The organism is Telluribacter sp. (assembly GCF_035998675.1).
Lineage (GTDB): Bacteria > Bacteroidota > Bacteroidia > Cytophagales > Spirosomataceae > Telluribacter.
In genome coordinates this window covers 172,845-230,515 of record NZ_DASYHI010000024.1, presented here as the reverse complement: position 1 = coordinate 230,515, position 57,671 = coordinate 172,845, and the positions used below count along the sequence as shown (strand labels likewise).

48 protein-coding genes (1 of these 48 only partly in view) are annotated in these 57,671 nt (G+C 51.6%); 32 read left to right on the top strand and 16 right to left on the bottom strand.

Going from position 1 to position 57,671, the window contains the following annotated elements; genetic code table 11:
* Positions 1–38: 38 nt before the first annotated feature.
* On the bottom strand, positions 39–731 hold the full coding sequence (locus VGN67_RS22625) for a LytTR family DNA-binding domain-containing protein (RefSeq protein ID WP_327489463.1): 693 nt from the start codon (positions 729–731) through the stop codon (positions 39–41).
* A gap of 8 nt (positions 732–739) precedes the next feature.
* Complete coding sequence (locus VGN67_RS22620) at positions 740–1,111, bottom strand: Hpt domain-containing protein (protein ID WP_327489461.1); 372 nt, start codon at positions 1,109–1,111, stop codon at positions 740–742.
* A gap of 86 nt (positions 1,112–1,197) precedes the next feature.
* On the opposite strand from VGN67_RS22620, the gene VGN67_RS22615 reads away from it, so the two are divergent.
* The 9 genes from VGN67_RS22615 to VGN67_RS22575 are packed head-to-tail and all read left to right on the top strand — an operon-like array spanning position 1,198 to position 12,833.
* Positions 1,198–2,832 carry an O-antigen ligase family protein gene (locus VGN67_RS22615; RefSeq protein WP_327489459.1) on the top strand — a complete coding sequence of 545 codons (1,635 nt, stop codon included), beginning with the start codon at positions 1,198–1,200 and terminating at the stop codon, positions 2,830–2,832.
* Between the two features lie 25 nt (positions 2,833–2,857).
* On the top strand, positions 2,858–3,253 hold the full coding sequence (locus VGN67_RS22610; RefSeq protein WP_327489457.1) for a response regulator transcription factor: 396 nt from the start codon (positions 2,858–2,860) through the stop codon (positions 3,251–3,253).
* A gap of 6 nt (positions 3,254–3,259) precedes the next feature.
* The gene (locus VGN67_RS22605; protein ID WP_327489455.1) at positions 3,260–4,477 is read left to right on the top strand and encodes a sugar transferase; all 1,218 of its coding nucleotides are present in this window, start codon (positions 3,260–3,262) and stop codon (positions 4,475–4,477) included.
* A complete protein-coding gene (locus VGN67_RS22600) occupies positions 4,474–5,196 on the top strand; it encodes a TolC family protein (RefSeq protein ID WP_327489453.1) in 723 nt (240 codons plus the stop codon). The genes VGN67_RS22605 and VGN67_RS22600 overlap by 4 nt, the downstream gene beginning before the upstream one ends.
* 6 nt (positions 5,197–5,202) lie before the next feature.
* Positions 5,203–8,190 (top strand): SPOR domain-containing protein, encoded by a 2,988-nt coding sequence (locus VGN67_RS22595; protein ID WP_327489451.1) that lies wholly within the window; start codon positions 5,203–5,205, stop codon positions 8,188–8,190.
* Positions 8,191–8,195: 5 nt separating this feature from the next.
* Positions 8,196–9,437, top strand: a complete 1,242-nt coding sequence (locus VGN67_RS22590) for a glycosyltransferase (protein WP_327489449.1) — start codon at positions 8,196–8,198, stop codon at positions 9,435–9,437.
* Between the two features lie 44 nt (positions 9,438–9,481).
* The gene (locus VGN67_RS22585; RefSeq protein WP_327489447.1) at positions 9,482–10,762 is read left to right on the top strand and encodes a lipopolysaccharide biosynthesis protein; all 1,281 of its coding nucleotides are present in this window, start codon (positions 9,482–9,484) and stop codon (positions 10,760–10,762) included.
* An 18-nt stretch (positions 10,763–10,780) separates the two neighbouring features.
* Positions 10,781–11,656 (top strand): glycosyltransferase family 2 protein, encoded by an 876-nt coding sequence (locus tag VGN67_RS22580; protein ID WP_327489445.1) that lies wholly within the window; start codon positions 10,781–10,783, stop codon positions 11,654–11,656.
* A 4-nt stretch (positions 11,657–11,660) separates the two neighbouring features.
* Complete coding sequence (locus VGN67_RS22575) at positions 11,661–12,833, top strand: glycosyltransferase family 2 protein (RefSeq protein ID WP_327489443.1); 1,173 nt, start codon at positions 11,661–11,663, stop codon at positions 12,831–12,833.
* A gap of 2 nt (positions 12,834–12,835) precedes the next feature.
* On the opposite strand, the gene VGN67_RS22570 is transcribed toward VGN67_RS22575, so the two are convergent.
* The 8 genes from VGN67_RS22570 to VGN67_RS22535 form a co-directional block, all read right to left on the bottom strand.
* A complete protein-coding gene (locus VGN67_RS22570) occupies positions 12,836–14,047 on the bottom strand; it encodes a glycosyltransferase family 2 protein (RefSeq protein WP_327489441.1) in 1,212 nt (403 codons plus the stop codon).
* A gap of 1 nt (position 14,048) precedes the next feature.
* On the bottom strand, positions 14,049–14,276 hold the full coding sequence (locus VGN67_RS24600) for an acyltransferase (protein ID WP_414717367.1): 228 nt from the start codon (positions 14,274–14,276) through the stop codon (positions 14,049–14,051).
* A 370-nt stretch (positions 14,277–14,646) separates the two neighbouring features.
* Complete coding sequence (locus VGN67_RS22560) at positions 14,647–15,783, bottom strand: glycosyltransferase family 1 protein (RefSeq protein WP_327489437.1); 1,137 nt, start codon at positions 15,781–15,783, stop codon at positions 14,647–14,649.
* Positions 15,784–15,890: 107 nt separating this feature from the next.
* On the bottom strand, positions 15,891–16,259 hold the full coding sequence (locus tag VGN67_RS22555; RefSeq protein WP_327489435.1) for an Hpt domain-containing protein: 369 nt from the start codon (positions 16,257–16,259) through the stop codon (positions 15,891–15,893).
* Positions 16,260–16,542: 283 nt separating this feature from the next.
* The gene (locus tag VGN67_RS22550; RefSeq protein ID WP_327489433.1) at positions 16,543–18,036 is read right to left on the bottom strand and encodes an amidase; all 1,494 of its coding nucleotides are present in this window, start codon (positions 18,034–18,036) and stop codon (positions 16,543–16,545) included.
* A gap of 37 nt (positions 18,037–18,073) precedes the next feature.
* On the bottom strand, positions 18,074–19,171 hold the full coding sequence (locus VGN67_RS22545; protein ID WP_327489431.1) for a glycoside hydrolase family 130 protein: 1,098 nt from the start codon (positions 19,169–19,171) through the stop codon (positions 18,074–18,076).
* Positions 19,172–19,177: 6 nt separating this feature from the next.
* Complete coding sequence (locus VGN67_RS22540) at positions 19,178–20,662, bottom strand: bifunctional metallophosphatase/5'-nucleotidase (protein ID WP_327489429.1); 1,485 nt, start codon at positions 20,660–20,662, stop codon at positions 19,178–19,180.
* Positions 20,663–20,699: 37 nt separating this feature from the next.
* Positions 20,700–22,175, bottom strand: a complete 1,476-nt coding sequence (locus VGN67_RS22535) for a M61 family peptidase (RefSeq protein ID WP_327489427.1) — start codon at positions 22,173–22,175, stop codon at positions 20,700–20,702.
* Positions 22,176–22,288: 113 nt separating this feature from the next.
* On the opposite strand from VGN67_RS22535, the gene VGN67_RS22530 reads away from it, so the two are divergent.
* The 17 genes from VGN67_RS22530 to VGN67_RS22450 all read left to right on the top strand — a co-directional run bounded on the left by VGN67_RS22530 (position 22,289) and on the right by VGN67_RS22450 (position 43,967).
* A complete protein-coding gene (locus tag VGN67_RS22530; protein WP_327489425.1) occupies positions 22,289–22,948 on the top strand; it encodes a hypothetical protein in 660 nt (219 codons plus the stop codon).
* Positions 22,949–23,043: 95 nt separating this feature from the next.
* The gene (locus tag VGN67_RS22525; RefSeq protein ID WP_327490212.1) at positions 23,044–23,676 is read left to right on the top strand and encodes an acetyltransferase; all 633 of its coding nucleotides are present in this window, start codon (positions 23,044–23,046) and stop codon (positions 23,674–23,676) included.
* Between the two features lie 98 nt (positions 23,677–23,774).
* Positions 23,775–24,344, top strand: coding sequence for a DUF177 domain-containing protein (locus VGN67_RS22520; RefSeq protein ID WP_327489423.1), 570 nt, complete (start codon positions 23,775–23,777; stop codon positions 24,342–24,344).
* Between the two features lie 36 nt (positions 24,345–24,380).
* Positions 24,381–24,575 carry a 50S ribosomal protein L32 gene (gene rpmF / locus VGN67_RS22515; RefSeq protein ID WP_327489421.1) on the top strand — a complete coding sequence of 65 codons (195 nt, stop codon included), beginning with the start codon at positions 24,381–24,383 and terminating at the stop codon, positions 24,573–24,575.
* Positions 24,576–24,706: 131 nt separating this feature from the next.
* Positions 24,707–25,645 carry a phosphate acyltransferase PlsX gene (plsX, locus tag VGN67_RS22510; protein WP_327489419.1) on the top strand — a complete coding sequence of 313 codons (939 nt, stop codon included), beginning with the start codon at positions 24,707–24,709 and terminating at the stop codon, positions 25,643–25,645.
* A gap of 220 nt (positions 25,646–25,865) precedes the next feature.
* Positions 25,866–26,855 (top strand): beta-ketoacyl-ACP synthase III, encoded by a 990-nt coding sequence (locus tag VGN67_RS22505; RefSeq protein ID WP_327489417.1) that lies wholly within the window; start codon positions 25,866–25,868, stop codon positions 26,853–26,855.
* 132 nt (positions 26,856–26,987) lie between these two features.
* Positions 26,988–27,551 (top strand): elongation factor P, encoded by a 564-nt coding sequence (gene efp, locus VGN67_RS22500; protein WP_327489415.1) that lies wholly within the window; start codon positions 26,988–26,990, stop codon positions 27,549–27,551.
* Positions 27,552–27,638: 87 nt separating this feature from the next.
* Positions 27,639–28,106: an acetyl-CoA carboxylase biotin carboxyl carrier protein gene (accB, locus tag VGN67_RS22495; protein ID WP_327489413.1), complete on the top strand. Its 468-nt coding sequence runs from the start codon at positions 27,639–27,641 to the stop codon at positions 28,104–28,106.
* Between the two features lie 102 nt (positions 28,107–28,208).
* Complete coding sequence (gene accC / locus VGN67_RS22490) at positions 28,209–29,552, top strand: acetyl-CoA carboxylase biotin carboxylase subunit (protein ID WP_327489411.1); 1,344 nt, start codon at positions 28,209–28,211, stop codon at positions 29,550–29,552.
* Positions 29,553–29,856: 304 nt separating this feature from the next.
* On the top strand, positions 29,857–32,025 hold the full coding sequence (locus VGN67_RS22485; protein WP_327489409.1) for a cation:proton antiporter: 2,169 nt from the start codon (positions 29,857–29,859) through the stop codon (positions 32,023–32,025).
* Positions 32,006–33,316, top strand: a complete 1,311-nt coding sequence (locus VGN67_RS22480) for a DUF389 domain-containing protein (RefSeq protein WP_327489407.1) — start codon at positions 32,006–32,008, stop codon at positions 33,314–33,316. Before VGN67_RS22485 ends, VGN67_RS22480 begins: the two co-directional genes overlap by 20 nt.
* 127 nt (positions 33,317–33,443) lie before the next feature.
* A complete protein-coding gene (locus VGN67_RS22475) occupies positions 33,444–35,084 on the top strand; it encodes a sodium:solute symporter family transporter (RefSeq protein ID WP_327489404.1) in 1,641 nt (546 codons plus the stop codon).
* A 507-nt stretch (positions 35,085–35,591) separates the two neighbouring features.
* Positions 35,592–38,879, top strand: coding sequence for a TonB-dependent receptor (locus tag VGN67_RS22470; RefSeq protein ID WP_327489402.1), 3,288 nt, complete (start codon positions 35,592–35,594; stop codon positions 38,877–38,879).
* Between the two features lie 78 nt (positions 38,880–38,957).
* Entirely contained in the window at positions 38,958–40,739 is a 1,782-nt protein-coding gene (locus VGN67_RS22465) for a RagB/SusD family nutrient uptake outer membrane protein (RefSeq protein WP_327489400.1), read from the top strand.
* 301 nt (positions 40,740–41,040) lie between these two features.
* Positions 41,041–41,373 (top strand): hypothetical protein, encoded by a 333-nt coding sequence (locus tag VGN67_RS22460; RefSeq protein WP_327489398.1) that lies wholly within the window; start codon positions 41,041–41,043, stop codon positions 41,371–41,373.
* Positions 41,374–41,484: 111 nt separating this feature from the next.
* On the top strand, positions 41,485–42,357 hold the full coding sequence (locus tag VGN67_RS22455) for an inositol oxygenase family protein (protein ID WP_327489395.1): 873 nt from the start codon (positions 41,485–41,487) through the stop codon (positions 42,355–42,357).
* Positions 42,358–42,578: 221 nt separating this feature from the next.
* Positions 42,579–43,967 (top strand): sodium:solute symporter family protein, encoded by a 1,389-nt coding sequence (locus VGN67_RS22450; protein WP_327489393.1) that lies wholly within the window; start codon positions 42,579–42,581, stop codon positions 43,965–43,967.
* Between the two features lie 84 nt (positions 43,968–44,051).
* On the opposite strand, the gene VGN67_RS22445 is transcribed toward VGN67_RS22450, so the two are convergent.
* Positions 44,052–44,468 carry a hypothetical protein gene (locus tag VGN67_RS22445; protein WP_327489391.1) on the bottom strand — a complete coding sequence of 139 codons (417 nt, stop codon included), beginning with the start codon at positions 44,466–44,468 and terminating at the stop codon, positions 44,052–44,054.
* A gap of 260 nt (positions 44,469–44,728) precedes the next feature.
* On the opposite strand from VGN67_RS22445, the gene VGN67_RS22440 reads away from it, so the two are divergent.
* Positions 44,729–46,033 (top strand): dienelactone hydrolase family protein, encoded by a 1,305-nt coding sequence (locus VGN67_RS22440; RefSeq protein ID WP_327489389.1) that lies wholly within the window; start codon positions 44,729–44,731, stop codon positions 46,031–46,033.
* 278 nt (positions 46,034–46,311) lie between these two features.
* Here VGN67_RS22440 and VGN67_RS22435 read toward each other — a convergent pair whose 3' ends face one another.
* Positions 46,312–46,770: a hypothetical protein gene (locus VGN67_RS22435; RefSeq protein WP_327489387.1), complete on the bottom strand. Its 459-nt coding sequence runs from the start codon at positions 46,768–46,770 to the stop codon at positions 46,312–46,314.
* A 249-nt stretch (positions 46,771–47,019) separates the two neighbouring features.
* Here VGN67_RS22435 and VGN67_RS22430 point away from each other — a divergent pair, with 249 nt between their 5' ends.
* Positions 47,020–47,256 carry a DUF433 domain-containing protein gene (locus tag VGN67_RS22430; RefSeq protein WP_327489385.1) on the top strand — a complete coding sequence of 79 codons (237 nt, stop codon included), beginning with the start codon at positions 47,020–47,022 and terminating at the stop codon, positions 47,254–47,256.
* 9 nt (positions 47,257–47,265) lie between these two features.
* Here VGN67_RS22430 and VGN67_RS22425 read toward each other — a convergent pair whose 3' ends face one another.
* The 3 genes from VGN67_RS22425 to VGN67_RS22415 form a co-directional block, all read right to left on the bottom strand.
* Positions 47,266–50,316, bottom strand: coding sequence for an AAA family ATPase (locus VGN67_RS22425; RefSeq protein WP_327489383.1), 3,051 nt, complete (start codon positions 50,314–50,316; stop codon positions 47,266–47,268).
* A gap of 24 nt (positions 50,317–50,340) precedes the next feature.
* Positions 50,341–51,543 carry an exonuclease subunit SbcD gene (gene sbcD / locus VGN67_RS22420; protein WP_327489381.1) on the bottom strand — a complete coding sequence of 401 codons (1,203 nt, stop codon included), beginning with the start codon at positions 51,541–51,543 and terminating at the stop codon, positions 50,341–50,343.
* 264 nt (positions 51,544–51,807) lie between these two features.
* A complete protein-coding gene (locus VGN67_RS22415; protein ID WP_327489379.1) occupies positions 51,808–52,353 on the bottom strand; it encodes a 3-deoxy-D-manno-octulosonate 8-phosphate phosphatase in 546 nt (181 codons plus the stop codon).
* Positions 52,354–52,491: 138 nt separating this feature from the next.
* Here VGN67_RS22415 and VGN67_RS22410 point away from each other — a divergent pair, with 138 nt between their 5' ends.
* The gene (locus VGN67_RS22410; RefSeq protein WP_327489377.1) at positions 52,492–53,697 is read left to right on the top strand and encodes an AGE family epimerase/isomerase; all 1,206 of its coding nucleotides are present in this window, start codon (positions 52,492–52,494) and stop codon (positions 53,695–53,697) included.
* Here VGN67_RS22410 and VGN67_RS22405 read toward each other — a convergent pair.
* A complete protein-coding gene (locus VGN67_RS22405) occupies positions 53,679–54,485 on the bottom strand; it encodes a Rossmann-like and DUF2520 domain-containing protein (RefSeq protein ID WP_327489375.1) in 807 nt (268 codons plus the stop codon). The two genes, VGN67_RS22410 and VGN67_RS22405, sit on opposite strands and share 19 nt — an antisense overlap.
* A 406-nt stretch (positions 54,486–54,891) precedes the next feature.
* Between VGN67_RS22405 and VGN67_RS22400 the strand changes: the two genes are divergently transcribed.
* The 3 genes from VGN67_RS22400 to VGN67_RS22390 form a co-directional block, all read left to right on the top strand.
* On the top strand, positions 54,892–55,584 hold the full coding sequence (locus VGN67_RS22400) for a glycosyltransferase family 2 protein (protein ID WP_327489373.1): 693 nt from the start codon (positions 54,892–54,894) through the stop codon (positions 55,582–55,584).
* A gap of 98 nt (positions 55,585–55,682) precedes the next feature.
* A complete protein-coding gene (locus VGN67_RS22395) occupies positions 55,683–57,200 on the top strand; it encodes a cellulose synthase family protein (RefSeq protein ID WP_327489371.1) in 1,518 nt (505 codons plus the stop codon).
* Positions 57,197–57,671: the beginning of a hypothetical protein gene (locus VGN67_RS22390; protein ID WP_327489369.1), read on the top strand. It continues 851 nt past the right edge of the window; only the first 475 of its 1,326 coding nucleotides appear in the window; its start codon is at positions 57,197–57,199; its stop codon lies beyond the right edge, outside the window. Before VGN67_RS22395 ends, VGN67_RS22390 begins: the two co-directional genes overlap by 4 nt.

The following is a 57,671-nucleotide window of genomic DNA, read 5'->3' as shown; positions in this document are numbered from 1 at the left end:
AAGGAGTAGTATTTATTTCAATTCATAGAAATGAAACCTTAGAGAATATTGATGCGGTTCATCAGTTCGGCCTTGTTGGCCCGGCTAATGGGTATAACCTTGTCGGCTATCACCAGGGTGTTTTCTTCAATATCAATAATGCGGCTCAGGTTTACGATAAAGGTTCTGTGTACCCGCAGGAAGCGCCGTGGGTCCAGCTTCTCTTCCAGGTTTTTCATGGTGGTATGTACTACGTGGGTGTGCGAATTCATCCGGATCTTGACGTAGTCGCCCGTATTTTCCACGTAGAGAATATCGTCAAAAGCAAGCCTTACAAAACGCCCGTCGGTACGTACGTAAATATCGTTGGTGGGAGGAGGTGTGGCGGGAGCCGCTTTGATGGTATCTACTACCTTATCGACGGCCTGGTTAAAACGGGGCAGGGTAATGGGTTTCTTGAGGTAGTCAATGACCTGGTACTGGAAGGCGGCAAAAGCATATTCTGTTTTGGAGGTAGTCAGGACAACCGGCATCGAATAGGGAAGCAGGTCCAGAAGTTCCAAACCCGTAAGTCCGGGCATCTCTACGTCCAGAAACATCAGGTCAACGGTCCGGGACTCTACTATCTGCAGGGCCTCATTGCCGTTGGTACAAACGTGCATAACAGTAAGTTCAGGTCGTTTTGTGCAAAGACGCTCCAGCGACTGACGTGCCATGGACTCGTCATCCACAATCAAACAGTTAATTTTCATCCCGAAGGTTAATTTTCATCCTGAAGATTTTTTAGATGAGCGTAGGTTGTTTGAACTACCGGCAAAACCTGAGCCAATTTTTCATCAATACTATTAATTATAGCTCTGGCCGATTGTAGTTGTGTTTCGGCTTCCAGTTTATCAAAGAATTGCTCCATCTGCGGCACCCCCACCATACCGAAGGTAGGCTTGATTTTGTGCGCTATCTGGCGCAGGAGTGGCCAGTTCTGCTGCTCAGCCACCTGTCTCAAAGTATATATCTGCGGGACAATCTCGGTCAGAAACAATCCAAACATCAGGTAAGCGTATTCAGCATCATCATCATATATATCCTTTAATAGTACTCTATCTAAGGTCTCTGGAAAATCTAGGCTATTCATGTCACGGTTCTTTTCGAGAGCAAAATACAAAAATCATTTATGAAACAGCAATCTGCCAGACAGGATATATTTTATCGGGTATAGAATTGGCAAAATTATTGCTACAAAACGGGTTTAGAACCTGGTCCGCCGACGATACGGCACAGTCAGTAGGGAAGCAAGCGGTAGGAGGACGGCCGGGAAGTACCTTAATTTTTGCCCTTTACCAACCACACCAGACCCGAAAGAAGGCGTGTTTTATCATCTACCAATTCATTCAGACAGCACCTATGGCCCTGGGCTTGCGTCATCTTTTACACGTTTTACTGTTGCTGGTGCTCATAGCGGCGCTGGCGGCAGCTATTACTAAAGGGCAATTACTGGCAATAGTAGCCCTGCTGGGTCTGCCTTTGGCTATCGCATACCTGGTGTGGATTTTCAAAGTACCGGTAGTAGGGTTATACTCGGTACTGGTGGTGTCATTTGTAGCCATAGGCCTGACCCGGTACATATCGGCCCCGCTGGGGCTGGCCGTTGACGCCCTGCTGGTGCTGACACTGGGAGCGGAGTTTTTCTACCGGTTCGACACCCGACAGTGGCCTATGCTGCGTCGCAACCCGGTACTAATCGCAATTGGCATATGGGTAGTGTACTGTCTCATTGAGGTAGTTAACCCGGAGGCGCGTAGTATGACTGCCTGGTTTTATGCCATCCGTGGGGTAGCCCTGTACCTGGTCCTGACGGTACTGCTGGTCATGGAGCAGATGAACCACGAGAAGCATTTGAATAGATTCATTACGATATGGTTCGGGTGGTCGTGTATAGCTGCCCTGTACGGTACAAAACAATTTATATGGGGGGTAGATGCCGCCGAGCAGGCCTGGCTTAACGCCGGCAATGCCTCGACGCATTTACTCCAAGGCCGTTTGCGGGTTTTTTCATTTTATTCCGATGCGGGCCAGTTTGGAGCCGCCATGGCCCACGCCGGTCTGGCCAGCCTGGTTATGAGCCTGGGGGCTTTTCCGCTGAAAAAACGGGCCTTCTATATAGTTACCTGTTTGTTATGTTTTTATGCTATGCTTATATCGGGTACCCGTGGGGCGCTTTTTGTGCCCTTGTCAGGGTTTGCGGTTTACCTGCTCATGGCACGCAACTTCAGGCTGCTGGTAGTGGGAGGGCTGGCGGCGTTCCTGCTGTTCGGTATGCTGAAGTTTACGTATATCGGGCAGAGCAACTACCAGGTACAGCGTATGCGCAGCGCGCTTGACCCCAACGAACCCTCGCTCATGGTACGCCTGGAAAACCAGAAGAAGCTGGCTACCTACCTGGCTTCGCGGCCGCTGGGAGGCGGAATTGGTTCGGCTGGTTACTGGGGTCTAAAGTTTAGCCCCAATACGGTACTGGCTCAAACCCCCACCGACAGCTGGTATGTAAAGATATGGGCTGAAACAGGCATTATTGGGCTGATACTGCACCTGGGAATGATCCTGTTTTTCCTGTTTTACTTTTTTAAAAAATTATGGGCCATGCCCTCTACCCTACAGCGACAACAACTGCTGGGGCTATACGCGGGCCTGACGGGCATTGCCGTCGCCAGCTACGGGAATCAGGTACTGGGACAAATTCCGACGGGTACCATACTATACATGAGTATTGGCTTTCTGTACCTATTTACACGAAACCGCCACGACCAAAGCTTACAGGAACAGAAAATACCGCTCAATAAACATACACTATACTGAAAAACAATTTTTTCTCACTAATCCTATGAACTACCCAAAAAGCTTATTGCTCATAGACGATGAACCTAGTACCAGTAAAGTACTGGAGCATTTTCTGAGGAAAGACTTCCAGGTCGTAACAAAAGGGGATGGCATGGAGGGCATGGCCTGGCTGGAAGAAGGATACAACGTAGATATGATCATTGCCGATCTGAACATGCCTAACCTCAACGGAAAGGAATTTGTGCGGGTCGTCAGAGCCAGCAACCTCTACAGTGACATCCCTATTATTATACTATCCGGTACCGACGAAAGCAGCGAGCGGATTCAATGCCTCAACCTGGGGGCCGATGACTTTATGCTTAAGCCATTCAACCCCATGGAAGTAGTAGCCAAAGTCAACGCTATTTTACGACGTATCAATCGCTATTCTCATAACTAACACCCCATGGAAACACTCACCTCCATTGCTACACATAATAAATCAGAGATCGCCATAATGCCTGCTCTTCTGAGAGTCGTATACCTTAATAAAGACTACGAACAGAGCATCCGGTTTATCGAAAACTTTGGTGACCGCTTGCAGATTGAGTACTTTGATACCATGAGAGGCGCGCTGAAGGCACTCGAAGAACACTACCCGGCCGATGCGGTAATTGCCAGCCTGGAGGCAGGCGGCAAACCACTCCTGGAAGCTATTCACAATAGTGCCTGGTTACGCAAGATACCCACCATCCTGACCGTCGAACGCCTTACGCCCGAGTTAATCCAGGAAGCAAGAAGGATGAAAGTAGACGATATATTCCCGAGCAATTTTGACCGGGGCGACCTGCTCACCCGCCTGCATTACTTTGTGAAGCGGCAGCACTACGCAGCCATGAAAGCCTCCCAGAAGGTATCGGTACTTCATGTGCAGACGCCGCTCTGGAAACGCGCCATTGACGTACTGGCAACCGGTACCGCCCTGCTGATGCTCTCGCCCCTGCTGCTGCTGATAGCGGCTCTTATCAAGCTGGACTCCAAAGGCCCCATTGTGTACAAGTCCAAGCGGGTGGGTGCCGGCTATAAAATTTTTGAGCTGTACAAGTTCCGGACCATGCGTACCGACGCCGACCAGCTCATCAAAAAAATGGCCTCCCTGAATATGTACAATAAGCAGGAGGAATTAAAGGCGGCTCAAGACAACATTACCCTCTGCGATAAGTGCCGGAACAACGGCCAGTGCCGTCACATGCTGTTTCTGGACGGCAAGCAGGTATGTGAAAAACAGTATCTGGAAGAAAAAGAAGCCAAGGCTGCTTTCATGAAATTTCAGAACGATCCCCGGATTACGCGCATTGGCCGGTTTCTGCGCAATACCAGCCTGGATGAACTGCCTCAGCTGTTCAATATTTTCAAAGGAGATATGTGTTTGGTCGGTAACCGTCCTTTGCCCCTTTACGAAGCCGAAAAACTCACAACCGACGAGCATATACTACGGTTTGCGGGGCCGGCCGGCCTTACGGGTCTATGGCAGGTAACCAAGCGCGGAAAAGGTAAGGCCGATATGTCAGAAGAAGAGCGCGTTCAGCTGGATATCCGTTACGTACAAAACTTTTCTTTCGGGATGGATATGAGCATCATACTCAAGACGATTCCGGCATTATTTCAATCCGAAAACGTATGAAAAAAGTCCGGGGTATTACAACGTGGATAGTACTTGTAGTAAGTAGCATAGTCTGGACCGGCACGTGGGCCCAATCGCCTGCCAATGGGTCCGGCGAAATGATGATTACACTGCCCCCGCTCAAAAAAGTAGTGGATATGGCCATTCGGAACGCCCCTTCTGTGCGTATGCAGGACGCTTCCATGAACAGGAGTTTGTACAACCTGGAATACAAAAAACGCGAATGGATGGAAGGGCTGGGTATAGACTTACAGCTGGGGCTGGGCAATCAGGCGCTTATACTACAGCAGCCGTCGGGTACCGTCGACGCTTTTCGTAACGTCAACAACGGGTACCGGGCCGCCTTCAATGTACGGGTGTCGGCGCTTGATATAGTAGGCCGGAAAAGTGAAGTTAAAATGGCCGAGTACGAAAGTCAGGAGGCCCTGGAAAGAAAGGAAGCTTCCGAGCAAGAGGTTGAACTGGCGGTCATAACGAGGTACTATGCCATCCAGACCGCCCAAAACCTGCTCCGGATAAAAAGTGAAGCCAAGCAAACCACCCAACTGAACCGGCAGATGGCCGAGAAAGAATTTGAGGAAGGAAGTACCTCCGTAGCCGACCTGTCCCGAATCATAGAAATATCATCAAGGGCTGCTGCCGAATACGAAGTTGCCAAGCAGTATTTATACGAAAATATAAAATCCCTGGAAGCGCTGTCCGGGTTGAAGCTATACTAAAAATTCATGTCTTTACTTCGATTCATACGTTTACTCCTGGATCACAAGTGGTTGTTGGCGCTGTTTCCGGCCTCTCTGGCAGTAGCCGTGTTTTTTATGACGCGGAATACCAAACGGGAATTTTCGGCCAACACACTGGTTTATACCGGATTAGCCTCAGGATATACGTTGGAATCAGGTGATAACGACCGAATCGATTACTTTACTGTTAATAATGCCTTCGACAACCTGATTAACACGGTGAAGGCGCGCACCAATCTGGAAGAGGTAGGAATCAGGCTGCTGGCTTCGCACCTGATGCTCCGGAAAACCGACCGCAGCGTAGCCAACGAAGAAACCATCAGGCACCTGCACGAGGTACTACCCGAAAAAGTAATCCGGCAGGTAGTAAACTACCAGTCATTAGACCAGACCGTCGAGAATATTTACAGGTACTCCCAGATTTCCAAAAACGTTATTGCCGAAAAACTGCTGAACCCCAAGGATGGTCCCTACAGCGTAAAGGGTATCACCTCCAAACTCACCGTAGTTCGCGAGGGCACCAGTGACATGGTCAAGATTACCTACTACGCCAATGACCCGGCCGTAGTAAAGCAAACCCTGGAACTGATTACCTCGGTATTTGTGCGGCGATACCGCGAAATGAAGGTGAGCGAAACCAGCAACGTGGTTACCTACTTTGAAGAACAGCTCCGGACGGCCAGCGAAAGGCTAACCGGTTCTGAAAACAAGCTGAAGGATTTTGCCAGCCAGAACAACATTATCAACTACGAGGAGCAAACCCGAAATATCTCGGCGCAGGAACGCGACATTGAAACTGAAATACAAAGCGTACGCTCGGAGCTGGAAGCCTCCAAGTCGGCCCTGAAAAACCTGGAGGGCAAGCTGAGTATCCGGCAGGATGTAGCCCTGAAGAACCAGCGGATGAACTCCCTCCGCGATTCATTATCCCTGCTGAACTCCCGCCTCGCTATGCTTGAAATGAACCCGGAGAGCAGTCAGGCCGATGTTGAAAGGATAAAGAACAGCATCGGGCAGTACGAGCAACGGACCCGCAGCAGCATTAACGACTTGTACGATACCAATAACTCCAAAAACGGAGTGCCGGGTAAGCTCATGTTCGACGACTGGATCGACGCCTTTGTGAGTGTGGATAAAAACGAAGCCCGCCTGCTGGTCCTGAGCGATATAAAGCGGAATCACGGCCGCCATTACAAGCAACTGGCACCGCTGGGTTCGGGCCTGAGCCGCCTCGAGAGGGAAATTAATGTAGCCGAGAAAGAATACCTCGAAATTCTGCACGGACTCAACGTCAGCAAGCTCCGGGAGCAGAATCTGCTGTTGTCAACCAACCTGAAAATCATTGACCCGCCCAAGTTCCCGGCGCAGCCGGAGCCCTCCAAGCGGCTTATTCTGGTCATTGCCTCCTTTATGGTCGGGTTAATGCTGGTACTGGGTTTTATAGTAGGAAAAGAGTACTTTGACTGGTCGCTCAAAAAATCAACCCGGGCCGAAAATCAGGTAGGACTCCCTTTTGTGGGGGGGCTGCCGTTGCTCGAAACCTCCAAAAGCTATGTCCACTACGGTACCATCGAAGACCGTACCCTCAACCAGTGCGTGTCCCGGATCAAGCGGCTGGCCCAGACTACCGCTCAGCAGCCCGTGTGGATACTACTGTTCAGCATAAAGGAAGGTACCGGCAAAAGCCATTTTGCCGCCCGGTTGCAAAAAAAAATAAGTCAGGGGGGCGATAAGGCCATTTGGTTCAATCCGCACGGGCTGTCGGATCAGGCGGGGGGCGTGGTACCTTACCGGTGGCAACCCGACCTGGGCAGTCTGGACAGTTTGAAAGAGAAGGTACCCCGCGTTGCCTGGGAGCAGGTACAGTTTGTACTGGTAGAGCTACCGGCCCTGCTCAACTACCCCCTGCTGACGCAGTGGGTACAACAGGCCGGATTTTCGCTGCTGGTGGCCGACGCTACGGCCGTTTGGCGTACCTCCGACCAGTACGCGCTGCAAACCTACGTAGAAACCACCCCCGCCCCCGTTGGGCTACTCCTGAACCAGGTCCGGCACGACCAGCTGGAGGAGCTGATCGGGGAAGTACCCCGCGACCGCTCTTCGCTGCGGCAATGGCTGAAGCATCTGCTGATTCCTGCGGCCGTGGTTTCCCAGAATCACGCGCTGCCGAACAACGCGGAAGCTATCCATTGGAGAACGTTCCCTACCACGCCCCCCAGAACCGCATCAGTAGACGAAACAAAATCAACAACCTTGAATCCTACTAATCAGGTGGAGCAGAAAGAGACTCCCCACAAATCCGGAAATAGCCGACGTCGCCACGCTTCGCGGTATGGCTGGCTGCTCAAAAGTAGTATGTTTGTCGGTGTCGTCATTGGCATAGCCTTTCTCTGGTGGGCCATTTCGCCCCGGGCCAAAGGTCAGGACTTCCTGATGTACTGGTTTACACCCCCCGCTCTGACCACCGAAGAAGCCGTAGCGGCCGAGCTACCCTCAGTCAGTGACTCCTCCGCCTTTGACCAGGAACTGATAGCCCTGGCCGATACTACCCAGGTGCTGGCGCAGGATACTTCCCTCTTCGTCGTACAGGATGACTGGGACACGGCACCCACGGTGGTTGAACCTAAACCGGTTGAACCCAAAAAAGAAACACCGGCCTTGACAGAAACCAAAGTTGCCCCCGAACAACCGGCAACCCCCAAAGCCATCGCCGAGGAAACTCCCGCGGCGGGCACTACTACTGTCTACTACGTGCAGGCCGGTAGTTTTAAAGACCGCAACAGCGCCCGCCAGCGCCAGCGCGAGCTCATGGGCGGCGGGTACCAGGTCAAAATTCAGGATGCCGACCCGGCGGGCGGAAACTACCAGGTAACAACCGGCCCTTACCAGAATTATAAGCAAGCGCAGGATGCGGCTCAGTCGATTGGCTTTATTCTCGAAATAAAAACGTCCATCCTCAAAAAACAGGAGTAGTACCTATGGCCGCCTACGACATTGTTTGCGTTGCTTTTCCCTCCTGGGAGGGCAACTATGTCAAAAGTACCGTGAAGTTGATGGAAGCGCTGGCACGGCGGCACCGGGTGCTATACATTGACTACCAGTATACCTGGAAAGATGCCCTGATGGGAGTTCTGAAACCCGGTACTGTTCCGGTAAGCCGCCTGCTCGGGCTATCGGGGAGGCTCCGGGAGGTAAAGGTGGGCGAGGCCACGGTTCATGTACTGACGCCGCCGCCGGTACTACCAGTCAACTTTCTGACCCATACCCGCTTGTACGACGGTTTGCAGCGCCTGAACGCCCGCCTGGTACTAAGAGCCGTCCGGAACGCCTACCACCAGCTGGCGATTCAAAACCCGGTGGTAATCAATGCCTTCAATCCTTCGGTGGGAATACCCCTGGCGGGAAAGCTCGGAGAGCAGTGCCTTATTTACTACTGCTATGATGAGATAAGTACCTGCGCCTGGGCCCAAAAACACGGAGCCCGCTCCGAAAAAAACTTCGTGGAGACAACGGATGCCGTAGTAGTCTCGTCAGATGGACTACTGACTTCCAAGAAACCATTCGGCAAGCCTGTCTACCTGGTCCACAACGGAGTAGATTTCGAGGAATTTCAGAAAATTGATATACCTGCTTCTGAACCGGCTACCCCCAAAGCGATGGGCTACGTAGGCAGTATTGATAGCCGCCTCAACTACGACCTGCTGACCGACCTGGCCCGCAGGCTTCCCGGACAGGAACTGGTGATGGTGGGGCGCATTGTGTATGACAAGCCACACGTTCAGGCCGCTATTGAAGCCCTGCGTGCCCTGCCAAACGTGCGCTTTACGGGTGCCAAAACTCCCCAAGAGCTTCCGGGCATACTGGCCGGGTTTCAGGTCGGGCTTATTCCTTTTGTAAAAAATGAGCAGACGGCGGCTATTTACCCGATGAAAATCAATGAGTACCTGGCCGTCGGGCTACCCGTGGTCAGTACTGACTTTGCCCCGCTGGAAGCATTCGGTGAAGTGGTGGCTGTTTGCCCGACAAAAAATAGCTTTATAGAAGCCGTTCGGGCGGCCAGAGGGCCTGCTTCCTGGCAGGCCCGGCAGGAGCGGATTGAGGTGGCGCGGCAAAACTCATGGCCGGAACGGGCGCGGGAGCTGGAGGCTATTATTGACAAAGTTATCCGTGACAAAAACGGGAAAAATGTGGCCAAGCCGGGGGCAGTAGCACCGGTATAGTATACGAGTAGTAAAGATTCAAACCCTAAACCTCCGCTATTTCTTTGGTCCTGAAAAAACTTTTACAAAATCCCCGTCTGCTTTCCCTGGCCGGAGTAGGCGTCAGTGCCGCTTCCGGGTTTCTGGGCGTAATGGTACTGGCGCGTACCCTTACACCAACCGAGCTGGGTACCTGGATCCTGTACCTGACCGTCTGGACATTCCTGGACATGCTCAGGTCGGGGCTGGTTCATACGGCCCTGGTCCGTTACCACGCCGCCACCCGCGACAACCGCTACACCGGTGCTACCTGGGCCATTAGCGGCGCTTTTACGGTGGTGGTGAGCCTGCTGGTGGGAGGTGCGGGGCTGATAGGGCTGGAGCTTCCCGACGAATGGCGGCTGGTACTTCCACAGCTGCCCTGGCTGCTGCTGGCTACCTGGCCCTACAGCGTGGCGCTCTGGCAACGCCAGGCCGAGGGGCGCTTCGACCATATTCTGCGGCTGCGGCTGGGCTTTACGGTACCCTTTCTGGTATTTGTAACGCTGGGCTTCTGGCAGAAGTGGTCCCTGGAAAGCATTGCCTGGGCGCAGACGGGCCTGTACCTGCTGGTGTCAATAGGGGCCGTAGGGGCCGGATGGACGCACTGGCAGGCCCTGCGTACGTTTCAGCGGCAGCAGCTGCGTGAGCTGTGGAACTTTGGAAAATACACGATTGGTACGTTGCTATGTACCAATCTGCTCAAAAGCTCCGATACCTTCCTGCTCGGGTACTACCTTTCTTCGGCGGCCGTAGCGGCTTACAACCTTCCCTACAAACTAATTGAAATAGTAGAGATCCCGCTGCGCAGCGTTATGGCTACCCTGCTGCCCCAGCTTTCGCAGTACGGGGAAAAAGGCAGTTTGCAGCAGGCGAAAGCCCTATTTTTCAAAGAACTAAAGCTGCTGACGCTGGTATTGGTACCGGTAAGTATCCTGTGCTTTATCCTGGCCGAGCCGCTGGTAGTACTGCTGGGAGGCGAAGCCTACCGCGACTCCGCTATTTTGCTGCGGGTATTCGCGGTGTACAGCCTGTTCCTGCCCGCCGACCGGCTCATTGGCGTCACGCTGGACAGCCTGGGCCGCCCCCGCTTCAACACGATCAAGGTAGTACTCATGGCGGCGTTTAATATCATTGGCGACGTAGTTGTGCTGCATTACTGGCAGCAGCCGGTGCCGGTGGCCGTGGTTACCATTGGTACCGTGGTGGTGGGAGTGGTGTTTGGCGGCATTGTCCTGAGAAATGTATTTGCGAGCGAAGTACCGGAGACAGAGGTTGAAAATAAAGTACTTACTGCAACGCCCTAACCCATCGAACCCAACCTCATGCGCCCTCTTGTATCGATCATTACTGTCAATTACGATCAGCCGCAGGTCACGGCGGAGCTACTGCGTAGCCTGCGGGAGGTCACGTATCCAAACGTCGAGATTTGGGTGGTAGATAATGGGAGCCCGAAGCAGGGCATCGACGAGCTGATTCCGCTTTTCCCGGAGGTGCATTTCCTGAAAAGTACTACTAATCTGGGTTTTGCGGGGGGAAATAATCTGGCCGTACGGCAGGCAAAGGGCAAGTACCTGCTTTTCATCAACAACGACACCGAAGTACCTCCCGGCTTCCTGGAACCACTGGTGGAGCGGATGGAAGCGGACCCGACGATAGGCATGGTGAGCCCAAGGATTAAGTACTACTACGAAGATAACCTGATTCAGTACGCGGGCTGTACCGAAATAAACTCGCTGACCGGACGAGGACATTTTATAGGGCACCGACAGAAAGACGACGGAAGCTACAACCAAAGTGGCCCCACCGCCTATATCCATGGAGCCGCTATGCTGGTTTCGCGGGCATTAATAGAAAAAACGGGCCTGATGGACGACGCCTATTTTCTGTACTACGAAGAGCTGGACTGGTGCGCCCGGGCCCGTCGCGATGGCTTTGGGGTATGGTACGTGGCGGAGTCAGAAATTTTACACAAAGAGTCGGTTTCTACCGGTAAGCAAAGTCCGCTAAAGGTATACTACCAGACCCGCAACCGGGTGCTGTTTCTCCGCCGTAACTACCGTAGCTGGCAACGCCTTGCCGGCCTGGCCTTTTTTTCCTGTATCTCTATTCCCAAAAATACATTGACCTACCTCCTCAAAAAACGCTGGGATTACCTCGCTGCTTTCTGGCGGGGCGTAACCTGGAACCTGACCAACTAACTCTATGGAACTCCTGACTCTGCTGGCTTACCTGCTCTTTTCTGCTACGGCCTTCGTTACACTTTATCTGTTTGTATTTGCCGTAGCGGGTATGTTCCGAAAGCCTGCTACCTACCATCCCGAAGCCAGACCGCGGCAGCGGCGGATGGCGGTTTTTCTACCCTCCTACAAAGAAGATGCGGTCATTGTGGATTCGGCCGTGCGGGCGCTGGAGCAGAAGTACCCAAAAGATAGGTTTGAGGTAGTAGTTATTGCAGATTCCCTCCAACCCGATACACTGGTTAAGCTGCGGGCGTTGCCCATCCGGGTGGTGGAGGTAGTATTTGAGACTTCTACCAAGGCTAAGGCCCTCAATGCGGCTTTACAACAACTGGACGGCCAGTTTGAGGTGGCAGTCGTTCTGGATGCCGACAATGTCATGGCTCCTGACTTTCTGGATCGGGTCAGTCAGGCGATGGAGCGGGGCTGGAAAGTAGTACAGGGCCACCGAACCGCCAAGAATACCAACACGGGTACGGCCATACTGGATGCGGTCAGTGAAGAGATCAACAACCATATATTCCGTAAAGGGCACCGGGTACTGGGGCTGTCGTCTGCGCTGATTGGCTCAGGCATGGCCTTTGACTATACTTTGTTTATAGAATTGATGACCGAGATTCAGGCTATCGGGGGTTTTGATAAGGAACTGGAAATGCGGCTTCTCAAGCAGCGTATCCGGATTGAGTACCTGGATGATGCTCTTTGCTACGACGAAAAAGTACAGAATGCGGCCGTTTTTGAAAAGCAGCGTACCCGCTGGATCGCGGCGCAGATTAAGTACCTGCGGCTCAACTTTTGGCCGGGTATAGCCCATCTGCTCCGGGGCAATATTGATTACTTCGACAAAGTAGTACAAACCATGCTTCCTCCTCGGGTTATGCTGCTGGGCGGTCTGGTGGGGGCTACTGTACCGGTTTGGCTGATCTGGGGACTAAGTACCTTGTCCTGGTTCGTAACGATTCAGCTGGCGATGCTGGTAGCTACGTTTTATATCTCTACTCCTCCGGCGCTACGTCAAAAATTGGGCTGGCGGGAGTTTAGCCAGGTACCAGCCCTGTTTATTCGGTTTTTTAAATCAATTCTTAAAATGGGTGAAGCACAAAAGAAATTTATCCATACCCCACACGGTACCGAATAGACTTACTCGGCCCGCCGGACCTTTTCCCAGATACCTGATGTAGTGCCCCGCCGGTAGCGCATGTAGCCCAGAATAGCGCACCAGTTCATAAAAGAAAAGTAGTAAGGGACAAACAGCAGCTTCACGCGGATCTTTCGGTTTTCGAGTACATTACCTACCAGCGCGGCGGCGTAAAAGCCCAGCTGCGCCGCCAGAATAAGCCGGTAAGCCGGTGCCGAAAGTACGCCTTCCTGCGGCAGCAGGGCCAGCGGAATATTCAGCAGCAAAATCAGAGGCAGGCAGAAAGGCGCCACCGCCCAGCGCATAGCCCGGTGTGACACGTACTGAAAGGTAAGCCAGCCGTGCCGGAATATATTCAGCAGGTACTTCAGCCGACCAATAGCCTGAAAGCCCCCCGCCGCAATGCGGACCTTCCGCTTTTGTTCATCATTGATAGAAAAAGACGGGCGTTCCAGCGCGTAGGCTTCGGGTTCGTAAATGACGCGGTAACCGTGCCCGGCTATACGTAAGGAAATAACAAAGTCATCCAGCAGCGTATCTTTTTCTACGTGCCCGTAGAGGCTGGTACGAACGGCAAATAGCTCACCGGCCGCGCCCACTACGCTGTGTAGCTCGGTATCAAGTTTCTTTAGAAAAGACTCATACTTCCAGTACAGCCCCTCCCCGGCTCCGGCGGCAGCCTCACTTTCAAGTACCTCTATTCGCTTTTCACCAGCTACCGCCCCCACCTGCGGATCTTTAAAGTGCCGCACCAGGTTCCGGATCGCTTTGGGATTCAGGGTCGTGTTGGCATCGGTAAAGATAACCAGAGGGGTGGTGACCTGGGGCATGGCCATGTTCATCGCTTCAATCTTGCCCCGCCGCTCACTCCCTCCCAGTACCCGCAGATTCGGGTACTGCCCCCGCTGGGCTTCCAGTAGTTCGGTGGTACCATCGGTGGAGCCTTCCGTCACAAACAGCAGCTGCAGGCGATCGGTCGGGTAGTCAAGGGCCAAAGAATTTTGAAGCTTGGTCTCAATGTACCCCCGCTCGTTGTACGCAGGTACTACCAGGGTTACCTCGGGCAGGTAGTCCGGATCGTTCATTATAGGCTGGGTAATTCCAAAGGCTTTCCGGATTTTTATCAGCAGCCACACCACCAGACCATAGCCTACGTAGGTGTAGCCGACCAGGAAGATTCCCAGCCAGAAGAAGATTTCGAGGAGGAGTTTCATATTAAGGGTTGAGTTGCTTGATTACCTTGGCGGGTACGCCCCCCACCATTGTATAGGGGGGGACATCTTTGGTCACAACGGCTCCGGCCGCTACTACGGCTCCTTCACCGATCCGGACGCCTTTCAGTACCATGCTCCGCGTAGCGAGCCACACGTTATCTTCCAGTATAACGGCTTCGGGAGCGGGTTCTTCGTCACGATTGGCAGTACCATGAAAATCATTATCCATAATAATGACCTGATTGGCGATCTGGCAGTTGCGGCCAATCTGGATCAGGTGCCGGGCCGAAAGAATAGTACCTGTATTAATAAAGGTACCTTCTCCGATTATGATCCGGGCGCCCTTACCCGCCGAGAGCTGGGTGGTACCCAGGTGTGACCATATTTTGGCTCCGTTGTTAATGATGATTTTGCCGGCACCCTCAATTCGAGGAAATCCCCGTACCGTTACGTACTTGCCCACCTGGCTGCATTTGCGCAGGGCAAACCGCGCATTCAGGAGCCGGGTAGCGCCGGAGCTGAGGCGTTTGGCAAAAGCACCCGGTAGCCAGGCATCGGGATTTTCAATTCGTACGCGATCTAGTTCCAGCCGTAAACGATCAATCATGCGAGGGTTTTATTTGTTCGTAGATGTGCAGCATAGTGCGGGCGGTATACTCCCAGGTAAACAGGGCCGGGCGCTTCAACCCTTCGGCAATCTTTTTTTGCCGGAGTGGTAGGTCCAGCAGGGCTTTTTTCATCGTAGCTGTTATGTCATCCGCATTCGTGGGGTCCACCAGGAAAGCCGCATCTCCGGCTACCTCCGGCATAGCAGCGGCATTGGATGTAATAACGGGTACCCCGCAGGTCATAGCTTCCAGTATAGGAAGCCCGAAGCTCTCGCGCAGCGATGGATACAGAAATACCTCGCATTGGTGGTACACAGAGGGTAAGTACTGTCCGGGTATATAGCCGGGAAAGACCATCTGCGCCATCAGTTCTCTCTTTCCAAGGGTACTGAGAATGGCTTCAATAATTTCGGGGGCTATGTCGGCAATAACCAGCTTTACATCAGGAACCGACTCGGCCAGCTGCGCATAGGCTTTTATAACGGTAGGCATGTTCTTCTTGGGATCAGTATTGCCCAGAAAAAAGAAAAAACGCTCCGGAAGCTTAAAACGCTCCTTTACCCATAGCTGCTCATCCATGTTGGGCGGGGTAGAAAACCGGTTGCTTACCCCGTTATAGGCTACCTCTACGGCATTGTCGGGTAGCTGTAATGTTTTTTGGATCCGCTCTTTCTCGTAATGAGACACCGTCACGATCTTCTCGCACTTTTTTATAATCTTAGGTACTACCCACCGGCGGTACATATTGCCAAAGCGCTGGTAAGAGGTCTGCGTATTAGGACCCGTCATCTTTTCCATAAAAATAACGTCATGCAGCGTCACTACCAGCGGTACTCCGGGCCAGATGGGGGCCGTATTGGCGGTGCAGTGCAGTACATCTATACCGTATTTTCGTGCGTATGAGGGAAGTTGTATCTGCTCCCAGGTAGCGTAGTTGCTGCCTGGAATGGGGACAATCCGGCAGTTAGGTGAATCGGTTAAGCATACATCCTCATCAGGCTTTACAAAAACGAAGTACTCATGAGGTGTATCCAGGTGTTGTAAGGCCTTTACAAGTTCCAACGCCACTACATCCATCCCGTGCTTTTTAGGCCTGAACAATCTTTGCGCTTCAATACCGATTTTCATCAAAACTACTTGTGGGTTTAGGACTTAAGGTACTTTGGGTAGCTATAGCAAAAATCGCGCCGTTCAATTTTTCCCTTTTACCCCTATCGTTTGAAAGCGTACTCCCATTACATACTTTCTCCCAGCCGGGCTACTTCTTCTTCCAGAATGGGTTTCATGCGGCGCAGTTCCGCTGATATTTCCTGGTACAGGGTCGGCAGCGCCGTACGGTCCGATTCATAGCGGGCAATTCGTTCAAAAGCTTCTACTTTAGGGTGAAGCCAGGTAAGGCCCACCATCGAGAAAGAGGGTTTGAGTCCGTGAGCTAGGTCACCAGCCTGACTGTACTGTCCGGACTGGAGCAGCTCACCCATATCATCCCAGCGGGGCAACGAATCCGCCAGGAAAGTTTCCAGCATAATATTGATAATAACAGCGTCGTCTCCGTAGATCTGCTGTAAATAATCGACATCAAGAGCAGGATTCAGGTTGAGCATAAAAAATAAGAGATAGAAAGTTTTGTATTGAGGTATAACTTCCAACAAAAAGCAGGCCGGATTGCCGTACTAATACCAGAGAATGGCCTGGCCTAAGCCTTGTAACCCGGTGGTGTGGAGGAACTCTGTGGACCTGAGTACTACGGCAAAGCCTGAGTAGCAAAGGTAAAATCGAAATTAGCGAGTTATTGTGGAATAACCAATCCTTACTCTAACTTAATATTGTACCTACAACACACTGCTTTGGTAGTAGGCTAAGAACAGACAGCCCAAGCCCCCGAAGCTACCCCAGAGCGGGACGACGGTCGGCCCAGGGATGCGCCTGCTCGAGCTGGGCGGCCAGCCGGAACATAAGGTCCTCTTCGCCCATCCGTCCCGTAAACATTACCCCAATGGGTAGGTTTTTCTCGGTCCAGTGCATAGGTACCGCCATGGACGGCTGCCCGGTAATGTTGGCCATGGTGGTATAGGGAATATAGCTGAATGTACGCTCCGCGACCTGCTCTATGATTTTAGATCCTTTCAGAAAGCTGTAGCCGCCGGTAGTCTGGAGAATTTTCAGCAGGAAGTTCTCGGTGTTGGTATTCTGCAGTTCCCCAATCCGGATGGGGGGCCGTGCCATCACGGGCGTCAGAAACAGGTCGTACTGCTGGTGGAAAGTCGCCATAGTCCGCGACAGTTCGTTCCATTTGTACATAGCGTGGGCATAGTCGGCGGCGGAGTACGCTTCGCCTAGCTTGGCCACGAGCCAGGTATTGGGTTCTACGTCGTCTTTCTGAATGGGTCGCCCCAGCCACTTGCTCAGGTGGCGAATGGTCGAAGAGGTTTCGCCCATGTATACGGGCATAAAGGCTTCAAGAAATATTTCGGGTTCAAAGGGAACAGGTACTTCTTCTACCTCATGGCCCAGCGACAGCAGCAGCCGGGCGGCCTTTTCTACGGCCCGGACACAGTCAACATCCACCTTATGCCACGACAGCGGGTGCTGGGTAGTAAAGCCAATGCGGAGTTTTCCGGTGGCGGTACCGACTTCCTGAAGGTAAGGGCGCTCGGGAGCCTGAACCACAAACGGGTCACCGGGCGTATAGCCATTCAGCAGGTCAAGCAGGAGCGCGCTGTCGCGTACCGTACGGGTAACGGAACCATTGACCACCGCCCCTCCCCAGGCCTGCCCCACCAGGGGGCCCAGCGATATGCGGCCACGCGTGGGCTTGAGGCCAAAAAGACCGCAGCAGGAGGCCGGAATCCGGATAGAGCCGCCGCCGTCCGAAGCGGTGGCCGCCGGTACTATACCCGCCGCTACCGCCGCCGCCGACCCGCCACTCGACCCGCCCGTCGAGTAGTCAAGGTTCCAGGGATTACGAGCTGGCCCAAAAGCGGTAGGTTCGGTAAAGGGAGTCAGGCCAAACTCGGGGGTATTGGTCTTGCCGAAGAAAACCAGTCCGGCTTTCCGGCAGCGCTCTACGTAGTAGCTGTCTACGCTGGATACATACTTAAAATAAGCTTTGTTGCCTGAGCGCAAAGGCGTACCCGCCCAGTCCAGCCCCAGATCCTTGAGCAGGAAAGGTACCCCCCGCAGGGGAGCCTCCGCCGACAGCTCGTCTACCATTTTATATCCTTCTTCGTACAGCGGATGGATAATGGCGTTAAGCTTTGGGTTCAGGTTCTCGGCCAGTTTCCGGGCAATCTCCAGTAACTCACGCGGGGTCACCTCTCCCTGCCTCACGAGTTCGGCCAGCCCCATGGCGTCGTATTGGATGTATTCTGCGGTAGTCATAGTGGTTGATGAAGAAAGTACCTGCGTAGGGAAGCTTTTACCGTAACGGGGCCGACGCTGCCGCTATCTTGGAGTCGGCGGTACCGTAGTACAGCCACCAGCGCCCTTTGTACGGAACGAGCGCCTCCAGGAACGTTACGTTATTAACCTGCCCGGTTATTTCGTAGGGCTTATCGGGCTTCATAAAGTAACTTTTCGTTCGGTCGATAAGTTTATCGGGCTCTTCGGCACTGAACAGAAACTGCCCGGCGGCGTAAGTACCTTCGGGTAGTTGGATGGTACCCGTTTTGGCATCGTGCATGCTGTTATAAATCAGGACAATGCCCCGGGCCGTCAGAATAGCCGGCGGACCGGGTTCCAGCAGGCGGTTGTCAAACTGACCCGCCCGTACTTCGGCCACGGCTTTCAGCGACTTGTCGCCCCGGATCAGCGGGTACCAGTTAATGAGGTCGTCGGATACGGCTGCGTACAACTGCGGCTGGTCGCCCCAGTACATCCAGTACTTACCACTGATTTTCGTAGCTATCAGTTTATCGCCTACGCGCCGGCACACCACCGAGCCCGACTTGGACCAGTAGTCTTCGCCCCCGCCTTTGATAAAATTCTTGAACACAGGCCCGTGTTTCTGCCAGCTGAGCAGGTCTTGGGAGGTAGCTACGCACAGTCGGGCTTTGTCGCCATCGTAGGCGGAGTAGGTCATTACGTAGGTACCATCGGAGGTTTCGACCACACGCGGGTCTTCTACGCCTCCTTCCCACTCGTATTTTTTGTAAGCGTCGTTGTCCGGATAAAAAACCGGTTGGGGAAGGCGCTTAAAATGCAGACCGTCGCTACTGGTAGCGAGGCCAATGCGGGAGGTACCGTTGTATTTGCCCACGGTATCCTCGGCCCGGTACAGCAGGTATATCTTTCCGTTTCGGACTACGGCCGCCGGATTAAAAACATCCTTTTGTTCCCAGTGTACCGTTTCGCCCCGTACGGGGCAGTCGAAGGTAGCGGTAGCGCTGGGGGTAAGTACCGGATTGGCCTTATCGTGTTTGCGAAAAGGACCCAGTGTCCACGACTGCCCGAAGGCGAAGCAGGTACTTAGCGTAAAGAAAAACAACACTGGCAAACGCACGTAGAAAGTTTTCATAAGACGCTATTTCTTCAGATGGCTGATAAATACTTTACGGATATCTGAGCGGGGGTCTTCCCGGGCAGGGGTCACCACGGCTTTTACCCCGGGGTGGGTGGGCAGCAGGAAACTCATACCAAACTCTTTACCCGTCATCAAAAAGTCGGGTAGTACTACTTTGTAAGTACCCTGGAGGTCAAGCGGAGCGTCCGCTACCTGCCAGGTGCCGGTCGGCGGGTCGTAGCGGGCGTTGTGGTGGTGCAGAAAACCTCCCTTACCCCGGCTGAGCCGACCGGCCTCCAGTACTTTCTGAAGCAGGTCGCCAGTCATGGTTACCTGCGAAATTCCCCCTCCAAAAGGCAGAATACGTACAATGTCATACTGCGATATATCCTCTTGGAGTACGTCGTCCACGCGTACCGAGCCGCCGTTGAACAGGGCCAGGTCACTGCCCGGAAAGGCTTCATACATACTGCTGGCGATGGTGCTGGTCAGGACCGAGTGTTCGGTTCGTACCGTGGCTTCGCGCCCATCCCAGGGTACCGGGGTCGTGTATACTACCTCGTCGGGAGCAAACCCCAGTTCCCGGAAGCTTTCGGCGGCGATTTGCTGCCATTTGGCTACGACAGCCGCGGTTCGTGGCTCTTCGGGTACCAATTCGTTAATGGTTTTTAACCTTGATTTTACGCGGGCACTTTTGCGTCTGGGATTAACACGCAGCCGGTGAATGTACACCGTTTTGGCGTTAGCGTCGGCTTTGGCAATGGTTACCGGGCCTATCCGTTCCCTGATGTGATCGTGGTCGTGGCCGCCCATGATTAAGGTCAGGCCGGGAAACTGTTCGGCCAGGCGACGGTCATCGGCCATTTCCAGATGGGTCAGCGCCACTACTACGTCGCAGCGGTTTTTGAGATCTTCGTACTCCCGTCGCGCCGCTTCAAAGGGGTCGGTAACCTCCACAAAGTCTTTCTGCACCGGCAAGCACAGCGCAAACATTCCTACCCGCACCTGGCCATTATCCAGGATTACCGAGGTAGGAAAAGCGGCTCCATCCTTCGAGAAAGGCACGGTTTTATCCTGCTGCCGTAGCTGCATATTGGCAATAATCCACCTGAACCGGGACTCTTCGATACGCTTGCTGAGTACGGTGGGGGCTTCTTCATCGTAGTCAAACTCGTGGTTGCCAAAGGTAACGTACTCTACTCCCGCGCTGTTCATTACCTCCACCATTTGCCGACCCCGGATACGATCGCCCTCGTGGCGCAGAGTACCTATCACCGACGGACTCAGAAAATCGCCGGCGTGGACAAAGTAGGTACTCTCCGGATTTTTCCGGCGTAGCTCCTGGTTAATGTGGGCTACCCGGGCCATACCCCCCGCCTTGCCGTGATCCAGGGGAGCGATTTCGTATACATCATTGATATGAAGAAACGTAATGGTACGGCCCGACCGGCAGGCGGTGAAGAGCACGAGCGGTAGCCACGCAAGCAGTAAAGTAATTTTTTTCATGTAGGGCAATAGGTTGGCTAATAAGCGGGGCGAGACCTCATCCTTCCTCCTCTTCTTCGGTAAGTACGTAGGCCGAAGTAAGCCAGCGTTCCCGCTGAAGCGTAGCGCGGGCGTCGTCCAGTACGTTCAGCTGTACATTACCATTGCTGAAAGTAGTCATTTGCAGGCCAACAAAAGAGAGCGCCTCGTTGAGCCGGGCCTCCAGCGGCGTATTCGTCGTGATACACTCCTGCCAGTACCAGTCAAGGGGCTGTTCGGCTACTTCTTCCACAATAGCTTTGTAGTCGTCGAGGGTGTAGCCCACAAACGGCTTGCCGAACCGCTGCCACAGCAGACGCATGACGTCATCAATCGACCGCGCGTGGTTATGCTTTTTGCGCAGGTACAGGTCCAGGATCATCGCCACGAGCGCGCCTTTGTGGTACACCGACACCTTGCGCCGGGGAATACCTTTCTCGTAGCCATCCAGCCACAGGTCCAGCGACGACTCTATCAGCGACTGCGAAGCCCCGGCGCTGTGTTCAAAATGCCGCTTCATGTATACCTGCAGCTCCTTGAAGTAGGCTTCGTCGTTAAAAACCCCCGACCGCCTCAGGAACAGGTCGCCGTAGTAGGTAGTACATCCTTCGGCCACAAAGCAGGTCGGAAAATAATTTTCCCGGGTAAAATCGTAGGGCAAAAGCTCAGCCGGACGAATCCGGATAATGTTCCAGGCGTGGAAAAGCTCGTGGGAACTGACCCCCAGCAGGTCGGTGTAGAGGCCTTCTCCTTCATCATCCGGCCCCAGCACTATCATGGTCGAGTTGCGGTGCTCTACCCCGTGGTAAAAGGCCGTGGGCAGAATCAGGTTCAGGAAGTGAAATTCTTTTTCGGGAAATTCGCGCATCATGGCTATTTGCTCGCGGGAAAAGCGGGCGAAGTCGGTCCGGATGCGCTTCCAGTTCGGGCGCAGGTTGCCGTACATCCACACGTGAAAGTGTACGCCGCCTTCCTCGTACTGCTCGTGCTGCAGGGAATCCGAAGCCAGCAGCGGGCTATCAACCAGCTGATAAAAATCTTCTGCCCGCAGGCTGTGCTTTTCTACCTGGGGCATACCGCAAGCTACTTCGTAGCCATCCGGCAGGGCCAGCTCAATCCGGCACGGTTCGTCTATACGTCCTTCGGTATAAAAACAAAAATTTATAAAGTTAAGGTACCAAAGGTCTTCGTCCACGTAGCTGCTGCCGGCGTTCTGAATATTGGCGTAAAAATTATAGCTGATTACAACCTCCTGCTCCCCCGTGGTATCTATTAGCCAGCGATCTTTGGTAACTTTGCGGAACGACCGGAGCTGGCCCGAACCTCCCTGTACTTCCAGGCGTTGTATGTATTTGGCAAAATTCTGGATTTCGTAGCGACCGGGACGCCAGGCGGGAAGTTGTACTTCAATGGACTCGCTTTGAATTGCCGGGATAGTGTAACGTATCTCTATAAAGCGAGAAGCCGGATCGGCTACGGAAATTTGGTATAACATGGGCAAGGGGGTTCGGAAAATGTCCGCTCAGTCTAATTCGGGTCCGGTTAATAAACCAAACAGTTTATTGAATTCGTTACTACTAATCAGTAAAAATAGCAATCCTTTTTAAAATGAAAAGATTTATCCCCATATTAATAGTAATAGTAGCCTTTGGCGCAACCCACAACGAGGTCATAGCTCAGAACGAAGAGTATTATAAAATAGACAGTACCCGTAACGAACGCCCGCGTCGCCCAACCGATACCTCGACCCCTGTACCTCCGGTGGTAGAGGAGCAACCGCAACAGGACGGGGTACCGCCCCTGAGTGAGCGTATCCGACTGGGTGGCAGCTTTGGCCTGGGTTTTGGTACTGTTACCAATATTAACCTCTCCCCCATGGCGGGTCTTCAGCTTACCGATAAACTGGTAGGAGGGGTGGGCGTAACCTACATGTGGCTGTACTCACGCCGCCTGGGCGTCAACAACAACTACTACGGCGGGCGTACCTTTCTGATGTACTCCATCCTGCCCATGATAACCCTGCAGGCCGAATACGAGGGTATGAACGTTCAGTACTACAACCCCACCGAAAGACGGAATCAACGCATGTGGATTGGCTCACCCCTGGTAGGAGGCGCTTACACCCAGCCCCTCGGAGGCCGTTACACCCGGGCCGTACACATGACTCTGCTCTATAATCTCAACCATCAGAATCAGCTGAACCCTTTCACCGGCCGCAATATTTCTCCCTATATCAGTCCTTTCGTATTCAGAATTACGTTCCTTTAAGCTACAGCCGGAGCTAAGTACCTGATTCAGTTCTATGAATTAGCCCTGCTGGTTCCGTACCTTTGGCCCTTATTTTAAAGTACTACTACTATACTATGGAGAATCCGGTTTTGATTTTTGGCGCAGGAAGCATCGGTAACCAGGTCTACGATATTTTTCGTCGCAACGGGGTGCTGATCTACGGCTTTCTGGATGATAATAAAGAATTACAGGGGAAAGAAATAGGCGAGGCAAGCATATTAGGTGACACCGACGACGGCGGCTTTCTGAAGGTCATCGGTTCCAAGTGCGAAGCCTTTGTGGCCGTTGGCGAGCGGGTTGTACGCGAGCAGCTGGTGGAAATGCTCAATGAGCGCCGCAAAACCATGCCCGTCAATGCCATTCATGACAAAGCTGTCGTATCAGAATTGGCTTCGCTGGGGCACGGCAATCTGATCGCCGCGCAGGTTTCGGTGGCCGCCAGTACGCAGATCGGCCACCACTGTCAAATCCAGACCGGGGCCATACTGGAAACTTTTGTGCAGGTCGGCGACTTTGTGAATATAGGGCCGGGAGCGATTATCAATGATCGCGTAGCCATCGGGAACGGCGCTTTCGTAGGTTCGGGCGCCATTCTGGTAGCGGGGGTCCAAATCGGGAAAAACGCCCGGATCGGGGCCGGTTCGGTAGTTATTGAGAATGTATCCGACGGAGCTACGGTATTTGGTAATCCGGCCAAAAAATTATAGACATAAAGTTTCAGGGGGCAGTAAGACAATAAATTAGCAGTCAAGCTTTTTAATTATTCTGAAAGCCCTTATCTTTGCAGTCCTTTTTGCGGAAAGTAGTGAAAGAGCTAGCTAAATATAACATAGACATCTACGGTTTGGAAGACAAACGGTATGTCTACGACTTTGAGTCCGGCGACGCGTTTTTTGAAGAAATGCAGCAGGATGTCATACAGCACGGCCATTTCCGGGCTCAGGTGACGCTGGACAAGTCGGCTACGATGGTGCAGTTGCAGTTTCAGGTGGTGGGTAGTGTAGAACTAACCTGTGATCGTACGCTGGATCCGTTCGATGAACCTGTGGATACCCAGGGGCGTCTGATTCTTAAATTTGGGGATTATGACGAAGAGCTTACGGAGGAGATAGAAATTATTCACCGTAACACCACCCGGATCAACGTTGCCCGTTATATTTTTGACTTTATCGTGCTGTCTCTGCCCATGAAAAGGCTTCACCCAAGCTTGCGTGCCGCGGAAAAAAACGACGAAGACGATGAGCCGGAGACACTGGTTTACAGCTCTCTCCCGGATACGGAAACCGACCCGGAAGAGGAGACCGGTACCGACGAAGGCAATGATACAGAGGTTGATCCGCGTTGGGAAGCATTGAAAAAATTAAGAGGAAAGTAATCATAAACGAACAATAATAAATCAGAGGTATAGATCATGGCACATCCGAAACGAAGACATTCGAAGACCCGCCGCAACACCCGCAGAGCGCACGATTTCCTGACTGGTAAGCAACTAGGCGTGGATTCTACAACAGGAGAAATCCACCAGCTTCACCGCGCTCACGTACACGAGGGTAACCTTTACTACAGGGGTAAAGTGGTGGTAGAAAACTACGCTAAAACGGTCTAATTCCGTATGTTAGCACCCATGGATTTCGCAGCAGCCGTATAAAAGTTGTTGCGAAATTCTTTTTTACTCCGGCGCAACTGCTAATTTTACACCCACGATTTCCTTTTTTTTAGCCAATTAAAAGAGTGTAAATGAAAATTGCAGTAGATGCTATGGGAGGCGATTTTGCCCCGCAAGCAATAGTAGAAGGGGTAATAATGGCAACTCCTGAGCTCCCCTCCGACGCACGTATTGTACTGGTCGGGCGGGAGGAAAGTATCCGGGAAATATTATTAAAGCATAATTTTGAGTCGCCGGTGGTAGAAATTGTCCATGCCGACGACATAATAGAAATGGGCGAGCACCCCACGAAGGCGCTCTCACAGAAACCCAATTCCAGCATTGGAGTTGGGTTTAAGCTTTTGAAAGAAAAAGCCGTCGATATCTTTTGCAGCGCCGGCAATACCGGCGCCATGACCGTAGGAGCACTGTTCAGCATCCGGGCCATTGAAGGTATCATTCGTCCGGCCATTGCCGGATTTGTGCCCCAGATAAGCGGAGGTCACGCTATTATGCTGGACATTGGAGCCAATGCCGACTGCAAACCCGAAACCCTGGCCCAGTTTGGTGAAATCGGTTCTCTCTACGCTCAGCACACCTTACAGCTCGAGCGCCCCCGGGTAGCCCTCATGAACATAGGAGAAGAGGAACAGAAAGGCTCTTTGGTAGCCCAGGCAGCTTACCCACTCCTAAAAGACAACAAGCGCATTAACTTTATTGGAAATATTGAAGGAAAAGACCTTTTTACCGACAAAGCCGATGTTATCGTAACGGATGGTTTTACGGGAAATGCGCTGTATAAGCTCGGGGAGTCCCTGTACGACCTTTCTAAAAGCCGGGGGTTTCAGGATGACTTCATCGATAAAACCAACTACGAGGCAATTGGCGGAAGCCCCATTATCGGGGTCAATGGTAATGTTATGATCGCCCACGGCATCTCTTCGCCCGTAGCCATCAAAAACATGCTTTCCTGGGCGTATAAACAGGTGCAGGCCAACGCCCACGCTCATATTACCCAGGCTCTGGCCTGACGAAGAAGGGTAGCCAGGTGGTAGTGGGCGGCTTCGTTCCTTGTGACACAAGCGCACCACCGCGCCCAAAGAAGATACGATATTGCAATTAAAAAGTAAGCCCGGTTGCTGTTTTCATTACCGGAGGAGCAACTAATAAAATTTCTTGATGAAGCACCCTGGTGCCTGATCATACTTTTCATCAAAGCCTATAAGGTTTTGTAAAAGCATGTAAAATACCATGACCCACGTAAAAGCCTCTATCACAGGTGTACACGGATACGTTCCTGACTACGTCCTGACCAATGCCGAATTAGAAGAAATGGTGGACACTAATGACGAGTGGATCGTCAGCAGGACGGGCATCAAGGAAAGGCGTATTCTGAAAGGGGAAGGCCTGGGCAGTTCCCACATGGGAGCCGAGGCAGTAAAAGGGCTTCTTGCCAAAACCAATACCCAGCCCCAGGAAATAGATCTGCTGATCTGTGCGACCACCACCCCCGATTATGTGTTTCCGTGTACCGCTAACCTTATCTGCGATATGGTGGGAATCCGCCAGATTGGGAGTTTTGATATCCAGGCCGCCTGTTCGGGATTCCTTTATGCCCTGACCATTGGTTCGCAATTTGTTGAAACCGGTAAGTACAAGAAAGTAATAGTGGTGGGCGCGGATAAAATGTCGGCCATTACTGACTATACCGACCGCACCACCTGTGTCCTGTTCGGAGACGGAGCCGGGGCCGTACTGCTGGAAGCCGATGAAAACGGCTATGGTATACTTGACTCCCTCATTCGGTCGGACGGGATCGGGCAACCTTACCTGCACCAGAAAGCCGGAGGTAGCCGTTACCCGCCCACCCACGAAACTATCGAGAAACGCTGGCACTACGCTTACCAGGACGGTCCGCAGGTATTTAAATTTGCAGTTAAAAACATGGCCGATGTGTCCGCCGAAATCATGGAGCGGAATGGACTGAAGGGAGAGGATGTGGCGTGGCTGGTTCCGCACCAGGCCAACCGCCGGATCATTGAGGCTACGGCCAACCGGATGGGAGTAGGTATAAATAAAGTTATGATGAATATCCATAAGTACGGCAACACCACCGCCGCTACCATTCCTTTGTGCCTCTGGGATTACGAGTCCCAGCTCCACAAAGGAGATAACCTGGTACTGGCCGCCTTTGGGGGTGGCTTTACGTGGGGATCTGCCTACGTGAAGTGGGCGTATTAAAGTACTTGGGCTTCATTTTCAATGTAAGAAGAAGCTGAACAACAACAGCATAAAAAGTATAAAAACCAAGAAAGCTGGCTACCAATCAGCCACCAAACATTTTCCAAATTATATTACTTATTAACTACTAGCATGGCAACGACTGCAGATATCCGTAATGGATTAGTGATTGATTTTAATAATGATTTGTACCAGATCATTGAATTTCAACACGTCAAGCCCGGAAAAGGCAACGCGTTTGTACGTACAAAAATAAAAAGCCTTACCTCCGGCAAGGTACTTGACAATACGTTTTCGTCGGGTGCTAACATTACTCCGGTTCGGGTAGAGCGCCACAAATTTCAGTTTTTGTACAAAGAAGAAGCAGGCTATAACTTCATGAATACGGAGACCTTTGAACAGATTCTGCTGAATGAGAAGCTGATTGAAGGAGCCAACCTGATGAAAGAAGGGCAGGAAGTTGAAATATTGATGAACACCGAAAACGACACCCCCCTTACCTGCGAACTACCCGCTTTTGTGGAGCTGGAAGTAACCTACGCCGAGCCGGGCTTGCGGGGTGATACCGCCAACTCACCCAAAAAATCGGTGGAAGTAGAAACCGGCGCTACCATTATGGTACCTTTGTTTATTGAGCAGGGCCAGCGGATCAAAGTAGACACCCGTACCCTGGACTACGTAGAAAGGGTGAAGTAATAATACTAACCAAAAGGCGGGCATACTAAGTACCAATGGCTCAACCGCCTCACTTTTTCTTTCAAAACTGGTTTAAAATACGACTATATGGAAACCAAAGAAATTCAGAAGCTTATTGACTTTATTGCCCAGTCAGGACTTGACGAGGTGAATATTGAAACGGCCGATTTAAAAATAAAAGTAAAACGCTACGGTACTCCATCGGTAGCGGCTTCACCGGCTCCGGCTGTTCATACTGCTGCTGCTGCACCCGCCGCGGCCGCTCCGGCACCTGCCGCACCCGAAGCTAAGCCTGCTGCCTCAGAAGAATCGAAGTACATTACCATTAAATCCCCCATGATCGGTACCTTCTACCGCTCTTCCAGCCCCGAAACACCGGCGTTGGTTAACATCGGGGATGAAATAAAGCCCGGAAAAGCAGTCTGTATTATTGAGGCCATGAAGCTCTTCAACGAAATCGAGTCCGAAGTAGGGGGCCGGATCGTGAAGGTACTGGTCGAGAATGCTACCCCGGTGGAATTTGACCAGCCGTTGTTCTTGGTAGAACCCGTCTGATAGCTGAGTCTGGCCCCTGTCAGATACTGACTACCTGGAAAGGGGAGGAGTAAGTAAAACAATTGGTCACTGATCAATGACAACTGTTAATTGAAATAAATCGTGTTTAAAAAAATACTCATAGCCAACCGAGGTGAAATAGCCCTGCGTATTATCCGGACGTGCCGCGAGATGGGCATCAAGACGGTAGCGGTGTATTCGACTGCCGACCGCGACAGCCTCCACGTTCGTTTTGCCGACGAAGCGGTATGTATTGGTCCCCCGGCCAGTCGCCAGTCTTACCTCAGCATACCCAATATTATATCCGCCGCCGAAGTAACCGGCGCCGACGCCATTCACCCCGGCTACGGATTCCTCTCCGAAAATGCGGAGTTTTCGCAAATATGCGCCGATTACGGTATTAAATTCATTGGGGCTACGGCTGAGCAAATCAACAGCATGGGCGACAAGGCTACGGCCAAAGCTACCATGCGTGCCGCCGGCGTACCCGTAGTACCCGGGTCAGATGGCCTGCTGGATTCGATAGAGCAGGGCAAAAAACTGGCCGCCGACATGGGCTACCCGGTTATTTTGAAAGCTACTGCCGGTGGGGGCGGGCGCGGTATGCGTATTGTCAACAAACCTGAAGAATTTGAAAAAGCCTGGAACGACGCCCGCACCGAGTCGGGTGCCGCCTTTGGCAACGACGCGCTCTACCTCGAAAAATTTGTCGAAGAACCCCGGCACATTGAGATCCAGATCGTAGGTGACCAGTACGGAAAGGTATGTCACCTGTCGGAGCGTGACTGTTCCATCCAGCGCCGTCACCAGAAGCTGGTCGAGGAAACTCCTTCCCCCATTATTACGTCCGAACTTCGGGAGCGCATGGGTGAGGCCGCCGTTAAAGGCGCGCAGTACATCGGCTACGAAGGTGCCGGTACGGTGGAGTTTCTGGTAGATAAGCACGGCGACTTCTTCTTTATGGAAATGAATACCCGTATTCAGGTAGAGCACCCCATTACCGAGGAAGTTACAGATTTTGACCTGATTAAGGAACAAATAAAAGTAGCGGCGGGCGAGCCTATTTCGGGCCGTAACTATACGCCTAAGCTATTCTCAATGGAGTGCCGGATCAACGCCGAAGACCCGGGCAACGGTTTTCGCCCCAGCCCCGGCAAAATCACCAACCTGCACTTCCCGGGTGGCCACGGTGTACGGATCGACAGCCACGTGTACAGCGGCTATACCATACCGCCTAACTATGACTCCATGATCGCCAAGCTTATTGTGACCGGGCAGTCGCGGGAGGAAGTAGTAACCCGGATGAAGCGGGCCCTGCAGGAATTTGTTATTGAAGGAATAAAAACGACGATTCCGTTTCATATCAAGCTTATGGAAGACGCGGGCTTCCGCTCCGGCAACTTCACCACGAAGTACCTCGAAAGCTTCGATTTCACCGATTTATAATCTGACACAATAGTACCTCATTACGAGCCGGACCTTTATAAGGGTCCGGCTTTTTTGTTCATCCCGTTACCTTAGTTTACTACCAACCAAACGTTATTGAATAAATGTACCTTCATTAAAAAATCTCTTTGTTCAATGACAGGCCGGAAAATTAATTACATAGCCCTTACTATCCATCTTCCGGCATAAACCGGGAAGAAGTCTGAAGATGAAAAATAAAGTAGTAACAATTTTCTTAAATTTGACTTGAATGGAAAGTATGTGATGCCCTACCTACCGTAGAGTCATCACTAAATTTTGAATTATGTCGCATTTTTTCGATCATCTTATAAATGAATTTGACTTACCTCTCCGGAATCCGGTACTGGTATTTTCTTTGATCTTATTTATCATACTTCTTTCTCCCATTTTACTCCGCAAATTCAACATCCCCGGCATTATCGTCTTGATTCTTTCGGGTGTTGTAATTGGTCCAAATGGATTGAATCTGCTCGCTAAAAGCTCGGCCGTTGACTTGTTTTCTACCATTGGTCTGCTTTATATCATGTTTATTGCGGGTCTTGAATTAGACATGGCCGAATTCAGGACCAATCGAAACAAGAGCTTGGTCTTTGGTTTTTTCACCTTTATAATTCCATTGAGTATTGGCTATCCGGTATGTCATTACCTGCTGGGGTATGACTTCAATGCCAGCATTTTGACGGCCAGTATGTTCGCCACCCATACCATGGTAGCCTACCCCATTGTTAGCCGCTTAGGTATTGCCACCAACCAGGCAGTAGCGGTGACAGTGGGAGGTACCATCCTTACCGACACCGCCGTACTGATTATCCTGGCGGTTATTATTGGCTCAAGCGAGGGTAGTCTGACGCAGGAGTTCTGGATTACCCTGGGCATATCCCTCGCTATTTTTTCGGCAATCATGTTCCTGCTCATTCCCCGCATTGCCGAATGGTTCTTTCGCAAGCTGGAAGCCGAAAAGCACTCCCATTATATTTTTGTTTTGTCGGTTGTTTTCTTTGCCGCCTTCCTGGCCGAAGCCGCCGGTGTTGAACCCATCATAGGTGCTTTTGTGGCCGGACTAGCGCTCAACCGTCTAATTCCCCGCTCTTCGGCTCTGATGAACCGGATTGATTTCATAGGAAATGCCCTGTTTATTCCTTTTTTTCTGATTAGTGTGGGGATGCTGGTAGATATATCGGTTATTTTCAAAGGACCGGTAGCTTTGATTGTCGCGGGTACTCTTTCCGTTGTGGCCCTGACCGGAAAGTGGCTGGCTGCTCTTTTTACCCAATTTTTTTTCAAATACAGTACTGCCCAGCGTCAGCTGATATACGGACTGAGCAGCGCGCACGCGGCGGCTACCCTGGCGGTTATCCTGGTAGGCTACCATGCCGATATTCTGGATGAAAACATCCTGAATGGTACCATCATTCTGATTTTGATTACCTGTGTCGTTTCTTCTTTCGCTACGGAGAAAGCGGCTAAAAAAATAATATTTTCGGCAGAAAACGAAACAACGATTGACATCAGCGTTAGTGGTACCAGCGAACATATACTGCTGCCCATAGCCAATATCAATAACTTTGAGAAACTGCTGGACTTTGCCATTCTTATCAAAGACAAAAAATCCAGCCACCCGATCTCGCTCCTGTCGGTTGTACCCAACGATGAGGAAGCAGAACTTAACGTAATCAGGGCCAAAAACAGTCTTGCCACCTTTATCAGGCATGCCTCGGCGGCTGAAATGGATGTAAATGTTCTTGCTACCATTGATCATAATATAGCCAGGGGCATTGCACGTACTTCCATTGAAATCATGTCGGATATTCTGGTGCTGGGCTGGCCCCAGCGTTCCGGACTTATTGACCGGATTTTCGGGGAAAAAATATACAGCATCATTAATAGCGCGGATAAAACTACTTTTATCTGCGACTTTGTGCAGCCTCTGGCCATTCACAAAAGAATGCTCCTTACATCTTTGCCCATGTCGGAGCTCGAAAACGGGTTTAGCCTTTGGCTTTCGAAAATGATAAAATTGTCACAGGAACTATCCATTCCGGTACTGTACTACTGCAATCAGGCTACCCAGGAGTCGGTAAATCGTAATCTAAAGCAACTTCAGCTAAATATCCAGATCGACTTCCGGGTATTTAATGACTGGAACGATTTCGCCGTGCTATCAGAAAAAATTCAGGATGGGGATCTTTTTGTTTTTACGTCTGCTCGCAAAGGCTCCGTTTCCTACCTGAACGCACTGGATAACCTGCCCTTTAAAATGCAGCGTTACTTTGGAAGTATAAGTAAAATACTTATTTACCCGCACCAGAATAATTTACGGAATCGGGTGGGAGGTTTCCGGACCGTTCACACAAGCCCGACAAATGTAGGTCGTTCTACCATTAAAAAAATTGGAGAGAATTTTAACAAGATTCTAAAACCAGAGAAAATTAATGAAAAAAAAGATTTCTAAATATTTAGATCTGGAAAGTGATATTGAAGACTATGACCGTATTCATGAAACTATTGAGAGGGATATAAATTTTAAGGGTACCAATCTATGGATTTTGTCCTTTGCTATCATTGTGGCTTCCGTAGGACTCAATATGAATTCTACCGCCGTAGTGATAGGCGCTATGCTTATATCTCCGCTCATGGGGCCTATCAATGGTATGGGCTATAGCATTGCTACCTACAACTTTCCTTTGTTTCGCCGGGCCTTCAACAATTTTGTTTTTGCCGTCGGCGCCAGTCTACTGGCCTCTACGCTGTACTTTGCCATAAGTCCGGTATCTACGGCCTATTCGGAACTACTGGCCCGTACCAGCCCTACCATCTACGATGTAGTCATTGCTTTGTTTGGTGGTTTGGCTGGTATTGTGGCTATCAGCAGCCGGTTCAAAGGGAATGTTATTCCGGGGGTAGCTATCGCTACGGCCCTGATGCCGCCCCTGTGTACGGCAGGTTATGGACTGGCTACCGGCCAGTTTACCTACTTCTTCGGCGCTTTTTACCTTTTTATGATCAATACGGTTTACATCGCTATTTCATCAATCGTAATTTCCCAGATCCTGAAATTTCCCATCAGGACGGTCGTGGAGGATGCCCAGAAAAAGCGGATAAACCGCTGGATTACGATTGTAATAATTTTCACCCTTATTCCGAGTATTTATTTTGGATATGAGCTGGTTCAGCGCGAACGATTCAATGAGAACGCCGGTCGATTTGTCAGGAGTGTCGGCGTATTTGAAGGTAACTATTTGCTAAATCAGGAGATTAATCCGGCCAATAAAACCATTCGGCTTACCTACGGTGGCAGTATGATTACGGACGGTCAGCGGAGTATGATAGCGAAGAGAGCCCGGGATTTTTTTATTCTGGATACGCAGCTTCAGATCGAGCAGGGGTTTTCGTTTGCCAACGAAAGAGAAAACATCAACGAAATTGACAAACTAAAAGGAGAAATAAACCGCCTTACCATGCTCTTGAGCCGGAAAGACTCCTATAATGACAGCCTCCAGACCCGGATGGCTCTGGGCAAGCAGCTACTGCAGGAAATAAAGCCACTCTATCCTCAGATCGTTTCCTGTTCCTACGCCGAAACCCGGGTTTATAATGATAAATCATCCAAGTTCGAGACCATTGCGCTGGTGGTATTTGAAACCGATAAAACAGTGGTGGCCAATGCCGATAAAACAAGAATAAACAACTGGTTAAAGAGACGGCTCAACACTGAAGCGGTCAAATCTTACTTTGATACCTGAGGGATAAAAACCTTATCCATTCTTATTTATGGCTTTCTTCGGCGGGTAGGGTAAAATCGTGATCCGGTTCGCTTTATTCACCGACACGAGGTACGTTCGCCTCGCCCGCTTAAACCCTTCTTCCTGAATGAATGTACTGCACTGGACGGATTACGTCGTCTTTTTTCTCTATTTCATAGGCGTAAGTACCTATGGCTACTGGGTTTACCAACGAAAAAAAAGTACTGAAGTCAACACCAAAGATTTTTTCCTGGCCGAAGGCTCCCTTACCTGGTGGGCCATCGGTGCTTCCCTTATCGCCTCCAATATTTCGGCCGAGCACTTTATCGGGATGTCGGGCTCGGGCTTTGCTATGGGTCTGGCCATATCGTCGTACGAGTGGATGTCGGCGGCGGCGCTGGTGGTGGTAGCGGTGTTTTTTATACCCGTGTACCTGCGCAACAAGATTTACACCATGCCGCAGTTGCTGGCGCAACGCTACAATGACACCGTAAGTACCATTATGGCGGTTTTCTGGCTGCTGCTCTACATTTTTGTCAACCTTACGTCTATTCTGTACCTGGGAGCGCTGGCAGTTGAAACCATTTCGGGCATTCCGTTCCTGTACTGCATGGTGGGCCTGGCGTTGTTTGCCATTTTTATTACGCTGGGCGGGATGAAGGTTATTGGCTATACCGACGTGGTACAGGTAGTCGTACTGGTACTGGGCGGGCTGGTAGTTACCTACCTGGCCCTGAACATGGTATCAGATGAGTTTGGCGGACAAAGTGCCTGGGACGGCTTCGGAATTTTACGCCAGGAGGCCGACACGCACTTCCACATGATTTTTGACGAGCGGCACAAGTACTACTACGAGCTGCCGGGCCTGTCCATTCTGATCGGGGGTATGTGGATCAATAACCTCAACTACTGGGGCTGTAACCAGTATATCATTCAGCGGGCGCTGGGGGCCGACCTGCCCACCGCGCGGGCGGGTATCCTGTTCGCCGCGTTTCTTAAGATTATGATTCCGGTGATTGTGGTGATACCCGGTATTGCCGCCTATGTACTTTACCAAAACGGCTACTTTCAGCAGGAAATGCTCGACGCGGGCGGTGTTGTCAAACCCGACCACGCCTACCCTACCCTGATGAACCTGCTGCCTCGTGGCCTTAAAGGCCTCGCCTTCGCCGCCCTGACGGCGGCCATTGTAGCCTCGCTGGCGGGCAAGTGCAACAGTATTTCTACCATATTCAGTCTGGACATTTACCGCAAATTTTTTGACAAGAACGCCTCCGAGCGCAAAATTGTGTGGGTGGGGCGGCTGGCCGTATGGGGTGCCTTTGCCATTGCTTTGGTCATTACCCCCCAGCTCCGGCACCTCGAGCAGGCCTATCAGTTTATTCAGGAGTACTCCAACTACATTACGCCGGGCGCTTTTGCCCTGTTTTTTTTGGGTATATTCTGGAAGCGGACTACCTCCCTGGCGGCCATGTGGGCAGCTTTCCTGACGTTGCCGCTGTCCATTCTGTTTAAGTCCATGCCAGTGGTACTTGATGCTCTACTGGGAATTCAGATTAACCCCATCCCTTTCCTGGACCGCACGCTATGGGTATTCTGTATACTAGTAGCCTTGATGGTGGCCATTTCCCTGGCTAAAAAAGAAGATCAGGCCGAAGGCAAAACCCTGGAGGTACATACAAGCATGTTCCGGGTTTCGCCCATGTTCATAGTACTATCAATTCTGATTGGCGGGATACTGGCGGCGCTGTATACGGTATTCTGGTGAGTTGGTCCGTTGTATCTGGAAGATGAAACTGGCAGGTAAAGACTTTATTTCTTGGTACTGAAACCCGGGAAAGGTTAAGTATAAAAAATTACTACGACCTATTCAGCAATCCGGATAAAGCCCTCTGCCACATATCCATATACTACCTATTACCTGGTCTGCTGAGGCTTTGGTAAGGGGTGTAACTCTTTTTTCTTTAATCGGTTTAAATTTTTTTTAAAATAAATTTAAATACAGTAGTATACAGAGTACCATGTCAACTTCTTAAACATAATGACAGGGAGTATCTATACCTGTTGTTTCAGTTACTAGCATTCCGCTTACCGCATACCTGTTCTACATTCCAAAAAAATTCAATATCAGAGTAAAGAATTCTGTAGCCTGAAGTCAGCCATTCAGACTACAGGGATATTACAGAGCTACTGTATGTTCTGCTGTGCCTGCTGCGTACGCAGTAAGGATTATTGTGCTACTCTTAAATAATTCAATTAATCCATTTTTTATACTATGAAAGAACAAGTACACAATCAAAATGTACTAAAAAGGATCACCCGGACCTCGGCAACTCAGCTTGTGCTCTCCCTGTTGATCCTGGGTACTGCCAGCGCACACGAGAAGGCGGTAGTGAATCACTACGCAGTAGATCGCCTATCGGTAACGGATTCTGGTCCGGAATCTCCCAAGCGTCTGGTTTCCGGTAAGGTAAGTGACGAAACAGGCAGTGGGCTGCCGGGGGTGAGCGTGGTCATCAAAGGGACAAGCCGCGGTACTACCACGAATGCGGACGGGGAGTTTCAACTGGATATACCTACGGACAACACATCGCTTGTGTTCAGTTTTGTAGGTTATACCTCCAAAGAAATAATAGTAGGGAGCCAAAGCACCATTAATGTAAGCCTCGCCATAGAAGACAAGGTACTTAATGAGGTAGTGGTAGTGGGGTACGGTACCCAGCAGAAAGTAAACCTCACAGGTGCCGTGGGTGTAGCCGACGCCGAACGCCTCGAAAATCGCCCTATTGCCAACGCAGGGGAAGGTTTGCAGGGTGTAATTCCCAACCTTAACGTATCCATTCGGAATGGCGATCCATCACAGTCGCCTCAGTTCAATATCCGGGGCTATGAATCAATTAACGGTGGTGCCCCCCTGATTCTGGTAGATAACGTGCCGATGGACATCAACCGTATTAACCCCAACGACATCGAGAGCATCAGCGTCCTGAAAGATGCCTCGGCGGCCGCTGTCTATGGTGCCCGTGCCGCCTTTGGAGTAGTTCTCGTGACTACTAAGAGTGGCAAAGCCGGCAAAATTCAGGTTAATTTCGGTTCACAGTTTTCGCTGGCCAAGCCGATTTTCAACATGGACGTCGTGACAGATCCTTACGAGTTTACGCAGGCGCGCAACGCTGCTAACATCCGCACAAATGGAAACCCCTCCTACGATGACGACTTTATAGCAGCTACTAAGAAATACTCTGATAATCCTATACCCGCCAATGAGTGGGGGGTAGTGAATGGCCGGCTTCAGTATTATGGCTACAATCGCTATCAAGAGAAGATCATGACCGACTACGCTCCTACCAACCAGCAGGACTTGTCGATTTCCGGAGGAAGTGATAAGTCAAAATTCTTCGTTTCGCTAGGGCGTTTCAGCAAGGATGGCTACTTGCGCATGAACAATGAGAAGTTTAAGCGGTACAATGTACTGATGAAGGCTGATTTCCAGGTTAATAAATGGCTAAACCTTGATGAAAAAATTATTTTCAACTCTCAGAATAGCGACAAGCCGCACTTTTATAACTGGGACGTTAACATCAACTCTCTGGCGCGGGTGAACCCTATTCAACCTATCCAATTTCCAGACCTGCCTCATTACGTCACTCCCGGCGACCGTGACCAGTATGCGCAGTATATCGGTAAGTACTTCGGGGGCACCAACTTCTTCCCCTATCTACAGGACGGAGGTCGCGAGACCTTCACCCGCAACGACATCTGGCTTACCCAGGGGGCTACGCTGACGCCGCTGCCAGGCCTAAAAGTAACGGGAAACTTCTCGTACAACATTTTTAACCAGATGTACCAGGATGTACAGAGCAAGGTGGACATTGTTGATACTGACCTGCTAGCAAAGAGTCCTGTAAGCAATGGATTCAGTGGCGACGACTGGATCGAGAACCGGACCTCCTACAATCAGTACTACGTCCTGAACGCCTACGCACAGTATACTTTGCAAAATACGGGCAAGCATAACATTACTTCCATGATTGGCTTCAACCAGGAGCGTGGACAGTACAGTTCAATCTACTCGCAGGCACGCTCGCTGATTACCCCGTTCGTGACCGATCTCAACGCAACGACCGGCGTGCAGCGAACCCAGGGAGGCAAATCGCACGTATCGCTGCGGGGGGTGTTCTACCGACTGACCTATAACTATGACGACCGCTATTTGCTGGAAGCCAATGGTCGTTACGACGGTACCTCCCGCTTTCCGCAGGATAGCCGCTTTGGATTCTTTCCTTCTTTCTCGGCGGGCTGGCGGATTAGCAACGAGAAATTCATGGCTGGTACCAACAGTTGGCTGGATAACCTGAAACTGCGTGCCTCCTACGGTACCCTGGGTAATCAAACCATTCAGAACCGAAACAACGGTAATCAGATTTATTATCCTTACATATCTTCAATGGGTACGGGGCAAGCCCCCTATATGTTCCAGGGGGCTGCTATTCCTTTTGTGTCGCCCGCCGGCTTGGTTAGCCCATCACTCACCTGGGAGTCAGTTACATCTAAAAATATCGGACTGGATATAACAATGCTTAAAAGCCGCCTCGACTTCTCTTTCGACCTTTACACCCGCGACACCAAGGACATGCTCATGAATGTGGATTATCCAGATATCCTGGGTACCAACGCTCCCCAGTCCAACTCCGCCGACCTGCGCACTAAAGGGTGGGAGCTATCTCTGACCTGGCGCGACCGGATCAAGACCGACTGGAGCTACGACGTGACGGTGGCTTTGGCTGATGCACAAGCTACGATCACCAAATTTGAGAATCCATCGGGAGCCTTACCTAACCCCGGACAAGGTATATTTTATGTAGGCCAGAAGCTCGGCGAAATCTGGGGCTACGAAACAATAGGTATTTTCCAGACTCAGGATGCAGTGAAGGCCGCACCAGACCAGTCGCGATTAGGTAATAACTGGCGGGCGGGCGACATCCAGTACGCTGACCTGAATGGCGACGGGATCATCAGCCCAGGCAAGAATACTCTGGCAGACCCTGGTGACCGCCGCATCATCGGTAATAGCTCTCCCCGCTACACCTTTGGGGTTAATACCAGCATTGCCTACAAAAATCTTCGCCTGACCGCATTCTTCCAGGGTATAGGACAAGCCGATTATCTGCCCGACAATGGTAACTGGACCTGGTTCTATCCATTTAACGCGGGCCACGTGGAGCGCTATTACATTACCGATACCTGGACACCAGAAAACCCCAACGCCTACTTTCCTGCCGCACATATTTCGACAAGCGACAAGAAGAACGTTCAGGGTCAAACGCGTTTTCTGCAAAATGCTGCCTATCTGCGTGCCAAAAACGTCACACTCAGCTACACACTTCCGGTGGCACTTAGCAATCGTATCGGTATGAGCCGGGCCCAAGTCTTTATCTCGGGCATGAACCTGTTTGAAATAACTAAGATCCGTAAACCGCTCGACCCAGAGTCTATTCAAACCCAAGTGATTGAATATCCTATGCAGCGTATCGGAACAGTAGGGATCAATGTATCATTCTAGAAAAAGTTAGTAGCTGTTAGCCATTATCTGCCAGCTTTCTATAGCACATTCAATTTATTGGACTTCTAATAATAATTTATGAAAAGCAATATTTTAAAATTCAGCTTTGCCCTGGGGGTAACCTTTCTGGTGAGCGGCTGCAACGACGAGTTTCTGGAGCGCTATCCCCTGGATCAAATCACCAACGAGACTTTCTGGAATTCTGAGAATGACCTCGCTGTGTATAATAACAGCATCTACAACATAGCCCGGAATGATGTAGCGGTTCCGATTATGATGGGCCATACAGAGGGTTTTAACAGCCATTTCGGAAACATCTACGCTCAGGATGAATTCTCGGATAACCTGGCTCCCCGCGAGCCCCGCCACGTGCGTTTTCAGCAGGTGCGGGCAGGAAAACACAATGTACCTTCCAATCCCGAGTGGTTTGGCTATCAGGGATGGAACTTCATTCGGGCTATTAACGTAGGACTGGAAAACTACAACCGCGCCCAGATCCCGCAGGCCGCCAAAGACAAGTACGCCGGAGAAGCACAGTTATTTCGCGGCTGGTTTTACGCTGAGAAAGTGCAAAAATTTGGGGATGTACCCTACGTCGATCGTTCACTCAATATTGACTCTGAGGAACTTTACGCCGCCCGCATGCCCCGTGCCGAAGCGATGAAGAAAATACTCGACGACCTGAACTTCGCTTCCACAAAACTCCCAAATAACTGGGGAGATGGTAACGCGCCCGGACGTCTTAACCGCTGGGCCGCACTGCTGGTAAAAGCCCGCCTGTGCCTCTATGAAGGTACCTGGAACAAGTATCACAACGCCGGCGATTCGAAGATGTGGTTGGAAGAAGCCGTCAAGGCCGCCAAAGAACTTATGGATAAAGGTCCCTACCGTCTGTACTCGACGGGCAATCCTGAGAATGATTATAATGCCTACCATCGGGTACTCGACCTGACGGGCAATCCAGAAGTAATTTACTGGCGAAAGTACAAATCTGGGGTGATCAACAATCACATTCAGTCCTATTTCAACTATACAGGTGGTGCTACTAAAAGCCTCGTGGAAGATTACCTCTGCACCGATGGATTACCCATTTCCTTGTCACCTCTTTATAAAGGCGATGAGCAGTTTGAGAATATATTCGAAAACCGTGACCCCCGCCTTCGCCAAACGGTGCTGCACCCTGCCGACACAAAAAAGTACAACTATCACCTGGGCGATGGGCGTACCTATCCCCGATTGCTGGGTATGCCGGGTGGAGGTTTACAGACTACTACCGGCTATCACATCATCAAGCATTACAATGCAGATGATATGATAGGGAAAGCGTTCAATACAGGCGAAACTCCTGCAATTACGTTACGATTTGCCGAAGCCCTGTTGATTTACGCTGAGGCACTGGCCGAGTTAGGCACTATCTCTCAGGGTGACCTCGACATAAGCATCAATAAACTGCGTGACAGGGTTAAAATGCCGCACATGACGCTGGGTAATATACCCGTTGATCCCCGCTACGCAAAAGATGGTATTTCACCGCTGATCGCTGAGATCCGTCGGGAGCGCCGTATTGAGCTATTTATGGAGGGCCATCGTTATACGGATCTTAAGCGCTGGAAGCAGGGCAAAAAACTGGAAATACCCAGTATGGGGATCCGCTGGAACGCGGATGCTCAGGCTCGTTTTAAAGGTACTAACATGAAAACGTCTATAGACCCTGTGTCAGGTAAAGAATATATTGATGTTTTCAAAGGCACCGACTTTGAAAATCCTGTATTCAACGAAGCCAAGCACTACCTATGGCCCATTCCGTTGAATACCCTGGCCCAGAACCCAGCCATTAAGCAGAATCCGGGCTGGGAATAAAAAGCATTTCGTTAAATTTGAAATCTACCCGAATAGTCTGAAAACGACTATTCGGGTAGATTTTTTTCTGGACTATCTATAACTTAGCCGACCAGCAGTACCTGATAAAGATCAGGCTGTTGCCGATTAATCAGATAGGTACCTGTCAACTGATCAGTACGCATTTCACGAATTGAAATACCGGGAAAACAATTCAAAATCAGGAAACAAATACCAATCTGTCCTCTTTTTTTCGTTAGTAAAGTACCATAGGGGTAATCCCATTTTTAATTGTCTTAGTATAAAACAAACGTAACCAGCCATGAAAAACGTGAAGTCTGTTTCAATATGGGCCATTATGCTGCTGCTGGGAAGCTTTGCTACTTCCTGTGTGTACCATAACCACCCACCCCGCCGCTACGACTACGGCTACCGGGTACCCCCACCACCCCCACGGGTAATAGTAGTACGTCCGGTACCGCCACCCCGGGTCGTATACCGTGACTCGCCCCGATACGACCGGCGCTACGAACAACGTAACGCCCCGCGTAATAACGGTAGACGCAACTACGAAAACAGAAGGCTGCGCAGCAACCGTAACTACAACGACGACCGCCGCTACGGCCGGAACGAGCGTTCGCGCGGACCACGCTGACAGCAGCCGAACAAATAGTAATGTAAGCCTGTTATGTAGGTCCAGTAAGTTGACTGGAATACAGCCTTTTGTATATCTTTACAAAAAACATTGCTTTACCGAACTATCCCTATGAAAACTACCGCAATAGACCAAAACGCGCCCCTGCAGAGTCTCGACGAATGGGAGGATGATATTCTGGAACGCTATCCGGAACCCAACACGCCTGCCAAAACCAAAGAGGAGTTCAGAAACTACGACGAACCGGCGCGGGATACGGTGCGGGAGTTTTACCGGCTAAACCATACCTACCAGACGTACGACTTCGTCATGGAAAAGGAGCGGGAATTCCTAAAATTTGACAAAAAGGAAATGCCGGTATGGGCGGCCTTCGACTTTTTGAATACGCTGGTTGACGACTCTGACCCCGATACCGACCTGGACCAGCTACAGCACCTGCTGCAGACCTCCGAGGCTATTCGGGCCGACGGCCATCCCGACTGGTTTGTGCTGGTAGGGCTTATGCATGACCTGGGTAAGGTACTTTGCCTGTTTGGCGAGCCGCAGTGGGCCGTAGTAGGTGATACGTTCCCGGTAGGCTGCGCGCATTCGGACAAGATTGTGTACCCTGAGTACTTCGCGGCTAATCCGGATACCTACGACGAGCGCTACAACACCAGGTACGGCGTGTATGAGCCTAACTGCGGGCTGCGCAACGTACACATGTCGTGGGGGCACGATGAGTATATTTATCAAATGATGAAAAATTATATTCCGGAAGAAGGTCTGTACATGCTGCGTTACCACTCGTTCTACTCACAGCACCGCGAGCATGCCTACGAGCACCTGATGGATGCGCACGACCACGAGATGTTCAAATGGGTGGATAAATTTAACCCCTATGATTTGTACTCGAAGTCGCCCGTTCCGCCCAACTGGCAGGAACTGCGTCCCTACTACGAAGACCTGGTAGCCAAGTACCTGCCAAAGACGCTTCGTTTTTAGGCTGACAGTGATTAGGTAGTCAGGCATTAGCTTTTCATAGCTATGCTACTTTATACGAGTACTTAGTAGTATTTTCCATAAGAAAGAGCGACCCGCTGGTACTTCCCGGCAGGTCGCTCTTTTTGTATTTACTTCACAAAGTACTCCCTCAGGTACTTGCAAATAAGTTTCCCAGTCCTTTTGTTTGCAGGCTGTTTCCGGTATCCTCCTTTTGTCTATCCATGTTAGCTGTTTCCATAATCATATACCTGCTGCTCAACCTTGGTATAGGTATGTGGGCATCGCGGCGGGTAACTACCACGCAGGACTTCATTCTGGCGGGGCGGCGGCTCCCGCTGGTACTGGCAGCCTCGGCTACCTTTGCCACCTGGTTTGGCTCGGAGACGATTATGGGCGCACCGGGCGAATTTATTAAAAACGGGGTACTGGGTATTATCGAAGACCCCTTCGGAGCGGCGCTGTGTCTGTTTCTGGTGGGAATTTTCTTTGCCCGTCGCTTCTACCGGATGAACATCATCACGTTCTGTGATTTCTTTCGGTTACGCTTCGGTCGGCCCGCCGAGCTGCTTTCGGCCCTGCTGATTATCCCTTCCTACTTCAGCTGGATAGCGGCGCAGCTTATAGCCATGGGTATTGTGTTAAAGGTTGTGCTGGGCTGGTCGCTCACTGACTGTATATTGCTTAGCTCGTTAGTAGTAATCCTGTATACGCTGATGGGCGGAATGTGGTCCATTTCCATTACCGATTTCCTGCAGACGCTCATGATTATCGGGGGGCTTGTTTTCGTGTCGGTAGTACTGTACCAGAAAGTAGGAGGACTAAGCCCCCTGATCAACCAGATGCCCGATGGTTTCTTCCGTTTTTATCCCGACTGGACTTTCAAGGGTTCGGTAGAGTACTTTGCCGCCTGGATTACGATTGGCCTCGGCTCCATTCCGCAGCAGGATGTATTTCAGCGGGTCATGGCAGCTAAGTCGGCGGACGTGTCGGTGCGGGCGTCGCTGCTGTCGTCCTTTATGTACCTGACCATCGCGCTGCTGCCTCTGTTCATCGGCCTGTGCGGGCACCTGTTGTATCCGGAGCTTGAAAAAGATTCGCAAATGATTATCCCGAACATGGTCCTTTTGCATACGGCCATGCCCCTGCAGATCCTGTTCTTCGGCGCCCTGGTATCGGCTATTCTGAGTACCACCAGTAGCGCTATCCTGGCCCCGGCGGCGGTACTGGGCGAAAACATTGTCAAGTTCTTTCGTCCCGACCTGTCGGACCGTCAGTTGCTGCTCGTCATAAGGGTAGGTATTCTGGCTATTACGGTAGTCTGTATCGTGATGGCTACTACCCGCGAAAGTATCTTTGAACTGGTTAGTGAATCGTCGGCCTTCAGTCTGGTGTCGCTGTTTGTACCCCTGGCGGCGGGCTTCTACTGGCAGCGGGCCAATTTGCTGGGTTGCCTGCTGTCCATGAGTGTGGGGCTGGTGGTGTGGCTGGCCTGCGTGTGGCTGGAAACAGAGTACCCGCCTATGATCTACGGTTTACTCGCCAGTATAGCCGGCATGGTTGTAGGGGTACTGGTGGGGAAAAAGACGGTACCGGAGCTGGTAGAGGAGTAGGTACATGATTGTTAACAATGGCGATTTTAGAAGTGAGCCGCCGAGTAAGCAACTACTCGGCGGCTCACTTTTGACTAATAAGACCTAATCTTGCGGCGTCCACTCCTTAATTGTCACCGTCACCTTGCCCCGCCGGGCAGTGTTGGGGTAGATGTAGGTGTTATGAGCAAGGTCAGCCTGGTAAATTTCCATGTTATTTATATCTATTCTTACCGAATCTGTATATACTTTACTTTCCTTAAAACAGGACGATTGTTTGTATTTAGCATCGAATGGAAAATCCGGACTTGAAAGGCATTCTACCCTTATATTGAGCTTACCATCGAAAGCACCTTCTACTTTCACTGTATACTTATTCCCAACCATAGGCACATGCCTGATTTGGTAAGCTTTGGTAAAATCTTCAAATACGTAGGTCTTATTAATATCATCGTGTCGCCCGCACCCAGGTACCCCTGCCAGCAGACCAAGCAGCAGGAGCTTAGTTACACAGGTTCGCATGGGTAGTTGGTTGTAAACTGCCAAATTGTTGTGTATCATTTTGTAATCGTCTTCCGGCTCCGTTGTCAATAGCTGTTTTTACGGCATCCAATAAAGTGGCTGTGGAGCTATCCGCTAATATACGGTTTCCGCGCCAGTATAGTAGGTATAGTCGCAGGGATCGCTTTCGGCAATCCAGCGATGAAACCTGACGCGCTCGCGGAGAAGAAGGAGGCATTACGTTAGCTTTTTGGGTACGGGTTCTTTTACTAGAAATACTCATGGAAAAAGAACCTCATCCTTCCTGGTCTTTTACCCGTCGTGGCTTTATGAAGTCCTCAGTAGGTCTGGCCGTTGCTCCGTTTTTTGGAGCCGAATCCAATCCAGTAGAGGTGTCTTCTCCTTTAATTCAACCTCCTGTGCCGGTTATGGATAGTTCACAAAGTATCATTGGCAACTACGGCAGCTGGGCCGCCGGACTGCGGGCCGATCCACCCAGGCTATCCCTGCGGGCCACACCCAAAAAGAAATTGAGCGCCTGGAAAAAGGAAGCTTTGCCTAAGGTAAAAGAACTGGTGGCGAGTGCAGCAATCAGCCAGGTACCTGCTGTGACAGTGGTGAAGCGGTATGTATACGATGGGCTGGAAATTGAAGAATTAGCGTGGCAACTACCCTACGGCCGACCTACCAAAGCCTTGCTCTTAAAACCCGAGGGGACTCAAAAACCCCTGCCCGCCCTACTGGCGCTGCACGATCATAGCGGGGAAAAATACTACGGCTACGCCAAAATTACCCGCACCTCCGACCAGCAGGACCCCCATATGCGCGAGCATCAGGCGGGGTACTACGAAGGCAGGGCCTGGGCCAACGAAGTAGCCAAACGTGGCTACGTGGTGCTGGTGCCGGATGCCTTTCTGTTTGGCAGCCGCCGGGCCCATTACGAGGATGTGGCAGGAATCAGCTGGGGGATGCCTAAAACCGGGGCGAAAACTGACGCAGAAATTACCACGCAGGAAGAGATAGACGCCTACAACGCCTGGTCATCCAGCCACGAGCACGTGGTGTCCAAGTCGTTATTTTGTGCCGGAACTACCTGGCCGGGCGTGGTACTGGCCGAGGATCAGATGGCGCTGACCCTGCTGAGCCAACGGCCCGACGTAGATCCAAAGCGGCTGGGTTGTGCCGGGCTATCGGGAGGTGGCCTGCGGACGGTGTATCTGGCGGGGCTCGACGAGCGTATCAAATGCGCGGTCTGTGTGGGATTTATGTCTACCTGGAACGATTTCCTGCTCCACAAAGCCTATACGCATACCTGGATGACGTACACTCCGCTACTACCCAACTACCTGGAGTTTCCGGAAATACTCGGACTGCGCGTGCCACTGCCCGTAATGGTACAGAGCAACAACCAGGACCGGCTATTTACAGGGGCCGAAATGCAGAAAGCCGACGCTATTCTGCGGGAAGTATATACGCTCGCCGGCGCGGGCGATGCCTACCAGGGCCAGTTCTACGACGGTGACCATAAGTTTGATGTGGCCATGCAAACCGATGCTTTCGCGTGGTTTGACAAGTGGCTTCAATAATGAAGAGAGGTACTTCACTGATTAAATTGTCCATTAGTACTATATCCCCCATGCTACCGCCAGTTTTCAACTGGTGGCCTATGCGCTATAACTGACACAATAGCTAAATAGCTCATGGGACTGGCAGTAACAGGAAATGGATATTAAGCTAAAAACTTATATAATGATTTACCACCAGTTGCAAACTGGTGGTAGCGGAGAGGAATAAAAAGAGCCACCAGGGCTACTTCCTGGCGGCTAAGGACAATGCTAATGCAGTAAAAACAGGTTGCCCTCCCTCACGGTACCCGCTCGTAGAAGTACATTAGCGTATCAGCCTTACTACCCAGTTCATCTACATAGCCCGTAGCCCGTAAGGTCTGGCCCTGTTCACTGAGCCAGTACTTCCGCTGCTGACGGTTATCGTAGATAACAACAAAACTTTGTTGACGGCAATTTTTTAAGTCTACTGTGTCCCACTCAAGCCTCTCTACGGTAGTCGTATCGCTACGGAGCGTTTCCCGTGCCACTGAGTTCCCTCTGCTATCAGCTTCAAGCGCAATTTTCAGCGTCTGCGGCTCTGAAAACTGCGTCTGATTTCTGCTGGGTGATTCAATACGTATCAGCCGCCAGGTTCCCAATGAACCTTGATAAAAAATTCCGCCTCTGTCGGGTGAACAATGATTGCAACTGCTTTGGGTAGTGACGGTACCTGTTGATACAAGAATCAATAAGAGGAGTCGAATTGGCTTTGACATGGCCTGATGAAGTTTAATTAGTGACGAATACCTGTAATCATATGTAAATTCTCCTCGCTGCCGCCAGTTTGCAACTGGCGGTTTATGCAATAAATGAAGTCTAAGACTGGCACAATAACGTAATGGCTCATTCGCCAGATAATTAGTAGTAGGGAAATCACCGTGGGTATCCAAGTCAAGGACTTATAAGATTATTTACCACCAGTTGCAAACTGGCGGTAGCGGAGGTATATTTGTAAAAAACAGATTATGGAAAAGTTACTTGAGCGCATCACTCTAAATCCTGCTGTTTGTAATGGAAAGCCTACACTCCGGAATATGCGCTTTACCGTTTCACAACTACTCGAACTATTAGCGGCTGGCATGACAGAGGCGGAGATACTCACTGATTACCCCTATCTGGAGAAAGAGGATATTCGGGCCTGCCTTCTATACGCTTCTCACATTGCGGATGCCCGTAGCATTGTTCCGGCTATTGCTGCTTAACATAACTGTCTACCCCCCTACCAGCACGACCTTACTGGTACCATCGGTACCTTTCTCTACCTGAATCTGCACCGGAATCCGGTCTTTCATTTCGTGACGGTGCGAGATAACCCCCACTATTTTCTGACTATCGCTCTGTAGCCTTTCCAGGGTACCCAGGGCCGTTTCGAGCGAATCGGGGTCGAGGGTACCAAAGCCTTCGTCAATAAAGAGGCTTTCGATACGGACGTTGCGGGAAGCCAGGTCGGAGAGCGCCAGCGCCAGCGCCAGACTAATCGTAAAGGTTTCGCCACCGGAGAGCGTCGTGACGGCCCGGGGCGTATTGCCCTGGTAGGTATCCAGTACAAAAAGGCTATCGGCGTCGTTGTGGGGCTTGTCCAGGATGTAGCGGTCCGAGAGCAGGCGCAGCCGCAGGTTAGCAAAACCAATGAGGTTACTGAGCGTGAGGCCCTGGGCAAAATTGCTGAACGCGTTTCCGGTGGCATCGCCGATGTACTTCCTGAGCAATTCCCATTTATGACGCTGGCGGCGCAGTACCTCCAGCTCGCTCTGCATGTGGGCAAATCGTTTACTGTTCTGCTCGTTGTTGCGTAGCTGCTCAGCACAGGTGGCAACCTGCCCCAGGTACTCGTCGCGGAGCTTCCGGTACTTTTCTACGTTGGTAGCCAGGTCGTCAGCCGATACATCCGACACTTTCCGCAGATTATTCTTTGACGCCAATTCGTCGTGAAGCGTTTTTTCCTGTACGGCCAGTTGTTTGCGGCGGTCGTTCAGCCCCTCGTGCTGTTGTTTCAGGCGTTGGTACTCCTGGGTCGGCAGCAGGCGCGAACTCGCTTCGTCTACCGAGCCGATACCTACCTCAAGCAGGCTCTTTTGCAAATTATCCAGTAGGTTATTTACCGTTAGCTCGGTTTCGCTGCTTAGCTTTTTATTCACCGCCAGGGCTTCCTCTGTGGTTTTTGTAGCGTTTTCGCAGCTCAGCCAGCGTTGCCGGAGCCGATTGGCGTCGGCCTGGATGTCGTCACCGGTATACCGGCTCTTGAGCAGGTCCTGCTGCTTGTTAACCTGCTCGCGGAAGTGAATTAGCTGCGTAAAGTGCTGCTGCAGACGCTTGATGGCTTCAATGGTTTCCCGGGCCTGTACCCAGGCTTTTATCCGCGCCTTCTGAATATTTATCTTTTCTTTCTGGGTATCAATGGCTTCCTTTTCGGCTTCGTCAGTGAGGCCAAAGCGGTTCAGGTAGGTCTTAACCGTACTTTCTGCTTCCCGGTACTGTTTACGTAAGATTTCCAGTTCGGGCGTCAGCGTTTCTGCCTGACTACGAGCGGTATTTAAGGTAGCCGCCAGCTCTTTTTCCTGTATTTGTAGCTCTTTCTGCTCTCGTTCGGCCGCCTTAATCGTCTCCTGCAAACTAAACAGGTTATTGATATACTCATGTACAAAGGGGTGATGGGTCGAGCCGCACAGGGGACATTCTTCCCCCTCTTTAAGCTGCTTACGCTGCTCCTCGAAGCTATTACGGGTCAGCTCCCGGTTGAGTTGCTCCCGAAACTCAACGATTTTCAGCGAAGTTTTCTCCAAATCTTCCCCCAGCCTGGCCAGCAAGGGCGAAGACTCCTGTACCGTCTTCTGGGCGAGTGCCAGCCTGCTTTTCTTACTGCTGCCTTCTTCACCGAGCGACTTTCGCAGGGCCAGAGCGTTGGTTAGTTCAATAATTTCCTTTTCCTGCTCATTCAGCCCGTTTAGTTCCGTATCCGAGTCAAAACCCGGAGGGAAGTAGGCCAGTACCGCCTGCTGTCTACCCTCTTCGGCGGCTAGTACCGCCTGCGATTCTTCAATATTCCGGAAGGGTAAGTTCTTTATAAAAATAAGACGCGACCCGGCCACCTCATTCTGAAGGGTGGTCATGAGTGGTGAAGCCTGCGCCCTTAGCTCTTTTACTTTTGTATTTACTCCCTGAATTTCATTTTCAAATCTGGTCAGTACTTCCAGGTACTGCTCCTCTAGCAGGGGCTGCCCCACCAGGGTACCGGCCTCATGCAGCAGTTTCTGGCGCTCTTCGGCCAACTGATTAGAGCGGGTAGCCAGCTCCCGGGCCTGCTGCCTGACTTTGTCAAGCGCCTGTTGTTTTTCGCGCAGCAGACTCAAATCACCGGCAAAGGTACTTACCGACTCGTGCTGACGCAGGCGCTCTACCATGGGGGCAAAAGCTTCTATCTGTTGCTGCAAAGCCTTCTTTTCCTGGTCCAGCTTTTCCAGCCGGATTGTCAGGGTCTGGCATTCCTCCCACAGTCGCTTCTCGGTATTCCAGTGCTCAAATTGTCCCTCGGCTACGGATTTTTCTCTTTCGGCCAGCCCTTTTCGGTGCTCAAGCTCCCCGATCTGCTCCGCCGTGAGTAGCTGCACGCCCTGTATTTCGGCTTCTTTCAGCCGGAGTGTTTCCTGCCAGGCTTTATCTTTTTCAAAGGCCGCCGCGCCCAGGGTGCGGTAAATGTGCGTACCGGTAATATCTTCCAGCAACTTGCCCCGGGTATTTTTATCGGCTTTCAGAAACTCCGCAAAGCTGCCCTGCGCCAGAATAATGGATTTGATAAACTGCTCGTACTTAAGGCCAATGAGCTGCGCGTTGACGTCGGGGTAGTCGGACAGTTTCTTGACGTCCAGGAGCTTGCCCTCCGGCAGTTCGGCTATTTCCATCTGGTAGTTGTTCCAGTTGCCGTTACGATTTTTGGCGATGGACCAGCGTGCGCGGTACTGTTTGCCCTTGGCTTCGTACTCTACCTCGGCGTAGGCTTCGGTTTTGGGCTCATCGGCTGCCTTCATATTGACCACCGAACCCTGCTTATCTATTTCTGTTTTAGAAATAGTACGGCCCAGACGGGGTACTTCGTTGTACAGCGCCAGGGTTATTACGTCCAGCAGGGTTGATTTGCCCGCACCCGTTGGCCCGGAAATAATGAACAGGCCGGTAGTTGAAAGGGGCGAACCCGAAAAATCAATGGCCGGATGCTCGCCGTAAAAAGAGTTTATATTCTTAAATCGAATGCGGAGGATTTTCATGTCAGGTAGATTGGGGATTCGCTACTACTGTTCGCCTCGTACGTCTTCCAGCAACTCATCAAACGCCTCAAGCAGAAGTGAGCGGGTTTCCTCGTCCAGGTCTTCGTTTTCGAGGCGACGAGTGAATACATCGCGCGGGCTGAGGTCTTCGATATCGGTACCTACGGTAAATAGCTCGTCGGCTTCCTTACTACGGTTTTCAAAAGTCAGGCGCGGCTTGATAATACGGAAAGGCGCTTTCTCAAACTCCCGCACCAGCATATCGAACTGAACGCTCTTTTGCGGGTCAAAGGAAGGTTCAATGACGTTCAGCTCCAGCAGCGGCTCCAGCAAAGTAGCAGGGGCGTAGGCCTGCAGGGACGCCCATACCTCGTCAATGGTACCCGAGAAGGTTCGAAGCTCCCGGTTCTTTGGCGTAGACAGCGCTTCTACTCCCGTAAGTTTCCCATCGGTGAGAGTAAGCTCAAGTACAAACTTGTTGTCACTGCGCTCGCTGAAGCTCAGCGGAAGCGGTGAACCCGAGTAGCGTACGGTATCGGTAAGTTGCTGCGGCTTGTGTATGTGCCCGAGCGCCATGTAGCTGTACCCCTCGGGAAAATGCTCACAGCCAAAGGCCGCCAATCCGCCGATGGCGTGTATCTCACGCTCGCTGTCGGAGGTAGTAGCGCCACTTACGTACAAGTGCCCCATGCCCAGGAGCGTGAGGTCGCGGTACCGGGACTGGTGCAGGTCGATGAACTGCTGGTAGTGGGTCCGGATTCCCTGCCGGACGGCTTCGGCGCGGTCGTCGTAGCTTTGGCCTGACACCGACCGCCGCAGGTCCACGTCGCGCAGGTAAGGTACCGCCGCAATGGCCACGTTCATTTCCGGGAAGAGCAGTAGCGCGTCGGAACAGTCGTCGGTGGCGCAGCCTACCACCCGTATGTCCATGTGGCGCAGAATCTCGCGCGGCGCGTTAAGTACCCCCGGCGAGTCGTGGTTGCCACCGGTTATTACTACCTTACACCGGCAGCCGATGAGCCGCTGCAGAAAGCCGTAGTACAGGCCAAGGGCGGCAGTAGACGGAAAAGCGGTATCGAAAACATCACCCGATACCAGCAGCAGGTCAATCCCCCGCTCTTCGATGAGGTCACCGAGCCAGTTCAGAAACAGCCGGTGGTCTTCGTCCAGTGCATATTTATGTAGCTGCTTCCCGATGTGCCAGTCAGCAGTATGTAGTATTTTCATTTGTATAATCTTGAATCATAACTGAGATGCATTTTACCATTAAAATACACCCCCTGTATCCCCGGCAGGGAGAATACGTCCCTAACTCTGAACCACTTTTTGTTCTTCACCGCGGCAGCCCGTTCCTCACTCTTCATTTTTCACCAAATACCCCTTCCTTCACGCGGCGACGTTTTTCGTTTTTCACTTTACACCGCAATGGACGGGCCGCCCTTCCTCCTTTCATACCTTTCCTCCTTTCGTACCCTTCCTCCTCCTTTTGGCTTATTCCCTTGTTCCTTCTCCATGCCTGACAATCCACGAAAGCCACTTGCCCTGCGCTTTCATTACCTGTTCAATCAGGTCGCGGACGGCGCCGCAGCCGCCATTGCGGGGCGAAACGTAGTCGGCAATGGCAATGATTTCGTCCACGGCATCGGCCGGACAGGCACTCAAGGCCCCCTGCTCCATCACTTCCAGGTCCGGAATATCATCGCCCATGTATACAATTTCGGCTTCGGTCAGGTTATTATCCCGCAGGTACTTCTGATAAATAGCCAGCTTCCCATCCGGGGAGGCCCCAATAAAAATATCCCGTACGCCCAGGTACTCGAGCCGACGGCGTACGCCAACCTGGTTCTGGGCCGAAATAATAGCCACCCGGTACCCTAGTTTTACAGCCCGGTTGATCCCGTAGCCGTCCCGGACGTTGAAACTCCGGGACTGCTCGCCACTTTCCAGCGCCAGGATGCTCCCGTCGGTAAATACGCCGTCAATATCAAAAATAAAGGTTGTAATGCGCTGTAAGCGGTCGGTCAATGGTGGATTCATACTAAATGGTGGCGGTCTTAGTTTATTAAATAGTTTAGGCCCGTCGTAAAACAGGAGCTTTAATTATTTTCGGTTCCACACGAAATTAACGTTATTTTTGATTTTTCCCGTACGCCGAACGATTATCCGCCGCTTTGTATGGATTTAAAAAAGTTAGCCGAACAGTACCAGGACGAGATTCTGCAGCAGGTCCTGCCGTTTTGGGAAAAGTATGCCTTTGACAGTACGTACGGGGGGGTCTACGAAGCCGTGGCCGAAAACGGAGAGGTAATTTCCACGGATAAGCCCATCGCTGCGCAGGCGCAGGCGGTCTGGGCTTTTGCCTGGGCGTACAGAACCATTGAGCCGCGGCCGGAATGGCTGGTATTGGCTACGGATACCGCTGAATTTTTACTGGAAAACGGCCGGGATAAAAAGGGCAACTGGTACTCTACCCTGGACCGGCGCGGCAGTGCGGTATCAGAGGCTGATGACCTGCTGGCTCCGCTGTACGTAGTGCTGGCGCTGGGGCAGCTTTTCCGGGCTACGGGCGAAGCCCGTTACGTAGAGATAACCCAAAAAACCCTCGTACAGCTCCTGAAGAAAAGGGATGCTTATCTAAAAAAACAGCTCCATGACCCCAGCAAACGGCGCTACCTGAAGTCAATAGCCGAACCGGCCCTGATCGGGCAGGTACTTCTGGAGGCGGAAGGGTACATGGACCGGAAATGGTACAAAAATGCCATTAGTAGCCTCATCCGGGAAATTACCGACGACTTCTACGATAAGCGTACCGATGTACTGCTGGACCGGGTAACGCCCGAAGGCCATTTCTGGGACTGCCCCGAAGGCAGGCTTATTGTACCGGGGCATGTATTTGAAGTAGCGGGTATTTTGATGGACCTGGCCGACCGGGCGCGCAACCGCAAGCTCCTGAACCAGACGCTGGATCTGGTGGAACTGACTATACAGGCGGCCTGGGATGAAGTACAGGGGGGTATTTTTAACAGGATGGATCTCAAAAGTCTGCCCTCGCTGTACCCCGACTGGCACTACAAACGCGCCTGGGTACATCAGGAAGCCTTGCATACGTTGCTAAAGGCCCACCTGCTTTCGGCGCGCAAAGGGTTCCTGGAAAATTTTGAGAAAGTACACGAATACACCTGGGCCCATTTTCCGGATACTACCCACGGCGAGTGGTACGACGAGCTGGACCGGGCCGGACAACCGCTACTCCGGCACAAGATTACCCCGCAGAAAGGCTTCTTCCACACCGTCAAAAACCTGGCTGCCATTAGTCAGCTACTGCGGGTATCAGCCGAGGTGAAACCCACCCGCGCCCGGGTTTATTCCGAGTCGAAGTGACGCTGCCGGATACTTTCCGTAAGCTGCCGGTACAGGCTGGCCCAGGCCGGATTAAGCTCCTGAAGGTAGTTCAGATGCAGGCCCGTAACGGCCCAGTCGCCCCGGCGCGCCGGACCCGTCTGAACCAGGGCCGGGTCTGAGGTTTGGAGCGCTTTATCCAGAGTTACCTGCAGCAGGGGTTTTAGCAGGTCAAAGTTCAGCTGCTCGCGGGCCAGTAAGTCGTGGGCTACGCTATACAGATGATTAGTAAAGTTGCAGGCAAAAACCGCCGCTATATGCAGGATCCGGCGTTCGTAGGAATCCACCAGGTACACATGGTCACTAACGCTCCGGGCCAGTGCCATCAGTTGCTCCTCCACGTCGGGCTCGATAGCTTCAATACAGAAAGGTACCCGGGCGTAGTCAAGTTGAGTTTCTTTGGTGAAAGTCTGTAGCGGGTACAGCACCCCTGTGCGCACCGGCACATCACTGTATATACCCACCAGCCGCTGAAGTTCAGCCAGTGACTGGGTACCCGACGTATGTACCACGATGGCGTTCTCGGGCAGTACTATGCGTTCAATAATTCCCGCAAGTGCATCGTCCGAAACCGCTATGACAAGCAGGTCGGCGTCACTTTCGGCAAAGTTAAGGTCGGGCTGGATGGACGCGTCGTACAGGAGCGAGGTAAGTTTGCGGGCATTTTGCGGATCGCGGCTGTACACTTCACTAACAATGTGTCCGGCACTTTCAAACGCCTGAGCCAGGTGCCAGGCCACGTTACCCGCGCCCACAAAAGAAATAGTCATACCTTGTAACCAGTTATATAAACAATAAAGTCAGGTTGTTGTAAGGCAAGTTAGGACAACTCCCGGAATCTAACTTATTTCACCTCTATATTTTTAGATTTATCTTACGCTTTAATTCTAAATTCGGTCGCCTTTATAAAGTTCATCCTGTAGTATCCACTCCACTATTTCAGAGCCTCTTTATTTTGCTTTTTTGTCCAAAAAAAACTGGGAACTATTCAAAATTCAGGGCGGAAAGTGACCCTTTTGACAAATAATTACGTAATTTTTAATACGTGTATACTTATATAGGTCCTATCTGAGTTTTGCACATAAATTTATGTTTGAAACTACCAAAAATAGCCCCGTATGGTTAATAATAGCGTAGTTTTCCAAACTACTACCGTTTAATCAACTTTTGTATATTTTGCAACCTCCAGTCATTGATGTAATTATACCGGCTTTCAACGAAGAAAATGCGGTAGGAAATGTAGTAAAAGACCTTCCTCAGCACCTGGTCAGGGAGATACTCGTAGTAGACAATAACTCGCGCGACGACACCCGTCAGGCAGCGGAGGCGGCCGGCGCTACCGTACTGGATGAACCCCGTCAGGGCTACGGCTACGCCTGTCTGAAAGGCATTGCGCACTTAAAAAGTAAAGCCATACCACCGGATGTAGTCGTGTTTATTGATGCCGACTACTCCGACTACCCCGAAGAACTTCCGCTGCTGGTCAGCCACCTGACCGAAAACAACCTCGACCTGGTGATTGGCTCCCGGGCGCTGGGCAAGCGCGAGCCGGGCTCCATGACGCCCCAGCAGGTATTTGGCAACTGGCTGGCCACTACCCTTATCGAAAAGCTGTACGGTAGCAGGTACACCGATCTGGGTCCCTTTCGGGCGGTGCGCTTTAACAAGCTTCTGGAGATGGATATGCAGGATACTACCTACGGCTGGACCGTAGAAATGCAGCTGAAGGCCGCAAAACTGGGCTTTCGGACGGGCGAGGTACCCGTTACCTACCGCCGCCGCATTGGTCACTCCAAAATATCAGGTACTGTGAAAGGTACTTTGCTGGCCGGTTATAAAATTTTGAGCTGGATATTTAAGTATAGGTAAGAAGGAAGTACCGTACAGACCTGTGCCTGAATCAGGAAAGAATAGTACCTTTGAAGTAGTAAGAAACCATCTGAATAGATCCTGAATCGTTAGCTATTTTGTCCGAAGTCCTGTATTACATCGTCCTGCTCCTGTACCTGCTGCCCATGCTGTTTATTTTCGGGTACAGTCTGGCGCAGTTGAGTCTGGTCATTCTGTATTGGAAAGATAAAAAAGGCGGCCGCCGGAGGAGCCACCGTGGCAGCGGCGCCTCCCGCTGCGGAGGAAAGGAGGAAAGGAAGCAGGGAGAAAAGGAGGAGGAAACTACTATACCAGAGCACTGGCCCAAAGTGACGGTACAGCTGCCGGTTTATAACGAGCGGTACGTAGTAGAGCGGCTGATTGATACCATCACGGCCTTTGACTACCCACGCGAGCTACTGGAAATACAACTACTGGACGACTCCACCGATGACACTACCGCCCTAATAGCCCGCCGGGTAGCGAAGTACCAGGCGGCCGGATTCACCATAGACCACGTACGCCGTCCGGAGCGCACGGGCTTTAAAGCGGGTGCGCTGGCCTTTGGGCTGGAACGGGCGCAGGGCGAATACGTCGCTATCTTTGACGCGGACTTCCTGCCACCCGCTGATTTCCTGAAAAGAACAGTACCCTATTTTCGGGACCCGGAGGTAGGTGTAGTCCAGACGCGCTGGGGGCACCTCAACGAAGACTACTCCCTCATTACCCGGATGCAATCCTTCGGGCTGGATGCCCACTTCACCATTGAACAGGTGGGGCGTAACACCGGCGGGCATTTTATAAATTTTAACGGTACCGCCGGTATCTGGCGCAAGGCTACCATCGAAGACGCCGGGGGGTGGTCGGCCGATACCCTCACCGAAGACCTGGACCTGAGCTACCGCGCCCAGCAGCGGGGGTGGCGGTTTGTGTACCTGGAAGACCAGGTGTCACCGGCCGAACTACCCGTAACCATGCCCGCCGTAAAGTCGCAGCAGTACCGCTGGACCAAAGGTGCCGCCGAATGCGCCCGCAAGAACCTGCTCCCGGTGTGGCGCGACCGGGCGCTCCCGCTGGCCACCAAGCTGCACGCCTCCTTCCATTTGCTGAACAGCGCAATATTTATCTGTACTCTTTCAATAGCCCTTCTGAGCGTACCGATGCTGTTGCTGGAGGTACCCTGGGGCTGGCTGGCTTTCTTTCAGGTAAGTATGGTTATTCTGGCGCTGTTTTACTGGACTGCTTTTCAGAAAAAATCCGGCGTCTGGGAGTTTATCATCTTATTCCCGACCTTTCTGGCTATTATGCTGGGCCTTTCCCTGCACAACGCGGTGGCTGTTATGGAAGGGTACCTGGGCCGGAAATCTCCCTTTGTGCGTACGCCCAAGTTCAATGTCCGTAACCGCACCGACCGCTGGCAAAGCAACGCCTACAATGCCCGCCGCATTCCGCCCCTGACCTGGATGGAGCTGGTACTGGTACTTTACTTTGCAGCGGGCTTAATATATGGGCTGGCTACGGGTCAGTACGGGGCGCTGGGCTTTCATCTGCTGCTGGTGCTGGGCTACGGCTTCGTCGCTTTCTACTCCGTGCGCCATTCGCTGGTAAAGCCATGAACCGCTATGTACAGTGGGGTTGGATTAGCATTTCTCTGATTGGCCACTCGTGGCTGGCCTATGCCACCCCCCGAACCGCTACCACGCAGCTACTGCTCCTCTGGTGCGGGCTGTTCCTGCTGTACGGTTTCCTGTTGATCAAGCGGGTAGAAAAAGATTTTCTGCTTTTTGTGGGGGCGGCACTCTTGTTTCGGCTGGTGTGGCTGTTTGCACTGCCCGCGCTTTCGGACGATGTGTACCGCTTTATCTGGGACGGTCGGCTGCTACTACACGGCTACAATCCGTTTGTTTATCTTCCGGCTAATATTTTATATACCGAGTGGGCTACCAGGCTGGGGTTAGGGCGGGAGCTTTTTCAAAATCTTAATTCTCCCAGGTACTACACCGTCTATCCGCCCCTGCTGCAGGGCTGGTTTGCCGTGGCTACCGGACTGGGTACCGGTACCTACGCAACCATAGTGTGGCTTAAGG

What these genes read in the sequence shown, in the direction of transcription:
- VGN67_RS22625 (WP_327489463.1), bottom strand. Translation starts at nt 731, where the DNA reads ATGAAAATTAACTGTTTGATTGTGGATGACGAGTCCATGGCACGTCAG.
- VGN67_RS22620 (WP_327489461.1), bottom strand. Translation starts at nt 1,111, where the DNA reads ATGAATAGCCTAGATTTTCCAGAGACCTTAGATAGAGTACTATTAAAG.
- VGN67_RS22610 (WP_327489457.1), top strand. Translation starts at nt 2,858, where the DNA reads ATGAACTACCCAAAAAGCTTATTGCTCATAGACGATGAACCTAGTACC.
- VGN67_RS22605 (WP_327489455.1), top strand. Translation starts at nt 3,260, where the DNA reads ATGGAAACACTCACCTCCATTGCTACACATAATAAATCAGAGATCGCC.
- VGN67_RS22600 (WP_327489453.1), top strand. Translation starts at nt 4,474, where the DNA reads ATGAAAAAAGTCCGGGGTATTACAACGTGGATAGTACTTGTAGTAAGT.
- VGN67_RS22595 (WP_327489451.1), top strand. Translation starts at nt 5,203, where the DNA reads ATGTCTTTACTTCGATTCATACGTTTACTCCTGGATCACAAGTGGTTG.
- VGN67_RS22590 (WP_327489449.1), top strand. Translation starts at nt 8,196, where the DNA reads ATGGCCGCCTACGACATTGTTTGCGTTGCTTTTCCCTCCTGGGAGGGC.
- VGN67_RS22580 (WP_327489445.1), top strand. Translation starts at nt 10,781, where the DNA reads ATGCGCCCTCTTGTATCGATCATTACTGTCAATTACGATCAGCCGCAG.
- VGN67_RS22575 (WP_327489443.1), top strand. Translation starts at nt 11,661, where the DNA reads ATGGAACTCCTGACTCTGCTGGCTTACCTGCTCTTTTCTGCTACGGCC.
- VGN67_RS22570 (WP_327489441.1), bottom strand. Translation starts at nt 14,047, where the DNA reads ATGAAACTCCTCCTCGAAATCTTCTTCTGGCTGGGAATCTTCCTGGTC.
- VGN67_RS24600 (WP_414717367.1), bottom strand. Translation starts at nt 14,276, where the DNA reads ATGGATAATGATTTTCATGGTACTGCCAATCGTGACGAAGAACCCGCT.
- VGN67_RS22560 (WP_327489437.1), bottom strand. Translation starts at nt 15,783, where the DNA reads ATGAAAATCGGTATTGAAGCGCAAAGATTGTTCAGGCCTAAAAAGCAC.
- VGN67_RS22555 (WP_327489435.1), bottom strand. Translation starts at nt 16,259, where the DNA reads ATGCTCAACCTGAATCCTGCTCTTGATGTCGATTATTTACAGCAGATC.
- VGN67_RS22550 (WP_327489433.1), bottom strand. Translation starts at nt 18,036, where the DNA reads ATGACTACCGCAGAATACATCCAATACGACGCCATGGGGCTGGCCGAA.
- VGN67_RS22545 (WP_327489431.1), bottom strand. Translation starts at nt 19,171, where the DNA reads ATGAAAACTTTCTACGTGCGTTTGCCAGTGTTGTTTTTCTTTACGCTA.
- VGN67_RS22540 (WP_327489429.1), bottom strand. Translation starts at nt 20,662, where the DNA reads ATGAAAAAAATTACTTTACTGCTTGCGTGGCTACCGCTCGTGCTCTTC.
- VGN67_RS22535 (WP_327489427.1), bottom strand. Translation starts at nt 22,175, where the DNA reads ATGTTATACCAAATTTCCGTAGCCGATCCGGCTTCTCGCTTTATAGAG.
- VGN67_RS22530 (WP_327489425.1), top strand. Translation starts at nt 22,289, where the DNA reads ATGAAAAGATTTATCCCCATATTAATAGTAATAGTAGCCTTTGGCGCA.
- VGN67_RS22525 (WP_327490212.1), top strand. Translation starts at nt 23,044, where the DNA reads ATGGAGAATCCGGTTTTGATTTTTGGCGCAGGAAGCATCGGTAACCAG.
- rpmF (WP_327489421.1), top strand. Translation starts at nt 24,381, where the DNA reads ATGGCACATCCGAAACGAAGACATTCGAAGACCCGCCGCAACACCCGC.
- plsX (WP_327489419.1), top strand. Translation starts at nt 24,707, where the DNA reads ATGAAAATTGCAGTAGATGCTATGGGAGGCGATTTTGCCCCGCAAGCA.
- VGN67_RS22505 (WP_327489417.1), top strand. Translation starts at nt 25,866, where the DNA reads ATGACCCACGTAAAAGCCTCTATCACAGGTGTACACGGATACGTTCCT.
- efp (WP_327489415.1), top strand. Translation starts at nt 26,988, where the DNA reads ATGGCAACGACTGCAGATATCCGTAATGGATTAGTGATTGATTTTAAT.
- accB (WP_327489413.1), top strand. Translation starts at nt 27,639, where the DNA reads ATGGAAACCAAAGAAATTCAGAAGCTTATTGACTTTATTGCCCAGTCA.
- VGN67_RS22485 (WP_327489409.1), top strand. Translation starts at nt 29,857, where the DNA reads ATGTCGCATTTTTTCGATCATCTTATAAATGAATTTGACTTACCTCTC.
- VGN67_RS22480 (WP_327489407.1), top strand. Translation starts at nt 32,006, where the DNA reads ATGAAAAAAAAGATTTCTAAATATTTAGATCTGGAAAGTGATATTGAA.
- VGN67_RS22475 (WP_327489404.1), top strand. Translation starts at nt 33,444, where the DNA reads ATGAATGTACTGCACTGGACGGATTACGTCGTCTTTTTTCTCTATTTC.
- VGN67_RS22470 (WP_327489402.1), top strand. Translation starts at nt 35,592, where the DNA reads ATGAAAGAACAAGTACACAATCAAAATGTACTAAAAAGGATCACCCGG.
- VGN67_RS22465 (WP_327489400.1), top strand. Translation starts at nt 38,958, where the DNA reads ATGAAAAGCAATATTTTAAAATTCAGCTTTGCCCTGGGGGTAACCTTT.
- VGN67_RS22460 (WP_327489398.1), top strand. Translation starts at nt 41,041, where the DNA reads ATGAAAAACGTGAAGTCTGTTTCAATATGGGCCATTATGCTGCTGCTG.
- VGN67_RS22455 (WP_327489395.1), top strand. Translation starts at nt 41,485, where the DNA reads ATGAAAACTACCGCAATAGACCAAAACGCGCCCCTGCAGAGTCTCGAC.
- VGN67_RS22450 (WP_327489393.1), top strand. Translation starts at nt 42,579, where the DNA reads ATGTTAGCTGTTTCCATAATCATATACCTGCTGCTCAACCTTGGTATA.
- VGN67_RS22445 (WP_327489391.1), bottom strand. Translation starts at nt 44,468, where the DNA reads ATGCGAACCTGTGTAACTAAGCTCCTGCTGCTTGGTCTGCTGGCAGGG.
- VGN67_RS22440 (WP_327489389.1), top strand. Translation starts at nt 44,729, where the DNA reads ATGGAAAAAGAACCTCATCCTTCCTGGTCTTTTACCCGTCGTGGCTTT.
- VGN67_RS22435 (WP_327489387.1), bottom strand. Translation starts at nt 46,770, where the DNA reads ATGTCAAAGCCAATTCGACTCCTCTTATTGATTCTTGTATCAACAGGT.
- VGN67_RS22430 (WP_327489385.1), top strand. Translation starts at nt 47,020, where the DNA reads ATGGAAAAGTTACTTGAGCGCATCACTCTAAATCCTGCTGTTTGTAAT.
- VGN67_RS22425 (WP_327489383.1), bottom strand. Translation starts at nt 50,316, where the DNA reads ATGAAAATCCTCCGCATTCGATTTAAGAATATAAACTCTTTTTACGGC.
- sbcD (WP_327489381.1), bottom strand. Translation starts at nt 51,543, where the DNA reads ATGAAAATACTACATACTGCTGACTGGCACATCGGGAAGCAGCTACAT.
- VGN67_RS22415 (WP_327489379.1), bottom strand. Translation starts at nt 52,353, where the DNA reads ATGAATCCACCATTGACCGACCGCTTACAGCGCATTACAACCTTTATT.
- VGN67_RS22410 (WP_327489377.1), top strand. Translation starts at nt 52,492, where the DNA reads ATGGATTTAAAAAAGTTAGCCGAACAGTACCAGGACGAGATTCTGCAG.
- VGN67_RS22405 (WP_327489375.1), bottom strand. Translation starts at nt 54,485, where the DNA reads ATGACTATTTCTTTTGTGGGCGCGGGTAACGTGGCCTGGCACCTGGCT.